The sequence below is a fragment of the Lactobacillus sp. ESL0225 genome (assembly GCF_003692905.1).
Lineage (GTDB): Bacteria > Bacillota > Bacilli > Lactobacillales > Lactobacillaceae > Lactobacillus > Lactobacillus bombicola.
Window position 1 is genome coordinate 1 of sequence record NZ_REHK01000008.1, and the last position, 57,671, is coordinate 57,671.

52 protein-coding genes and 1 pseudogene (1 of these 53 running past the window's edge) are annotated in these 57,671 nt (G+C 34.7%); 5 read left to right on the forward strand and 48 right to left on the reverse strand.

Annotated elements, in window-relative coordinates; genetic code table 11:
• Positions 1–126, reverse strand: a pseudogene (gene araD, locus F5ESL0225_RS04835) (L-ribulose-5-phosphate 4-epimerase); the annotation flags it as partial.
• A gap of 3 nt (positions 127–129) precedes the next feature.
• On the reverse strand, positions 130–1,731 hold the full coding sequence (locus tag F5ESL0225_RS04840; RefSeq protein ID WP_122047988.1) for a xylulokinase: 1,602 nt from the start codon (positions 1,729–1,731) through the stop codon (positions 130–132).
• A 377-nt stretch (positions 1,732–2,108) separates the two neighbouring features.
• Between F5ESL0225_RS04840 and F5ESL0225_RS04845 the strand changes: the two genes are divergently transcribed.
• Positions 2,109–3,206, forward strand: coding sequence for a GntR family transcriptional regulator (locus F5ESL0225_RS04845; protein ID WP_122047989.1), 1,098 nt, complete (start codon positions 2,109–2,111; stop codon positions 3,204–3,206).
• A gap of 37 nt (positions 3,207–3,243) precedes the next feature.
• Here the strand turns inward: F5ESL0225_RS04845 and F5ESL0225_RS04850 are convergent, their stop codons facing one another.
• From F5ESL0225_RS04850 to F5ESL0225_RS04865, 4 genes are all read right to left on the reverse strand, one after another.
• Entirely contained in the window at positions 3,244–5,040 is a 1,797-nt protein-coding gene (locus F5ESL0225_RS04850) for an ABC transporter ATP-binding protein (protein WP_122048056.1), read from the reverse strand.
• A gap of 1 nt (position 5,041) precedes the next feature.
• Entirely contained in the window at positions 5,042–6,796 is a 1,755-nt protein-coding gene (locus F5ESL0225_RS04855; protein ID WP_122047990.1) for an ABC transporter ATP-binding protein, read from the reverse strand.
• 69 nt (positions 6,797–6,865) lie between these two features.
• The gene (locus tag F5ESL0225_RS04860) at positions 6,866–7,081 is read right to left on the reverse strand and encodes a YneF family protein (RefSeq protein WP_090092700.1); all 216 of its coding nucleotides are present in this window, start codon (positions 7,079–7,081) and stop codon (positions 6,866–6,868) included.
• A 69-nt stretch (positions 7,082–7,150) separates the two neighbouring features.
• Positions 7,151–7,399, reverse strand: a complete 249-nt coding sequence (locus F5ESL0225_RS04865) for a DUF896 domain-containing protein (RefSeq protein ID WP_122024738.1) — start codon at positions 7,397–7,399, stop codon at positions 7,151–7,153.
• A gap of 146 nt (positions 7,400–7,545) precedes the next feature.
• On the opposite strand from F5ESL0225_RS04865, the gene lexA reads away from it, so the two are divergent.
• A complete protein-coding gene (gene lexA / locus F5ESL0225_RS04870) occupies positions 7,546–8,169 on the forward strand; it encodes a transcriptional repressor LexA (RefSeq protein ID WP_090092703.1) in 624 nt (207 codons plus the stop codon).
• A 259-nt stretch (positions 8,170–8,428) separates the two neighbouring features.
• Here the strand turns inward: lexA and F5ESL0225_RS04875 are convergent, their stop codons facing one another.
• From F5ESL0225_RS04875 to ylxM, 7 genes are all read right to left on the reverse strand, one after another.
• The gene (locus tag F5ESL0225_RS04875) at positions 8,429–9,193 is read right to left on the reverse strand and encodes a nucleoside phosphorylase (protein WP_122021868.1); all 765 of its coding nucleotides are present in this window, start codon (positions 9,191–9,193) and stop codon (positions 8,429–8,431) included.
• Positions 9,194–9,287: 94 nt separating this feature from the next.
• Complete coding sequence (gene rplS, locus F5ESL0225_RS04880; RefSeq protein ID WP_090092706.1) at positions 9,288–9,635, reverse strand: 50S ribosomal protein L19; 348 nt, start codon at positions 9,633–9,635, stop codon at positions 9,288–9,290.
• A gap of 111 nt (positions 9,636–9,746) precedes the next feature.
• On the reverse strand, positions 9,747–10,472 hold the full coding sequence (gene trmD / locus F5ESL0225_RS04885) for a tRNA (guanosine(37)-N1)-methyltransferase TrmD (RefSeq protein ID WP_118896262.1): 726 nt from the start codon (positions 10,470–10,472) through the stop codon (positions 9,747–9,749).
• Complete coding sequence (rimM, locus tag F5ESL0225_RS04890) at positions 10,462–10,977, reverse strand: ribosome maturation factor RimM (RefSeq protein WP_122021869.1); 516 nt, start codon at positions 10,975–10,977, stop codon at positions 10,462–10,464. The genes trmD and rimM overlap by 11 nt, the downstream gene beginning before the upstream one ends.
• A gap of 69 nt (positions 10,978–11,046) precedes the next feature.
• Positions 11,047–11,319 carry a 30S ribosomal protein S16 gene (gene rpsP / locus F5ESL0225_RS04895; protein ID WP_090092711.1) on the reverse strand — a complete coding sequence of 91 codons (273 nt, stop codon included), beginning with the start codon at positions 11,317–11,319 and terminating at the stop codon, positions 11,047–11,049.
• Between the two features lie 82 nt (positions 11,320–11,401).
• On the reverse strand, positions 11,402–12,829 hold the full coding sequence (gene ffh, locus F5ESL0225_RS04900) for a signal recognition particle protein (RefSeq protein ID WP_122021870.1): 1,428 nt from the start codon (positions 12,827–12,829) through the stop codon (positions 11,402–11,404).
• Positions 12,830–12,832: 3 nt separating this feature from the next.
• Positions 12,833–13,174: a YlxM family DNA-binding protein gene (gene ylxM, locus F5ESL0225_RS04905; RefSeq protein WP_122021871.1), complete on the reverse strand. Its 342-nt coding sequence runs from the start codon at positions 13,172–13,174 to the stop codon at positions 12,833–12,835.
• A 270-nt stretch (positions 13,175–13,444) separates the two neighbouring features.
• Between ylxM and F5ESL0225_RS04910 the strand changes: the two genes are divergently transcribed.
• The gene (locus F5ESL0225_RS04910; RefSeq protein ID WP_199692502.1) at positions 13,445–14,872 is read left to right on the forward strand and encodes an APC family permease; all 1,428 of its coding nucleotides are present in this window, start codon (positions 13,445–13,447) and stop codon (positions 14,870–14,872) included.
• 142 nt (positions 14,873–15,014) lie between these two features.
• Here the strand turns inward: F5ESL0225_RS04910 and F5ESL0225_RS04915 are convergent, their stop codons facing one another.
• From F5ESL0225_RS04915 to F5ESL0225_RS04995, 17 genes are all read right to left on the reverse strand, one after another.
• The gene (locus F5ESL0225_RS04915; RefSeq protein WP_122021872.1) at positions 15,015–16,439 is read right to left on the reverse strand and encodes a C69 family dipeptidase; all 1,425 of its coding nucleotides are present in this window, start codon (positions 16,437–16,439) and stop codon (positions 15,015–15,017) included.
• Positions 16,440–16,464: 25 nt separating this feature from the next.
• Entirely contained in the window at positions 16,465–17,712 is a 1,248-nt protein-coding gene (gene ftsY / locus F5ESL0225_RS04920) for a signal recognition particle-docking protein FtsY (protein ID WP_122047991.1), read from the reverse strand.
• A 2-nt stretch (positions 17,713–17,714) separates the two neighbouring features.
• Positions 17,715–21,278, reverse strand: coding sequence for a chromosome segregation protein SMC (gene smc / locus F5ESL0225_RS04925; RefSeq protein WP_122047992.1), 3,564 nt, complete (start codon positions 21,276–21,278; stop codon positions 17,715–17,717).
• 12 nt (positions 21,279–21,290) lie between these two features.
• Positions 21,291–21,977: a ribonuclease III gene (gene rnc / locus F5ESL0225_RS04930; RefSeq protein ID WP_122047993.1), complete on the reverse strand. Its 687-nt coding sequence runs from the start codon at positions 21,975–21,977 to the stop codon at positions 21,291–21,293.
• Between the two features lie 137 nt (positions 21,978–22,114).
• Positions 22,115–23,884 carry an oligopeptide ABC transporter substrate-binding protein gene (locus tag F5ESL0225_RS04935; RefSeq protein WP_122047994.1) on the reverse strand — a complete coding sequence of 590 codons (1,770 nt, stop codon included), beginning with the start codon at positions 23,882–23,884 and terminating at the stop codon, positions 22,115–22,117.
• A gap of 144 nt (positions 23,885–24,028) precedes the next feature.
• On the reverse strand, positions 24,029–25,801 hold the full coding sequence (locus tag F5ESL0225_RS04940; protein ID WP_122047995.1) for an oligopeptide ABC transporter substrate-binding protein: 1,773 nt from the start codon (positions 25,799–25,801) through the stop codon (positions 24,029–24,031).
• A 134-nt stretch (positions 25,802–25,935) separates the two neighbouring features.
• The gene (locus tag F5ESL0225_RS04945) at positions 25,936–27,699 is read right to left on the reverse strand and encodes an oligopeptide ABC transporter substrate-binding protein (protein ID WP_122047996.1); all 1,764 of its coding nucleotides are present in this window, start codon (positions 27,697–27,699) and stop codon (positions 25,936–25,938) included.
• Between the two features lie 209 nt (positions 27,700–27,908).
• Entirely contained in the window at positions 27,909–29,684 is a 1,776-nt protein-coding gene (locus F5ESL0225_RS04950; protein ID WP_122024745.1) for an oligopeptide ABC transporter substrate-binding protein, read from the reverse strand.
• 166 nt (positions 29,685–29,850) lie between these two features.
• On the reverse strand, positions 29,851–30,771 hold the full coding sequence (locus F5ESL0225_RS04955) for an ABC transporter permease (RefSeq protein WP_090092731.1): 921 nt from the start codon (positions 30,769–30,771) through the stop codon (positions 29,851–29,853).
• Positions 30,772–30,783: 12 nt separating this feature from the next.
• Entirely contained in the window at positions 30,784–31,743 is a 960-nt protein-coding gene (gene opp4B, locus F5ESL0225_RS04960) for an oligopeptide ABC transporter permease (protein ID WP_090092732.1), read from the reverse strand.
• A 2-nt stretch (positions 31,744–31,745) separates the two neighbouring features.
• Positions 31,746–32,723, reverse strand: coding sequence for an ATP-binding cassette domain-containing protein (locus tag F5ESL0225_RS04965; RefSeq protein WP_122021879.1), 978 nt, complete (start codon positions 32,721–32,723; stop codon positions 31,746–31,748).
• A 4-nt stretch (positions 32,724–32,727) separates the two neighbouring features.
• On the reverse strand, positions 32,728–33,738 hold the full coding sequence (locus F5ESL0225_RS04970; protein ID WP_090092736.1) for an ABC transporter ATP-binding protein: 1,011 nt from the start codon (positions 33,736–33,738) through the stop codon (positions 32,728–32,730).
• A 120-nt stretch (positions 33,739–33,858) separates the two neighbouring features.
• The gene (gene acpP, locus F5ESL0225_RS04975) at positions 33,859–34,101 is read right to left on the reverse strand and encodes an acyl carrier protein (RefSeq protein WP_122021881.1); all 243 of its coding nucleotides are present in this window, start codon (positions 34,099–34,101) and stop codon (positions 33,859–33,861) included.
• Positions 34,102–34,130: 29 nt separating this feature from the next.
• Positions 34,131–35,129 carry a phosphate acyltransferase PlsX gene (plsX, locus tag F5ESL0225_RS04980; RefSeq protein WP_122021882.1) on the reverse strand — a complete coding sequence of 333 codons (999 nt, stop codon included), beginning with the start codon at positions 35,127–35,129 and terminating at the stop codon, positions 34,131–34,133.
• Positions 35,130–35,144: 15 nt separating this feature from the next.
• Positions 35,145–37,181: an ATP-dependent DNA helicase RecG gene (gene recG / locus F5ESL0225_RS04985; RefSeq protein WP_122047997.1), complete on the reverse strand. Its 2,037-nt coding sequence runs from the start codon at positions 37,179–37,181 to the stop codon at positions 35,145–35,147.
• A gap of 2 nt (positions 37,182–37,183) precedes the next feature.
• Positions 37,184–38,842, reverse strand: coding sequence for a DAK2 domain-containing protein (locus F5ESL0225_RS04990; RefSeq protein ID WP_122047998.1), 1,659 nt, complete (start codon positions 38,840–38,842; stop codon positions 37,184–37,186).
• A gap of 21 nt (positions 38,843–38,863) precedes the next feature.
• Positions 38,864–39,226 (reverse strand): Asp23/Gls24 family envelope stress response protein, encoded by a 363-nt coding sequence (locus F5ESL0225_RS04995; RefSeq protein ID WP_090092743.1) that lies wholly within the window; start codon positions 39,224–39,226, stop codon positions 38,864–38,866.
• A 167-nt stretch (positions 39,227–39,393) separates the two neighbouring features.
• On the opposite strand from F5ESL0225_RS04995, the gene rpmB reads away from it, so the two are divergent.
• Positions 39,394–39,579, forward strand: coding sequence for a 50S ribosomal protein L28 (gene rpmB / locus F5ESL0225_RS05000; RefSeq protein ID WP_122021885.1), 186 nt, complete (start codon positions 39,394–39,396; stop codon positions 39,577–39,579).
• Between the two features lie 89 nt (positions 39,580–39,668).
• Here rpmB and F5ESL0225_RS05005 read toward each other — a convergent pair whose 3' ends face one another.
• The 10 genes from F5ESL0225_RS05005 to gmk form a co-directional block, all read right to left on the reverse strand.
• Positions 39,669–40,352 carry a thiamine diphosphokinase gene (locus tag F5ESL0225_RS05005; RefSeq protein WP_122021886.1) on the reverse strand — a complete coding sequence of 228 codons (684 nt, stop codon included), beginning with the start codon at positions 40,350–40,352 and terminating at the stop codon, positions 39,669–39,671.
• On the reverse strand, positions 40,349–40,999 hold the full coding sequence (gene rpe / locus F5ESL0225_RS05010; RefSeq protein WP_122047999.1) for a ribulose-phosphate 3-epimerase: 651 nt from the start codon (positions 40,997–40,999) through the stop codon (positions 40,349–40,351). The genes F5ESL0225_RS05005 and rpe overlap by 4 nt, the downstream gene beginning before the upstream one ends.
• A 13-nt stretch (positions 41,000–41,012) precedes the next feature.
• Positions 41,013–41,906: a ribosome small subunit-dependent GTPase A gene (gene rsgA / locus F5ESL0225_RS05015; RefSeq protein ID WP_122021888.1), complete on the reverse strand. Its 894-nt coding sequence runs from the start codon at positions 41,904–41,906 to the stop codon at positions 41,013–41,015.
• A complete protein-coding gene (gene pknB / locus F5ESL0225_RS05020) occupies positions 41,903–43,867 on the reverse strand; it encodes a Stk1 family PASTA domain-containing Ser/Thr kinase (protein ID WP_122048000.1) in 1,965 nt (654 codons plus the stop codon). Before pknB ends, rsgA begins: the two co-directional genes overlap by 4 nt.
• The gene (locus F5ESL0225_RS05025; RefSeq protein ID WP_122021890.1) at positions 43,867–44,613 is read right to left on the reverse strand and encodes a Stp1/IreP family PP2C-type Ser/Thr phosphatase; all 747 of its coding nucleotides are present in this window, start codon (positions 44,611–44,613) and stop codon (positions 43,867–43,869) included. Before F5ESL0225_RS05025 ends, pknB begins: the two co-directional genes overlap by 1 nt.
• Positions 44,614–44,617: 4 nt before the next feature.
• A complete protein-coding gene (gene rsmB / locus F5ESL0225_RS05030) occupies positions 44,618–45,979 on the reverse strand; it encodes a 16S rRNA (cytosine(967)-C(5))-methyltransferase RsmB (RefSeq protein WP_122048001.1) in 1,362 nt (453 codons plus the stop codon).
• Positions 45,930–46,874: a methionyl-tRNA formyltransferase gene (gene fmt, locus F5ESL0225_RS05035; RefSeq protein ID WP_122021892.1), complete on the reverse strand. Its 945-nt coding sequence runs from the start codon at positions 46,872–46,874 to the stop codon at positions 45,930–45,932. The genes rsmB and fmt overlap by 50 nt, the downstream gene beginning before the upstream one ends.
• Positions 46,875–46,887: 13 nt before the next feature.
• Positions 46,888–49,284 carry a primosomal protein N' gene (gene priA / locus F5ESL0225_RS05040; RefSeq protein WP_122024786.1) on the reverse strand — a complete coding sequence of 799 codons (2,397 nt, stop codon included), beginning with the start codon at positions 49,282–49,284 and terminating at the stop codon, positions 46,888–46,890.
• Positions 49,285–49,358: 74 nt separating this feature from the next.
• Positions 49,359–49,568 carry a DNA-directed RNA polymerase subunit omega gene (gene rpoZ, locus F5ESL0225_RS05045; protein ID WP_118896282.1) on the reverse strand — a complete coding sequence of 70 codons (210 nt, stop codon included), beginning with the start codon at positions 49,566–49,568 and terminating at the stop codon, positions 49,359–49,361.
• A gap of 1 nt (position 49,569) precedes the next feature.
• The gene (gene gmk, locus F5ESL0225_RS05050) at positions 49,570–50,184 is read right to left on the reverse strand and encodes a guanylate kinase (RefSeq protein ID WP_090092757.1); all 615 of its coding nucleotides are present in this window, start codon (positions 50,182–50,184) and stop codon (positions 49,570–49,572) included.
• 169 nt (positions 50,185–50,353) lie between these two features.
• On the opposite strand from gmk, the gene F5ESL0225_RS05055 reads away from it, so the two are divergent.
• A complete protein-coding gene (locus F5ESL0225_RS05055; protein WP_122021893.1) occupies positions 50,354–50,629 on the forward strand; it encodes a hypothetical protein in 276 nt (91 codons plus the stop codon).
• A gap of 50 nt (positions 50,630–50,679) precedes the next feature.
• On the opposite strand, the gene F5ESL0225_RS05060 is transcribed toward F5ESL0225_RS05055, so the two are convergent.
• The 8 genes in view from F5ESL0225_RS05060 to nusB are tightly spaced (at most 50 nt apart) and all read right to left on the reverse strand, a layout consistent with a single transcriptional unit that may run on beyond the window.
• Entirely contained in the window at positions 50,680–51,546 is an 867-nt protein-coding gene (locus tag F5ESL0225_RS05060) for a GNAT family N-acetyltransferase (protein WP_122048002.1), read from the reverse strand.
• Between the two features lie 2 nt (positions 51,547–51,548).
• The gene (gene recN / locus F5ESL0225_RS05065) at positions 51,549–53,231 is read right to left on the reverse strand and encodes a DNA repair protein RecN (protein WP_122021895.1); all 1,683 of its coding nucleotides are present in this window, start codon (positions 53,229–53,231) and stop codon (positions 51,549–51,551) included.
• A 10-nt stretch (positions 53,232–53,241) separates the two neighbouring features.
• Entirely contained in the window at positions 53,242–54,054 is an 813-nt protein-coding gene (locus tag F5ESL0225_RS05070; protein ID WP_122021896.1) for a TlyA family RNA methyltransferase, read from the reverse strand.
• Positions 54,055–54,921 carry a polyprenyl synthetase family protein gene (locus tag F5ESL0225_RS05075; protein WP_122021897.1) on the reverse strand — a complete coding sequence of 289 codons (867 nt, stop codon included), beginning with the start codon at positions 54,919–54,921 and terminating at the stop codon, positions 54,055–54,057. It abuts the gene before it with no gap.
• A 4-nt stretch (positions 54,922–54,925) separates the two neighbouring features.
• The gene (locus F5ESL0225_RS05080) at positions 54,926–55,168 is read right to left on the reverse strand and encodes an exodeoxyribonuclease VII small subunit (RefSeq protein WP_122021898.1); all 243 of its coding nucleotides are present in this window, start codon (positions 55,166–55,168) and stop codon (positions 54,926–54,928) included.
• A complete protein-coding gene (gene xseA / locus F5ESL0225_RS05085; protein ID WP_122021899.1) occupies positions 55,149–56,516 on the reverse strand; it encodes an exodeoxyribonuclease VII large subunit in 1,368 nt (455 codons plus the stop codon). Before xseA ends, F5ESL0225_RS05080 begins: the two co-directional genes overlap by 20 nt.
• A complete protein-coding gene (locus F5ESL0225_RS05090) occupies positions 56,506–57,354 on the reverse strand; it encodes a tetrahydrofolate dehydrogenase/cyclohydrolase catalytic domain-containing protein (protein WP_122021900.1) in 849 nt (282 codons plus the stop codon). Before F5ESL0225_RS05090 ends, xseA begins: the two co-directional genes overlap by 11 nt.
• 50 nt (positions 57,355–57,404) lie before the next feature.
• On the reverse strand, positions 57,405–57,671 hold the 3' portion of the coding sequence (gene nusB, locus F5ESL0225_RS05095) for a transcription antitermination factor NusB (protein WP_122021901.1). It continues 132 nt past the right edge of the window; 267 of the gene's 399 nt are visible here — the last part of the coding sequence; its start codon lies beyond the right edge, outside the window; its stop codon occupies positions 57,405–57,407.

Consider the following 57,671-nt stretch of genomic DNA (forward strand, 5'->3'; position numbering starts at 1 on the left):
TTTAATTACATATAAGCCTTGCTGGCGGTCAATTCCAGAAACATTACCCCAGGTAAAGGTTACCAAGCCCAATTGGGGTAACTGCATATTTGCTTCATAAACTTCTTGTTTTAATTTTTCTAGCATTACTCATTCCTCATCTTTTAAGACAGTTGCTTGATTTTCCAAAGGCAATGCCTTTCGAAAACGTGCAAGATATTTTTCAGCACCCTTTACACCTTCAGTCTCTGGGCTCAATGTCATAATTTCAGATTTAACAAATACTTTTGCATCCAAATAATCTGCAAGCGATTCCTGTGCACCAGATAACACATATTGAGCTAAAACTGCCATACCCCAAGGACCACCAGCACTAGCATTAGTCATAATCGAAATTGGTAAATTCAACATATTAGATAAGACTTGTTGCCCCACAACTGGTGTTTTAAAAAGACCACCTTGAGCAATCATCACATCAGTCGTGATTCCTTCTTCCTTAGTAAGAATATCCATGCCAATTCTAAGTGGAGCAAATGCTGAATACAGTTGAGCCAACATCAAATTAGCTAGAGTAAAATTACTACTTGGCGTTCTAAGCAAGAGAGGCCTGCCCTCTTGCGTTTGCGTAATTGGTTCACCTGAAAGATAACTGTAATTTACAAGACCACCAGCATCAGCATCAGCTTTGGTAGTATCTAAAAATAACTTACTATATAGCTGGTCTGCAGTGATATTTTTACCCAATCGAGCCGCAAATTCACTAAAGACCTGTGCCCAAGCATTAATATCAGATGAGCAATTATTAATATGGACCATAGCAACAGGTGCGCCAGTTGGTGTAGTTACAATATCAATATCACGGTGTACTTTTTTCAGTGGCTTTTCCAAAACAACCATTGAAAATTCTGATGTTCCAACTGATATATTACCCGTTCGTAAGCGAACACTATTGGTACTAATCATCCCAGTTCCAGCATCACCTTCTGGTGGTGCCATGACGCTACCAGGCTGCAAAGTCCCTGTTGGATCAAGCAGGTGAGCACCTTCATCACTTAAATGCCCAGCAATTTCACCGGCTTTTAAAACATGCGGTAGAATTTCTTCAATTTTCCATGGGTATTTTTGAACTTTTTTCAAAGTATTAAATTTTTTTAAACAACTTTGATCAAATTGGCCAGCTGCATCAATTGGAAACATTCCAGAAGCATCGCCTACACCAATATTTTTTTCACCTGATAACTGCCAATGGACATAACCAGCTAATGTTGTTAAATATGCAATCTGCTTAACATGTTCTTCATCATGTAAAATTGCATGATATAAATGTGCAATACTCCAACGTAAAGGAATATTAAAATCAAATAAGTCAGTTAGTTCAGTAGCAGCATCGCTAGTGATTGTATTCCGCCATGTTCTAAACGGAACTAATAACTTACCTGCTTGATCAAATGGTAAATAGCCATGCATCATGGCACTAATTCCAATTGAAGCAAGCTTTTTAATCGGAACATGATATTTACTACTTACATTAGCAGCTAATTGTGCATAACTTTGCTTTAGCCCTGTTAAAATTTCTGTTTGCGAATATGTCCATATGCCATCTTGTAAACTGTTTTCCCATAAAAAACTACCAGAAGCGATTGGCTGAAAGTCTGGTGTAATTAACACAGCTTTAATCTGAGTTGAGCCAAATTCAATCCCTAACGTTGTTTGACCACTTTCAATTAGTTGTGCTATTTTAGCAATGGTCATCTAAGAGCCTCTTTCCTTAGGTTTATTTTTCTATACGTTTGCCTTCTAGAAAGCACTTTCATAATATATTTTTTATTAATCGTATTCAATACCCTTAAAAATTCATTCGCATAATTTTTAACTATTGTATAGGTTATAATTATTGATATTACTTAATTTTTACTTCAGAAAATTTTTTATATGTTTTTTTCTAAAATATTAAAAAAAATTCATTGTTTACCCCAGTATGTCAATTAACTTAATTTTTACTTATATATCAGTATTTTGAGGTGAAAAATTTTGCGGTTTTTATTTATTCATGATATTATCTTAGTTAAAAAATAAAGATTATCTATTATTATCAAATATTTATTCGAATAAATATTAGGAGAATCAGTGTGAAAAGTGATTATATCGCTATTACGGAAACCCTCAGGAATGAAATAACTTTAGGGGGCTTCAAAACCAATCAAAAATTACCAACTGAAAATGAATTAATGCAACGTTTCCAATCCACACGTTATTCAGTACGGAAGGCTTTAATTGAACTACAAAACGAACATTTAATTTATAAAGTTCAAGGTAGCGGAATGTATATCCAAGATTGGAACAAAAAATGGCAAGCTAATCCAAAAAGTAAAATAATTGGGTTAATTTGCACCCATATAGCAGATTACATTTTTCCCAAAATCATCTCGCAAATTGATGCTGTAATTGAGCCTGCTGGTTATTCTTTGCTACTAGCTAATACTCATAATTATCCAGATAAAGAACGATTTAATTTAATAAAAATGCTCGATTCCCAAGTAGCTGGACTAATAGTTGAACCAAGTGAGAGTGCCAAACCTTGCCCAAATTCAGATATTTATAGACGAATTGCTAAAAGTAAAATCCCATTATTATTTATTAATGCTAAATATGCTGAGTTCGATTTTCCTGCCATTACTAATTCTGATCGAGCATCAGAAAAAGAGTTAATTACTTATTTACTTAAAAAGGGACACGAAAGCATCCTTGGAATATTTCAAATTGATGATTGCCAAGGAGTTGAACGCATGCAAGGTTTTATTGCAGCATACCAATCTAGTAATATCAATTTAACTAATAGTAATCTAATTATGTATAACTCCCACGATTCCTTTTCAGTTATTAGTCAAAAAATTGATGTTTATCTTAAAAGTAAGCAAGTGCCAACAGCAATTGCCTGTTATAACGACGAACTTGCTGTCTTAGTTATTGATAAGTTAAAAAACAAAAATATCAAGATTCCGCAAGATATATCTGTTGTTGGTTTTGATAATTTCGATTCTGCAACTTATTTATCTCCTAGTTTAACCACCATGAATTATCAAAGAACTCTTGTCGGAAAAGAAGCTGGTAAGGGAATACTAACATTAATTAAAGGTAAAAAATTTTCCTCAATTGTGCATCAGCCACAATTACAAATACGTGATTCAGTTTGCACTCCTAAAAATAAGAAATCAAAAAGGCACTGATAAATTATCAGTGCCTTTTTGATTTTGAAACAGTTATTTAGTTTTGCTTATGTCTATTTTGTAACGTGTACAGATTATAATAGTAACCATGTTGATTAATTAATTCATCATGAGTACCACGTTCAACAATTTTGCCGTCGTCAAGTACAATTATTTGATTAGCATCAACAATTGTAGACAATCTATGAGCAATTGCTAAAGTAGTACGTCCTTGGCGTAATCTTTTCAATCCCTTCTGAATCAAAGTTTCAGTTTCAGTATCAACATTTGCCGTTGCTTCATCCAAAACCAGAATTTTGGGATCTGTAACTAAAGTCCTAGCAAAAGATATTAGTTGTCTCTGCCCTTGACTAAATTCACTACCGCCTTCACCAACTTCTGCATGATATTCTCCACTTAATTTTTTAATAAAATCATCTGCTTGTACGGTTTTAGCCGCCTTTTTTATTTGGTCGTCTGTAATTTTATCATTATATAATCTAATATTTGAACTTATGTCACCATAAAACATGAACGGCTCTTGTAAAACAAGTCCAAGTTTCTGGCGAAGTTCGGCTTTAGGATACCTTCTAATATCTACACCATCAATTAAAATTTCACCTTGATAAAATTCATAAAAACGCATCATTACATTAATAATTGAACTTTTTCCTGATCCAGTATGCCCAACAATTCCTAAAGTTTCTCCGGGATTAACTGTGAAAGAAATATCATGTAAAATTTCATTTTGACCATCATAAGAAAAACTAACATGTTTAAATTCAATTTTCCCCTGCCTAATAGTCAGTCCTGATTGTTCATTTTGCGCAGGTTCATAATTAGTATTATCTAAAATTTTGAAAATTCGTTTACCAGCAACTATTCCATCCTGAAAAAAGGTCATTTGATCCATTAAAGTTGCTATTGGATTGAAAAACTGTGAAATATATTGCGAAAATGCATAAACGACTCCCGCTGGAACAAAAGTCTCCCGCAATGGAAAGCCAAAATACATTAACGTCAATGCCAAGGCTAGTGAATATAATAAACTAGTCAATGGTGAAAGTAAGATTGAATTAAGAGTAATCATACTGAACCTAGTTCTCATCAAATTAGAATTTTCTTGTTCAAAATGATGGCTCATTCTCTCTTCCTGTTTGAACTGTTGAATAAGAGAAACACCTTCAATTGATTCATTTAAATTTGTATTAATCCTGCTTAAGCGTTCCCGATAATTACGATACAGCTTGGAACTTCTTTTTGAATACTGCCAAATGATCAATAATAAAATTGGTAGAAAAACAAGGACAATAAAACCAGCTAATGTATTCGTCGAAAACATGGCAATTAAAGCAGAAATAATTGAAAAAAATGAAAGAACCACACTAGCTAAAACTGTCAGAAAGTTGCTCAAAGTCATTGTATCATTGGTTACGCGTGACACAATGGAGCCTGCAGGAGTTTGATCAAAATAACGCATTCCTAAAGTATGCAATTTTTGATAAAGATCTGTTCGTAAAGCTTCTAATGATTTTTCTGACCCTAAAGCAAAAAAATATTCATAAGTAAACTGCAATATTGCCTTAATGATAGAGCCTAAAGCGTATAATATACCAGCAAAAATAATCACCTGTGTTGTAACATCTGCTTTTACTAGATAGTTATCCAGAAAGAACTGTAATCCATAGGGTAACAACATATTAATTGCACTAACTAAAAAAGCACCAATCCCAGCAACAATAATTTCATTTTTAAAACGCCAAACAAAACCAAGTAATCGTTTTAATATTTTTAACTGTTCTTTAACCGGAATTTCTTGAGCCCAAACAGATTGATTCGTCTCTTGTTCGTCCACACTATTCACCAACCTTTTCTTCTAATTCTTGTTTTTGCCACATATCTGCATACCAACCATGAGCAGCTAATAACTGGTCATGAGTTCCACGCTCAACAATTTGACCATCTTTTAATACTAAAATCAGGTTAGCATGCATTACTGAAGTTAAGCGATGAGTTGCAATCACTGTTGTCTTGTCTTTGCGTTCTTGATTTAAAGACTTTAAAATTGCCAGCTCAGTTCTGGCATCAACGGCCGATAAAGCATCATCCAAAATTAATATTTGACTTTTTTTAACCAAAGCACGTGCAATTGACATTCGTTGCTTTTGTCCTCCAGAAAGCGAAATACCATTTTCCCCTACCAAAGTTTGATAATCTCTTGGCATTTGCATAATATCTTCATGTAAATCACTCTTTTTTGCAGCCGAAATAATTTCTGCTTTTTGTGCGTTCGTTTTTGCAAAAGAAATATTATTTTGAATATTAGTTGAAAACAAATAATTATTCTGTGGAACGTAAGAAATTTGTTTTAATAAAAGTTCTAACGGAATTTGCCGAATATCTAAACCATTCAATGTAATTTGACCATCGTACTTATCAAATTCCCGTAAAAGCAGTTGAATGATTGAAGTTTTACCAGCTCCAACTTTACCGACTAAACCTAATGTTTGCCCAGTCTTTAAAGTGAAATTAATATGATGTAGTACGGGGAGATTAGGTTCATCAGGATAGGCAAAAGAATTAATATGATATACTAAATCGCCAGTAATATCAGTCGCAGATAAATTTGGGTCAGCCTTATCATCTGTAATCTCAGGCTTTTCAGCTAGTAATTTTTCAATCCGATCATAACTAGCACTGCCACGTTCTAAAATATTAAAAAGGTAGCCAATTGCAAACATGGGCCAAACCATATTGCCAATATAAGCAATAAAGGAAACTAGCTGACCAACTGATAATGAATGATTAACCACCATTAGCCCACCATAAATGATAGTTATAGCATAAGTTAAGCCAATCAGTAAGGTACTTAAGGGATCAAACATTGAATCCCACTTAAATACTTGTTTATTAATTTGAATTGTATCAGCAACCATAGCATTAAATGCTGCCGCATCAGCTTTTCCTTGACCGAAAGTTTTTATTACTTTTATTCCAGAAACTGATTCTTGCGTCTTATTATTTAAACGGGAAAAAGCTGCTTGAGATTTATCAAACGAGTCATGTAGTTTATCACCTAACTTCCAAGCCCCGACAGCTAAAAATGGTAAGGGTAATAAAGCAACTATTGTCAAACGCCAGTTTACAAAAATCACCATAGCAACTATAGTAGATAAGCCCATGACCAAAGAATCGACTAGGGTCAGTACCCCCTCACCTGCTACTTCTTGCACTGCCGAAACATCATTAGTAGCATGAGCCATCAAATCACCAGTTCGATGTCTTTGATAAAAAGTCCGATCCATTTCCATAAAATGACGAAATAGCTTTGACCGTAATTGTAACTCGAGTTCTGCAGCACCACCCCAGATTTGCTTTCGCCAAAAGTAGCGAAAACTATATAATAATAAAGCAGCAATAATAATTGTCAAAATCAGTAAGGTATATTCACTCCAAGAAATATGTCCTTGATTTAATTGATCAGCCATTAAGCCTAAAATACGTGGTGGGACTAAATTGACAAAAGATGTTAGTATTAAAAATGTGATACCGATGAGATACCTTTTTTTCTCCTGTTTAAAGAACCAACTTAATTTATAAAATATACTCATTATTCACCTAACTTTATTTATACAAAAAGACGGAGATAAACCCCGTCTTTTTCAATCTAGTAAAATTATTTATTTTTGATGTTTCATCATGTTCATTACTTGGTTGACCTTCTTAGCCGAAGGTTTCTGTCCCATTTGTGACATCATGGCAACAATCATATCTTCACTGATTGGTGGATTATCTTTAAAATATTTCTTCATATAAGTTCTTGCACCATAGAAGCCTCCTACAAGACCAATTAGTAGTGCAATAATAATTAAAAAAATTTCTAACCCTAAATTCATAAAACAGTCACCTCAATTTGTCCAATAAATATATCTTACCTAAAAATCATTTAAAATTAAAGGCTAAAGTTAATTTTTTCTTAAACCTTTTTTCCGTTGAATCGCTTTAGCTTTTTCAGAAGTAATTTCTTTACCATCTTTATCAAGTATTACCAAATTTTCAACATCTTGCTTAAAACTGGCCCGAAAGTTTTTGATAAATTCTTGGTGTAATTTTTCTCGTTCTTTTTCTTCCTCAGCAGTTAGACCCTCAGCCTTTTTCTTATGATAAAGTTCATTGATTCGGTCAACCATCTTTTTTTCTTTGTCTTTTGTCATTCTTTGCACCTCTCAATAAAAAAGTCTACCTTATTTTTAACTATAAAAAAAGTCTAAGCTTTTAGAACATTTGTTTGCATATAGCTATAATATCTGCTAAAATAAACTTAACTTAAGATAATTGTCATTACTATAGGAGCGTATTTATGACTACCAAGCAAAATCCTAAACAACTGCAAATTCTCCAATATATCTATGATACTGTACAAAAGCGTGGCTTCCCACCTACTGTGCGCGAAATTTGCCATGAAGTAGGACTATCATCTACTTCAACTGTTCATGGTCACTTAACACGACTTGAACGAAAAGGACTTCTGCTTAAAGATGCTACTAAACCACGTGCCTTAGAAGTAACCGCTCAAGGCAAAAAAGTTTTGGGCATTAAAGCTACTGAAATTCCAATAGTTGGTGTGGTAACCGCTGGTGAACCAATTTTAGCAGTTGAAGATATCGAAGATTATTTTCCTCTTCCGCCAGATTTGGCTAATGATTCAGATAACCTATTTATGCTAAAAATTCATGGTGAAAGTATGATTAATGCTGGCATTTTAAACGGTGACAATGTTATTGTTCGCAAGCAAAGTTCAGCAATTAATGGTGAAATAGTAGTTGCTATGACCGATGAAAATGAAGCAACCGTTAAACGCTTTTATAAAGAAAAAGATCATTATCGTCTTCAACCTGAAAATGACAATATGGCACCAATTATTTTAGATAAAGTGCAAATATTAGGTAAAGTGGTTGGACTTTATCGCAATAACATTTTCTAAATTGGCTAAAAAAGCCTGATTAATAACTTTTAACTACAAATATCTAACTGCAATTAAATTGATATTTGTAGTTTTTTTATAAAAAAGTCCGATAACAAAAAGCAATGCTAATTTTCCACATCTATTAGATTTATTCCATTCACAAAGTTTTGGCGTTATTTTTTTGATAAATGCTTTAATATCAACTTATTTATTTTATTTTGTGAAATACGTCAATGTTTCATATAGGTTTCACAACCATATTTTTCACAAAGTATGTTTAAACTTCAGCAATTATTTTAGCCGCTAAGGTGAGGGCGGTTTCATGAGTATCCAGCCCCCAGCCCCTATCATTGTGACATTCAATATTACTTAATGAATCTGCCGTAAATAAGATTTGCGCAAAATCAACTCGGCGAAATTGTGCACATGCAGCCATGGCTGCACACTCCATTTCAACACAAGCAGCACCAAGTTTTCTAAATTGTTGAACTTTTTGAGCAGTTTCTCTGAAAAAACCATCAGTTGTCCAGGTTAAAACTTTCTTAGCTTTTAAACCATTTCGTTTCATTAAAAATTCAATTCGGCTTAAATAAGCTGAGTTTAAGTCAACAAAGTTGCTGGCTTTTATATAATGAAATGAAGTACCTTCATCTCTAATTGCCTTAGTTGGTAATAAAAAATAACCTTCTGGCAGGTCAACCAATGTTCCAGCCGAGCCAATCGTTAATATTTGCTTAACCCCATAACTAATTAGCCAATCAAGTAATTCAGTGGCAGCTGCAGCACCAAGTTTGGCTTGACAAAATGTGATTTTCTCTTGACCAATTTCAACTTCATAAATGGGGGTTTTACCTTCAAAGCAATCAAATTGTCCTATTAAACGATGCGGATATACTATTAAAAATCGTTTTATTGCATCATTTGTAATAAATGCAAATAACAATTTTCGGTGAAAGTGATAATTCACTTTACTTCTTTCATGGTCTGGCTCTAATACTGCGTTTCGATTTGCGTCAAAATCTAATAAAAAAGGCCGTTGCACTTTAAAACCTCCTAGCTAAAATAAGATTGCTGGTATTTTAACATAAAAAAATAGAACTGTCCTTATTAAAAAGATAGTTCTACTTTTTATTTGATTAACGACGCTTCTCAGCAATTCTTGCAGACTTACCATGACGTTCACGTAAGTAGTAAAGCTTAGCACGACGTACACGACCATGACGCAATACTTCAACTTTAGCCACACGTGGATCATTAACTGGGAAGGTACGTTCAACACCAACACCAGAAGCAATCTTACGAACAGTGTAAGCAGCTGCAATACCAGCGCCTTTACGCTTAATTACAACACCTTCAAACATCTGAATACGTTCATGACTACCTTCAACAACACGTACATGAACACGGATAGTGTCACCTGCACGAAAATCAGGAATATCATCACGTAATTGCTCTTTAGTTAATTCTTGAATTAATGGATCCATTGTTTTTCTCCTTCTTCGGCATTCATTAACGTTACTTCCGCCAGCGGAACACCCCTAATTATTAGTGCCCGTATAGCACCTGAACTATCTTAGCAAATTCTTGATTGCAAATCAAGCTTTGTTAATTTCAGCTTTAATTTCACTTAACATCTTTTTTTCAGCTGTAGTCATAACATATTTTTCAAGCAAGTCCGGCCTTTTAAGATATGTCACTTTCAACGCTTCTTTATGCCGCCATTCAGCAATTTTTTGATGGTTACCAGAAGTTAAAACTGCCGGTACTTTCATGCCTTCAAAATTTTCAGGTCTGGTATATTGTGGGTACTCCAATAATCCATGAGAAAAACTTTCATCAATAGGTGAAGCAGCATTACCTAAAATACCAGGTAACAAGCGAATAGTTGCATCAATCATACTCATCGTTGGCAGTTCCCCACCAGTTAAAACATAGTCACCAATTGAAACAACTTCATCAGCCATATCATAAACCCGTTGATCAAAACCTTCATAATGACCACAAATAAAGGTCAAATTTTCTTCACGTGCCCAATTTTGAGCAACTTGTTGATTAAAAATCTTTCCTTGCGGAGCTGTAATGATTACTTTCCCTTTGTTTTTTAAGGAATCAAGTGCCCTTTTAATTGGCATAATCTGTAGGACCATTCCGGCGCCACCACCATATGGTGCATCATCAACATGATGGTGAACATCAGCTGTAAAATCACGAAAATTGACTAAATTTAATTGCCACTTATTGTCCTCAAGTCCGCGACCAAGCATCGAAGTTTGTAAAGGCGTGAACATATCTGGAAAAAGAGTCAATACGTTAATCTGCATCGCGCAAACCCTCCAGTAACTCAACATAAACTCTTTTATTGGTAATATCGACTTGTTTAACTACTTCATCAATATAAGGAAGCAGGTATTCATTCCCAGAATCTTCAGTAACTTCCCACACATCATTAGCACCAGGGGCTTCAATGCCAGTAATTTGCCCCAAATCATTACCAGTTAAATTATCAAGCACACGGCAACCTAAAATATCACGATAATAATATGTACCTGGAGGTAGTTGATGCTGATTAAGCTCACTCACTACCAATATTTTACCCATTAACTGCTTTGCGACTTCAATTGTATCAATTTCGGTAAATTGAACTAGCCAAAATTGCTTAAATGGTCTGGCAGTTTTAACTGTTAAAGTTCTATCAGTGTCATTTTTTAGGGATAATTTATTGCCCGCAACAAAACGTTCCTGCGGAAAATCGGTAATTAAAGCGATTTTAAGTTCTCCCGCTAAGCCATGGGTAGTTAAAATTTTTGCAACATCGTAAAATTGCATTTTTTCTCCTAACTCAAAAGAAAAAAGTTTGAAGCATAAGAGGCCTCAAACTTTTAACCGGCAAATTCATTATTTATTGAATTTTGAATCATGCAACTTCTTCATTAAACCGGCACTTGAAAGTAGTGAACGAACTGTGTCAGAAGGTTGTGCACCCTTCTTTAGCCATTCAAAAATCTTATCCTCGTCAAGTTTCAATTCTTTTGGTTCTGAAACAGGATTGTAGTAACCTACTTCTTCAATAAAACGGCCATCACGTGGCATTCTTGAATCTGCAACAACTATTCTATAAAAAGGCTTTCTTTTAGCACCCATACGGCGCATACGAATTTTAACTGACATAAATTTATTCCTCCTAAAAGTTACGGATTATAATATAGCACTTTTTTGAAAAAGTGTAAAGTGTTTTTCCTTAACATATTGATTAAGAATGGTAGCGCTTAACTTTCATTCGTTTCTTTTTATTTTTTTTAAACTTTTTACCCATGTGTCTCATAGCCATGCGTCCCATCGGTGAATTCATCCCAGGTAAATTTTCCATCCCTTTAAAATTACCATTAGTAATTTTACTCATCATCTCGCGAGCTTGTTTGAATTGCTTAATCATTCGATTTACTTCTACAATCGGACGACCAGAGCCGGCAGCAATTCTTCTTCTGCGACTGGGGTTAAGTAATTCTGGATTTTCACGTTCTGCTTGAGTCATTGAAGAAATAATTGCTTTAACATAAACAATTTGCTTCTTATCAAAATTCATATTCTTTAATTGCGGATTATTAGCCATTCCTGGAATCATTTTGACTATTTGATCAAGCGGCCCCATCTTTTCAACTTGCTCCAATTGATCAACAAAATCATTGAAATCAAAAGTATTTTCTTTCATTTTTGCTGCAACAGCTGCTGCTTTTTTGGCATCATAGTCTTGCTGGGCTTTCTCAATTAAAGTGAGCATATCACCCATTCCCAAGATTCGTGAGGCCATCCGATCTGGATAAAACTGTTCTAAATCAGTTAATTTTTCACCCTGTCCAGTATAAATAATCGGCTTACCAGTCACCGCTCTGATTGAAAGCGCCGCTCCACCTCGGGTATCTCCATCAAGCTTAGTTAAAATAATGCCGGTAATATCAAGCCGATTATCAAATCCGGCTGCCACATCAGTAGCAACTTGCCCCGTCATTGCATCGACAACTAGCAAAATATTATCTGGTTGGGCAATTTCTTTTACTTGTTCAAGCTCCTCCATTAAGGGCTCATCAATTTCCAACCTACCAGCAGTATCGATAATCACATAGTCGTTCTTGTTTTGCTCTGCTTGTTTCAATCCATTTGCGACAATTTGTGCTACATCTGATTGATCCTGTTCACTATAAACTGGTACTTTTAAATCAGCACCAATTTGTTGCAATTGTTCGATAGCTGCTGGACGGTAAATATCACCAGCAATGAGTAATGGCCGCGCTTTTTCTTTTTCAATTAGTTGATTAGCTAATTTACCAACCGTAGTTGTTTTACCAGTACCCTGTAAACCAACCATCATAATTATTGTAGGAATATGCTTTGATTTATTCAGAATAGTTGCACTTGAACCCATCATCTTGGTCAATTCATCATTAACTATTTTTATGACTTGTTGCCCTGGATTTAGACTCTCTTGAACTTCTTTACCTAGCGCTTCTTTTTTGATTTTTTTAATAAAATCTTTTACTACTTTAAAATTAACATCAGCTTCAAGTAAAGCTAGTCTAATCTCTCTACTCGCTGCATTAATGTCTTCTTCTGAAATTTTACCTTTACCGGTTAAATTACGTAATGCTTTTTGAATTCGTTCGCTTAAATTTTCAAAGGCCATGAATTATTCTCCTCTCATTTTTGCTAATAAATCATTGATTAAACTTAAAGCTTGGTCCTGCTTTTTTTGCTTAACAATCTCACTAAGATTAGCTAATGCCTGCTCAATTTCATTATATTCTTTTTGCATTTGCAATTTTTCTTCATAGTTAAACAAAAGCTTGCGACATCGCCGCAAATTATCATAAACTGCCTGGCGCGAAACCTGGTGGTTAGCCGCAATTTCACTCAAAGAAAGATCATTGTAATAATAATCTTCAAAATAATTCTGCTGACTTTTTGTTAAAAGCTTACCATAATAGGCATATAAATCACCTATTGTTTCGTTTTTTTCTAGTTCATCCATTACTTTTTCACCTTGAATTAGTATAGCAAAAATGCCGTTAAATGACGATCTTGAAAGTTATATTTAGTAAAGTCAAACTTGGCAAAACTTGATTTTCAAGCTAAATATAGGTATGATTACCACTAGTATAATTAGAGATTAATTTATTGATGGTGCTTAGTCATGCTGAACTTAGTACCCTTTTTTATTTATACAATTTGCAGTGCTAATACGCTTATTTCACTCGTAATAGTGCAGATATTGTTTTATTAAAATCAAGGAGAAATGAAATTGAATTTATGGAAAACAATGAACCGAAAAGAAGATCCTAGTATCTATCAACAAAAAGATGGCCAACTAGTTAGAACTTTAAAGGTACGCGATTTTCTTGCTCTTGGGGTAGGAACAATCGTATCAACTTCTATTTTTACTTTACCAGGAGAAGTAGCTGCTCTACATACAGGACCTGCTGTTGCTATTTCTTGCTTGTTAGCAGCCATTGTTGCTGGTTTAGTCGCTTTTGCTTACGCGGAAATGGCAGCAGCAATGCCTTTTGCAGGTTCTGTTTATTCATGGATTAATGTCATTTTTGGGGAATTCTGGGGGTGGATCTCAGGCTGGGCGCTCTTAGCAGAATACTTAATCGGTATGGCTTTTATTAGCTCGGGCCTATCAGCTAATTTACGCGCACTGGTTACTCCACTGGGCTGGAAATTACCTACTGCCTTAGCCAATCCACTAGGAGTTAAGGGTGGAATATTTGACTTAGTGGCTTTGGTTGCCATTTTGCTATCGGCTATTTTAGTTAGTTTTGGGGTATCAAAAGCATCAAAAGTCGAAAATGTCTTAGTAGTGGTTAAAGTACTGGCAATTTTATTATTTGTTTTTGTCGGTTTAACTGTGGTTAGAAAAGCTAATTTTATGCCATTTATTCCACATTATCGTATGACAGCTCATGGCCCATTTGGAGGTTGGCAAGGAATTTATGCTGGAGTATCAATGATCTATATATCTTTTTTGGGCTTTGATGCTATTGCTTCAAATTCCGCCGAAGCTGTTAATCCTCAAAAGACTATGCCTCGGGGTATCATTGGCTCCTTATTAATAGCAGTCGGGTTATTTATTGCTGTAAGTCTAGTATTAGTAGGAATGGTACCTTATCAGAAGTACTTAAACTCGGCCGAACCAGTCGGTTATGCCTTACGTCAAACTGGTCATACGACAATTGCCCTTATTGTGCAATCAATTGCAATTCTAGGGATGTTTACAGCTTTAATTGGTCTTTGCATGGCAAGTTCGCGGTTAGTATACTCTTTTGGCCGGGATGGAATGTTACCTAAAAAATTAGGAAAATTAAACAAAGATCATCGCCCTGCCAGTTCACTCTGGGTAGTGTCGCTAGTAGCAATTATTATTTCTGCATTTATCCCATTTTCATTTTTAACACAGTTAGTTTCCGCTGGTACGTTAATTGCCTTTATGTTTGTTTCAATTGGTATATATAAATTGCGACCAAGAGAAGGTCAAGATATTGCTGAACCATCTTTTAAGATGCCATTTTATCCCGTACTACCTTTTTTAGCATTTAGTGGCTCACTCGTTGTATTTTTAGGTTTAGATAATGAAGCAAAGCAATATATGCTGATTTGGACAGTTGTTGGTATATTAATCTACTACCTATATGGTATTCATCATTCAACTATTACCGCAAGAAAATAATTAGTAGCTCTAATCGTAAAGGTTAGAGCTTTTTTTAAATAAAAAAATAACCCAGAATAATCCTGGATTATTTAAATATCGTACTTAAGTTAGCAACAGCAGACTATTATAATTATTAAATTTCACCAATCTAATAAATCAATTATAAATTAGCATCCATATTAAAAGTCAATTTTGACATATTGATGGAATCAATCATCATTTGACCCCATAATTTTTCTGATTGCTTTCGCGTATAGGCAACTGTTTCTTGATTAGCCTTAGTCAAATAATCAGTTAATTCTACACCCTTTTTATTAGCTGCACCAATAATAACTTCATTAACACGACTGCGATAGTATTGATTCAATTCCTTCAAATAGTCAGTATCTAATTGAACAAATTGCGGATAGTGACTTTCTACTAATACTGCTAGAGATTTGTAATACCACCATGCATCATTCATGTTATATTCCATTGAAGTATTGCTATATGATGGATCCGTGTCATTCATATTCGCAAAGAATGGCACAAATGGTGTGAAAGTTGGTCCACCAATACATAGCCACATAATTGCTGCTTTATCAGCTGGGACATCATTTCTTATTTGTAAAATATGCGCGTTTTGGGTTCTATTTAACCCAATTGGACGAAAACGATGCTTTTCTTCTTCTGTTCCCTTACCAAAAGGATCAAAAGGTGTATTTTGATAATGACTCCCCAAAACAAATTCAATATCTTCACGCGTAATCTTTTTCGTAGCGCGACGAATAAATGGCAAATCACCATCTGTTGGATCTTGCTCAATTTCAGGATTAAAATACTTCTGTCCATACCAAACGCGGTTAGTGTTATAGTAGCGATCTTGTTGGCTGTATGTACCAAATATATGGCGGAAATTCCAACCCTCGTGATCAACATTTAAGTGGTACTTAGTAACAAAATCTTGAATGCCTTCACTCCACATAAAATTATCTGAATCATTAAAATCAACTTGTTCAATCGAAACTCGGTTAGCAGCAACTGCATAAGCATCATCTGGAATTCTTTGGGCTACCCAATGGTGACCAGTAACAATTTCCATATACCAGATTTCATCTTTGTCACCAAATAAAACTGAGTTACCGGCTGGTGAGCCGTATTTTTTAATTAATTTACCTAAATATTCAACTCCATTTCTAGCAGAATGAATATAAGGTAAAACAACCGTTTGCATACAGTCTTCATCAAGACCATCCTTCACTAATGGATCAAAGGCTAGTGCGCGTTCGTTACCATAGGTTGATTCAGTACATGACATTGCTACATTTTCTTGGTTAATACCACTTTCATCATAATAGCCACGATTTTTATAATCCACGTTAGGAACCGCTGGTACAGCTTGAGCATCTTCTGGCAAATCCATTGCAAAATTATTAAGCCATGACTTAATCTTGCGTCCCTTTTCTTTTTTAGCAGCTGGTTCAATGATAAATTTCTGAGGGGTAATTGGCCTAAAAGTATCATCATTTCTAGCAATCATGGTTGATCCATCAACAGATGCCTTTTTACCAACTAAAATTGTTGTACAAGCGCTATATTCTTTCATAAAATATCTCCTTTTTTATTCTATCTTAAACTAAGTCATGGAAAAGTCCAACCGCATAATTAGCGGCATCAAAATCTGCTAAGTCACTAGCTTTTTCTCCTAGGCCAACTAGTTTAACCGGTAATTTCATTTCATTTCTAATTGCTAACACTACTCCCCCTTTAGATGAACCATCTAACTTAGTTAAAACTAAACCTGTTAATTTAGTCGTTTTATCAAAATCTTTTGCCTGCAAAAGTGCATTTTGTCCAGTTGAGCCATCTAAAACTAGTAAAGTTTCAGTTGGTTCATTAGGCGCTAACTTTTTTATAGTCCGTTCAATTTTTTCTAGCTCATTCATCAGATTCTTCTTATTTTGTAGACGCCCCGCCGTATCAACCAACAAATAGTCTGCTTGCTCTTTAATTGCTTTTGCAGTTGCGTCAAAGACTACCGAAGCAGGATCAGCTTGATCTTTACCGGTTACAACTGGCGCATCAACTCGTTTGCCCCATTCGACAAGTTGCTCAACAGCACCTGCCCTAAAAGTATCAGCAGCAGCTAGTACAACTGTTTTGCCCTCGTCTTTGAAGCGCTTAGCTAATTTACCAATGGTAGTAGTTTTTCCTGCACCATTTACACCAACAAAAAGATAAATGTTAAGTTGTCCATCATCGTGTACACGTAACTGCTCATTTTCGCTATCACCATTTTGGTCATAAAGATCGACTAACTTCTCAACAATTACTTTCTTTAAATCATCACGTGATTTAGCTTTTTGTAATTTTGCTTCATCACGCAACTCATTTGTTAGATTTTCAGCTGTTTCATAGCCCACATCCGATTCGATTAATAGTTCTTCTAAATCATCAAAAAAATCTTCATCTACAGTTCGAAATTGAGCAAAAAATTTATTTAACCGCGCACCAAAACCTTTGTTAGTCTTTTCAAGTCCCTTTTCGTATAAGTCAGCATTATTAGCAGCGTTATATTCACTTGCTGGTGCTTGTGCCGCGCTCGAATCAATATTTGCTTCAGCATCCGTTTCTGTTGTAATTGTACTATCTTTTACCGCTGAGTCTGAAATAGCAGTAGCTGTTTTAAAATCAGCTTCTTTTTTTGCATTTACCTTTTTCTTTTCGTTATCAAGAGCTTGTTTAGCTTGATCATCATTTACAGATGACAAAGCATCATCAGTTTCAACATCTACTACCGTATTAGTCGGCTTTTCTTTATTTTTTTCATTATCATTATTACCAAATAGTGACTCTTTGATTTTATTGAATAATCCCAATCCTAATTTACCTCATTTTTTAATTCTTTTAATGAAACTGACAAAACTTGTGAAACGCCAGATTCTTGCATTACAACTCCATATAATTGATCGGCACGTTCCATGGTACCACGCCGATGAGTAATAACAATAAATTGCGTGTGCATATCGTATTTTTCTAAAAACTGTGCAAAACGAGTCACATTGGCATCATCAAGTGCCGCTTCAACTTCATCTAATACACAAAAAGGAACCGGTTTAACTTTTAACATTGCAAATAGCAACGTAATAGCTGTTAAAGCCCGTTCTCCACCAGATAATAAACTAAGTTGCTGTAATTTCTTACCTGGTGGCTGAGCTACTATTTCAACTCCAGTAGTTAATAGATCATCTGGGTTGGTTAAAACAAGCTTAGCATTTCCTCCCCCAAACACAACCGGAAAAAGAGCAGTAAAACTTTTAGCAACTGCCGTAAAGGTCTGATTAAACCTAGTTGAAACTTCTTGATCTAGTTCAGCCATTGATTGGCGCAAATTATCACGGCCCTTTAACAAATCATTTTGCTGATTATTAAGAAAATCATAACGTTTTTTAACTTCATCATATTCCTCAATAGATTTTAAATTAACTGGACCAATTTCTGCAATTGACATTTGATGAAGCTTAACACTTTTTTGCAGTTGTTCCCTAGTTGCTGCATCATTTTCACCTTCAGTTTGAGCCAATGCTGCTTCATAAGTTAAAGCATAATCCTCACTAAGCTGACTAAGACGCTGATCAATTTTACTATTTAATTGAGCGATTTGAACCGAAAGATCTTCTTGCTCTCCTGCCGCGTCTTTACGTAAGTCATAATTTCGGCTAGCTACTTGATCAAGTTGGTTAATTTTTGCATCAAATTGCCCCAAATGAGAACTCAAACTATTTAATTGCTCTTGCAGTTTAGTTTGCTGCAGAGTGCTCTGTTCCTTTTCAATTTTCATTTGCTGCTTTTTATCTTGATCTACTGCGCCACTTTGAATGATTGTCTCTAACTTTTTAGTTAATACGCTAATTTGCTTTTGGTGATGGGTTAAATCATGCTGCTTTTCTTCTTGTTGTTTAGATAAATTTTCTAACTTATTGCTAAAAACAGCGATTTGTGGATCTACTTCGGCTAGCTTAGCTTGAACTTCTTGATTTAATTCGGTAAAGTTTTTTATCTTGTCCTGAGTTTTTTCAATTTCAACTTTTTGTTGATCGATTTTTTTAATTAATTTTACCTTTTGCTTTTCGGCAATATTAAGCTTTTCTTTAATATCTATTCTTTGCTGTGCTCGTTCTTCTTGACGAGCTTCAAATAATTTTTTAGCCGCTTTAAGCCGCTTTACTTCCTTTTCTTGATTTTGATATGAAAGTACTGCTTCATTCAAGTCTTGACTACATTTTTGCTTTTGGGCCTCTAGCTGACTAATTTCTTGAGCTAAAGATTCATTTGTTACCGATAATACTGCAAAATCAGCTTGATTTTTTGCTAATTGCTCCTTCAACATATCCATTGTTGCTTTTAACTGATTAAGTTCAGTAACTGTTTGTAATGGTGAATTGCTTTTTTGATTGCGTGCTCCCCCAGTCATTGAACCACCAGGAGAAATCACATCTCCATCAAGGGTCACTATGCGATACCGCGAGATTTGTTGCCGTAATTGCATTGCGTGATCAATTGTATCTACAATTATTGTACTTGCTAAAAGATAATTAATTGCTGCACTAATATCTTGCTTGGTGGTACTTGTTACTAGCTCACTTGCTATTCCTTGAAAGCCGGTATATGATTCCATCAGCTTGACGGTTGAAGTTGGGATTGCATGATTATTTAGTCCGTCTAAAGGCAAAAATGTCGCCCGTCCCGCATGACTTCTTTTTAATTGATTAATTGCATCTCTTGCACTAATACTGGTCGTAGTCACAAGATCCTGAACGCCTCCTCCTAGAGCAGTTGCCATTGCTGCTTCTAATTCAGCTGGAAAAGAAATCAATTCACCTACTGCGCCAATAACACCAGGATACTTGTCTAAATTATTTAAAACATTTTTGACTCCAAAGTAATACCCTTCATGACGTTTACGAATATTTTCTAAAGCTTCATAGCGAGCACAAACTTGGCTGTATCGCTGACTGTTATCATTTAGTACCTGGCGTAAACGCTCTAATTTACTTTTACTCTCAGCCTGTTGATCATTTAAAGCAGATAGTTGCATTTGCGCCGCTTGAAGTTTTTCTTTTAAAGCTTTTCCTTCACTACTGAGTCTTTCTAGCTCACTTGTTCCCTTTATTAATTGATCAGTCACATCATCATTTTGATATGTACTATCATCGCTAGTTCTTTTTAACTCTGAATTAAGATAAACAATTTCATTATTATTTGAGGTTTGCTCTTGTAACAATTGAATGTATTGCGCACGCAATTGCTCTAAATCTTTATTCATTTGAGCTGGATCTTGCTGCAAGCGATATGTTAGTTCGGTCCTTTTAGCATTTAACTCCTTTAATTGTTGTTTCAAATCCTGTTCTGTTTTGCTTAAGTTGGCATAGTCTACCTGACAACTTTTAACTAATTTTTTTAAATTTGCCAATTCAGACTGATATTCCTTTTTCGTTGCTTCAGTGTATTGTTTACTCTGTTCAGCCACTTGTAAATTAGTATTAATATCAGAAAGTTTCTTTGTCAAAGCCAGTAATTCATTTTGAATTTGCTCACGTTGATCATTAATTTGCTTATATTCATTTCTTTTAGCAGCTACCGCACTCTGAGATTCTTTTACTTCTCGGTCAAGCTTTGACAAAAGAACTTGATTTTGTTTAGCCTTTTTCTGAAGCAGATGTTTTTGACTATCGATATTTTCAATTTCAAAAGCTAGTAATGTTTTTAGTTCTTTATCGAGACCGTTCTTTTGAAACTGATATTCCTTCGCAAGAAAACTTTGCTCTTCTAAAGGCTCAATTCTTTGCTCTAGTTCTTTAACCAAATCATTAATTCTAATTAAATTATCAGTTGTTTGCTCTAATTGAAGATTCGCTTGCTCTTTTTGCTTTTTAAAAGATAAAATACCAGCCGCTTCTTCAAACAAGCCACGCCGATTTTCGGGGCGTGAATTTAAAATTTGATCAACTCGACCTTGAGAAATAATAGCTAAACTGTCTTGTGACACACCTGAGTCCATAAATAAATCACGGATATCGCGTTGACGCACATTACGTTTATTAATTAAATATTCACTATCACCTGAACGCAAAATTCTTCTAGTAACAATCACCCTATTTGCTTCAAAATTCAAATCATGCTGTTGATTATCAAAAATTAAGGAAACTTGAGCATAACTAGCTGATTTGCGAAACTCACTACCAGCAAAAATAACATCTTTCATATTAGAACCACGTAGTGATTTTGCACTTGTTTCACCCATTACCCAACGGATGGCCTCAGTAATATTACTTTTCCCACTACCGTTAGGACCAACAATACCAGTAATTCCCGTATCGAATTTAATCGTTGTTTTTTCGGCAAATGATTTAAAACCATCAATAATAAGTTCCGTTAATGGCACAAATTTATCCCCCTAATTAAGTCTAGCTAAAGCAGCTCTTGCTGCATCCTGCTCGGCTGTCTTCTTATTATGCCCTTGCCCTTGCGATAAAATATGACCATCAGCTTTTAATTGAACAGTAAAGCGTGAGGGAGTTTGCTCTTCTCTTAGTACTGTATATTCAATTTTAACTGGTCCATCCTGTTGTAAAAATTCTTGCAAATCAGTTTTGTAATCGCGAGAAGCATCAAATTTGCCTGCATCAATTAACGGATAAACAGTTAAACTTAGAAAATGTTCTACAGCATCCATTCCTTGATCAAGAAAAAGCGCCCCATTAAAAGCTTCAAAAACATCTTCTAACAAGGTTTTGCGTGACCTGGCACCCGCTTTTTCTTCACCACGACCTAGATTTATTTCAGCAGGAAAACCGAATTTATAGGCAAATTCAGCAAAGCCCTCGGTGTCTACAATGTTTGAACGCATTCGTGTTAATTCGCCCTCATTTAAACTTGTAAAATTACAATATAAGTAATTGGAAATAGCTAATTCTAATACTGCATCCCCTAAAAATTCTAATTTTTCATAATCCCGAATTCCACTTTCAGGATGCTCATTGGCATAGGATGAGTGTGTGAAAGCTTCTTCTAATAATTTTTTATTATCAAACTTAATTTTATATTTTTCTGCTAATTGATTAATAAATTTCGAACTGACCATCTTATAAATTCCTTTCTTTATAAATTATACCAGTTTTTAATACCTAAAATAAAAAAGAAAACTATTACAACATTTATGCAATAGTTTTCTTAATTAATAAATCGCTTTTTTAAATTAAAAAAATGCCCCAACTTTATTTACTTAACAAAACCTACATTGAACCACATTGGATGATCATAATTAATTTTTGACGGCTTTAATGAGTAACCTGTTAACTTGTTGTTTACTGCATCAATATTATATTGATTATAAGTTGGTACGACATAAGCTTGTTCAACCATGTATTTTTGCCATTCATGGAATTTTTCTACCCGATATTTATGGTCGAAGGCCTTTTGTGAATCCATTTCTGCAATTAACTTGTTATTTTCCGGTGTAACAAATCTAGAATAATTTTGCATAGTTCCTTCACTATACAGCTGAGCCTGCGATGGTTCATCTGATAAAGTCCACCCAGCCATGTAAACATCAATTCCTGGGGCATCATGCTGTACTTTATCGTAGAAGGAATTGAACTCAGTTAAACGACCACCAACCAACTTAACATTCAAGCCAATCTTATTCCATTGTTGGATATAATTTTGCACAATTGGCTCTTGAATGGCATCACCAGACTTAGCTGCAAAATTAATAGTCAACGCTTTGCCATTTGGCATTGTGCGCCATTTGCCTTTCTTCTTATATCCAGCTTTATCTAAGATTTCATTAGCTTTCTTAAGGTTATAAGTATAACCTTTATTATTTTTATCAAAGTAATCACCAAATTGGGCTGGTATTAAGGTAGGGATTTGGAAACTCAACCCATCTGTATAATGCTTATATACTTGATCCGTATTCATCGCATAAGCCATAGCCTGACGCAAGTTCTTATCACCCATCTTGGCCTTTGGATTCATAACATTCTTAGAATTTTTTGTATCCCATTTACCAACTTTGAAACCCAAATAGTAATATGCTAAAGGAATTTCGGCAATAAAGTTTACCTCTTTAGTATCTTTAACTTGCTTCCACTGGTTATTTACCACCCGCGCAATATCAAATTTATGACTTTTAATTGCTTGTGAAGCTGAATTAGGCGACACTACTTGATAGATAATCTTATCTAGCTTTGGTTTACCACGCCAATAGTACTTGTTCGGTACCCAAGTTACTGATTGCCCACGCACAACTTTTTGGACTTGAAATGGACCAAAAAGTAAAGGCCTTTTGCGAATTTCATCAGAAGACTCTAATTTAGTAAACGGAATATCCTTTAAATAGTGATACGGGGCTGCATTTTCCCAGATATATCCATTACCTACATATGCCATTCCTGGTTTTAATTCCTTGCAATGAATAATAACAGTTCTCCCGTTTTCACCGTCAGGCATTTCAATTCCAGAAATTGTTTTTGCCTTGCCTTCGTGGTATTCTTTTAAGCCTTCAATTATATTAAATTGTGATGAGTATCTTTCAGATTTAGTACCCTTATTTGCAATAATCTCATAAGCATATTCAATGTCCTTAGCAGTAACTTGCTTGCCGTCTGACCATTTTACACCCTTTTTAACGGTAATTGTTACTGTCTTGGCTTGGCGGTTAAGTTTTAAAGTCGCTGCTCCTTTGTCATTGATTTTATAATGATCATCAGTGTCAAACAAGGACTCTTGACCAGGACTCATTACATCAGCATCAGGCTGACTCATTTGTAATTCTTCATTAAAAATACCGGTAAATGGGGTGTCCATTTCCTCAGCCACTTTTAAGGTACCACCTTGCTTAGCATCCTTAATCAGTGTTTCTACCGGAAACTTACTCGCCGTTTTGGCCCCCTCACTATTAGTACCATTGCCCTTGCCACAAGCTACCAGAGTTAAGGTAGCAGTACTGATAAGTCCAATTGAACCTAATATTTTTATTTTGTTCATAATTGAAGTTACTCCTTAATTATTTAATATTTTATAACCTTTTAATTTAATATTATCACCTAATGTTAATTTTTCAACTTTTTATTATAATTTTGTAAACAAAAAAACTCGAGCATTGCTCGAGTTTCCTTTATTAATCGTAAATTACTTAGTATAAGCAACTTGGTACCATAATGGATGACCATTATTAGATTTTGATGGTTTCAGTGAGTAACCAGTTAATTTATTGTTTACTGCATCTATCTGGTATTCATTATAAGTTGGCACGACATAAGCTTGATCAACCATGTATTTTTGCCATTCATGGAATTTTTTCACCCGATATTTATGGTCGAAGGCCTTTTGTGAATCCATTTCTGCAATTAACTTGTTATTTTCCGGTGTAACAAATCTAGAATAGTTTGACATAGTTCCTTCACTATACATTTGATTTTGTGATGGTTCACTTGATAGACCCCAGCCAGCCATAAACATATCAACCTTAGGATCATCATGATGTACTTTATCGTAGAAGGAATTGAACTCAGTTAAACGACCACCAACTAACTTAACATTCAAGCCAATCTTATTCCATTGTTGGATATAATTTTGCACAATTGGCTCTTGAATTGCATTACCCGACATTGCCATAAAGTTAATGGTTAATGGTTTACCATTTGGCGTTGTACGCCATTTACCCTTCTTCTTATATCCAGCTTTATCCAAGATTTCATTGGCTTTCTTAAGGTTATAAGTATAACCTTTGTTACTCTTATCAAAGTAATCACCAAATTGGGCTGGTATTAAGGTTGGAATTTGGAAACTTAACCCATCTGTATAATGCTTATATACTTGATCCGTATTCATCGCATAAGCCATGGCCTGACGCAAGTTCTTATCACCCATCTTCGCCTTTGGATTCATAACGTTTTTAGATTTTTTAGCATCCCATTTACCAACTTTAAAAGCCACATACCGGTAGCCTAGCGGAACTTGGGCTACAAAATCTACGTCCTTAGTGTCTTTGACTTGTTTCCATTGACTGTTCACAACACGTGCTACATCAAATTTATGACTTTTAATTGCTTGTGAAGCTGAATTAGGTGACACTACTTGATAGATAATTTTATCTAGCTTTGGTTTACCACGCCAATAGTACTTGTTCGGTACCCAAGTTACTGATTGACCACGCACAATTTTTTGGACTTGAAATGGGCCGAAAAATAGTGGATTTTTTCTAATCTTATCAGAAGATTCTAATTTATCGAAAGGAATGTCTTTTAAATAGTGATATGGCGCTGCCGCTTCCCAAATAAAACCATTACCACTGTTAGTCATACCCGGTTTTAATTCTTTACAATGTAAAACTACAGTTCTTCCATTTTCACCATCAGGCATTTCAATTCCGGAAATTGTTTTTGCCTTACCTTCATGGTATTCAGCCATTCCATTGATAATATTAAATTGTGATGAATAACGCTGTGATTTAGTGCCCTTATTTGCAATAATCTCATAAGCATATTCAATGTCCTTAGCAGTAACTTGCTTGCCGTCTGACCATTTTACACCCTTTTTAACGGTAATTGTTACTGTCTTGGCTTGGCGGTTAAGTTTTAAAGTCGCTGCTCCTTTGTCATTGATTTTATAATGGTCATCAGTATCAAAGAGAGTTTCCGATCCAGGACTCATTACATCAGCATCAGGCTGACTCATTTGTAATTCTTCATTAAAAATTCCAGTAAATGGCGTATCCGTTTCTTCAGCTACCTTTAAGGTGCCACCTTGCTTAGCATCCTTAACAGCCGTTTCTGCAGGAAACTTACTTGCTGTTTTAGCGCCTTCATTACTAGTATTATTGCCGCCTTTGCCACAAGCTACTAAAGTCAAAGCAGCGGCACTAACAAGTCCAATTGAACTTAAAATATTTCTTTTTTTCATAATAGACAACTCCTTCACATATAAAGTGATTGAAGTTTCTAGAACAAGTTAACGACTGAATTTTAACATTTTTACTTTAATATGCAAAGAAATATTTTATAAATTATTCATTAATCTATGAATTAAATCAAAATTTATTTTACATAACCAACATTGTACCAAGCAGAATTGCCTTTTGAAGGTCTTAAAGAATAACCAGTTAACTTTTTATTTACAGCTGAAATATTATAAGAATTATTAGTTGGAATTACATAGGCTTGGTCAAACATGTATTTTTGCCATTCATGGAATTTCTCCACCCGATATTTGTGGTCAAAGGCCTTTTGCGAATCAATCTCTTTCAATAATTTCGTATTTTCAGGAGTCACAAATCTTTCATTATTAAATGCTGCTCCTTCATCATAAAGTACCGCAGGAGATGGTTCACTTGATAATGACCACCCGGCCATAAACATATCAACTGAAGGATCATCATGTTGAATTTTATCAAAGAATGAATTTGCTTCAGCCAAACGTCCACCTACTAGCCCAACATTTAAGCCAATTTTATGCCATTGTTGAATGTAATTTAAAATAATCGGTTCTCTTGAAGAATCACCTTGAGCTGCTAATAATTTGATTTTTAATGGCTTACCATTTGGCTGTACACGCCACTTACCTTTTTTCTTATAACCAGCCTTATCTAAAATCTGATTGGCTTTCTTTAAATCATATGAAAAGCCTTTAACATCTTTATTAAAGTAATCACCAAATTGAGCTGGAATTAAAGTTGGTACTTGGAAAGTCAAGCCACTTGTGTATCGTTTGTTGACTGCTTCAATATTCATAGCATAACCAATTGCTTGACGCAATGCCTTATTGTTCATTTTACTCTTAGGATTCATAACATTTTTACTGGTTTTAGCATCCCATTTACCAACTTTAAATCCTAAATAACTATAACTTAATGGCACCTTAGCAATAAAAGTTACATCTTTAGTATCTTTAACTTGCTTCCACTGTGTATTTATTACTTCTGCTATATCAAATTTATGACTCTTAATTGCTTGAGAAGTAGAATTGGTTGAAACTACTTGAGAAACAATTTTATCTAATTTGGGTTTGCCACGCCAATAATATTTATTTGGTACCCAAGTTACTGATTGACCACGCACAATTTTTTGAACTTGATATGGTCCAAAAAAGAGAGGATCTTTTCTAACTTTATCTGAAGATTCTAAATTTTTAAAAGGTACATCTTTTAAATAGTGATATGGTTCTGCGCATTCCCAAAAATAACCATTTCCACTATTATACATACCAGGCTTTAATTCAGTATAATGGATTACTACCTTAAGACCATTTTCACCATCTGGCATTTCAATACCTGAAATTGACTTTGCCTTGCCTTCGTGATATTCTTTCATGCCCTTAATAAATTCAAATTGACTGGTATATCTTTGCGATTTAGTAGCTTTATTACCCATAATTTCATAAGGATATTCAACGTCTTTAGCAATAACTTGCTTGCCATCTGACCATTTAACCCCCTTTTTAATGGTAATCGAAACTGTCTTATTTTTCTTATCAATTTTTAGTGAGGCAGGTCCCTTGTTAGTAATTTGGTAATTGTCATCGGTATCAAATAGTGACTCATTACCTGGCTCCATAACTTTAGCATCTATGGCAGTTATATATAATTCATTTGAAAAAATCCCTGTAAATGGTGAATCTGTTTCAATAGCATATTTCACAACTCCACCTTGTTTTGCTTCTTTTTCAGGCATTTCCTGCGGAAACTTGCTTGCTGTCTTAGCATCATTAGTGTCAGCATTATTACTATTTTTACCACAAGCCACTAAAGTTAGTGCTGCAGCACTTACAACCCCAATTGAACTAAATAATTTCGATTTTTTCATAAATAAACTCCTTAAAAACAAAGTAAATTTCAATTACAAATTAATAAAGAACAAGTTAATAAAGAGATTTTAACATTTATATTTTTAAAATCAAGATATTTGTTACTAAATAATTAATAAAAACAGCGCATTAATTTATTAATCTAATTAAACCATAATTTTTTGCAAATAAAAAAGCTCGGTTTTAAACTGAGCTTTTTCACATATTTTTATTTACTAAAGCCAACTTTGCCCCATAATTGGTGCCCATTTGAATTATCGACTGGCTTAGTTGAATAACCTGTCAATTTTTGATTAACAGCTGTTAGTATGTATGAATTATCCATTGGAACTACGTAAGCCTGATTATTCATATAATCTTGCCATTCATGAATTTTTTGAACACGATATTCATGATTAAATGACTTTTCAGAATCAATTTGGTTTAGTAGTTTATTGTTTTCTGAAGTAACAAATCGCGTATAATTCATTGGCGAAGATTCACCGTATAAGGAGGCAGGTGATGGTTCACTTGCTAAACTCCAGCCGGCTATAAAAACATCTACTTCTGGATCATCATTTTGAATTTTATCAGAAAATGAATTAAATTCAGTTAGTCTGCCACTCACTAATTTGACATTTAAGCCAATCTTTTGCCACTGTTGGAGATAGTTTTGGATTGTTGGTTCTTGAACAGAACTTCCTGTCTTTGCTAAAAGATGAATTGTTAATGGTTTACCATTAGGCTGAACTCGCCATTTACCCTTCTTTTTATAACCAGCTTTATCTAATAGAGTATTTGCCTTTTTAAGATTATAATCATATTTTTGAGAATTTTTATTGAAATAATCACCAAATTGTTGCGGAATAAGAGTAGGAATAGGAAAACTTAATCCCGAGGTATATTGTTGATCAACAGAACCAATGTTCATAGCAAAAGCCATTGCTTGACGTAAAGACTTATTATTCATTTTTGCCTGTGCATTCATGACATTTTTGCCCTGCTTATTATCCCACTTACCAACTTTAAAACCCAAATAATTATATGAAAGTGGAATTTGCGCTACAAAGTTAACTCCCTTTGTATCCTTTACTTGATTCCATTGTGAATTAATTACTTGTGCTACATCAAACTTTTGATTTTTAATTGCTTCTGAAGTTGAGTTAGGTGAAATTACTTGAGTGGTAATTTTATCTAGCTTTGGTTTACCGCGCCAGTAATATTTATTAGGCACCCAAGTTACTGCTTCCCCCCTAACAATTTTTTGAACTTGAAATGGACCAAAAAATAATGGTTTTTTTCTAATTTCATCAGCCGATTGTAATTTATCAAATGCAATATTTTTTAAATAGTGATAAGGGGCAGCACTTTCCCAAAAATATCCATTTCCGCTATATAACATTCCTGGCTTCAACGCTTTAAAGTGAATTATCACTGTACGTCCATTATCACCATCAGGCATTTCAATTCCTGAAATTGTATTAGCCTTGCCTTCATGATATTCCTTCATACCAATGATTTCTTCAAATTGACTACTATATCTTTGTGACTTAGTTTTTTTATTGGCTAAAATCTCGTAAGGGTATTCTATATCTTTGGCATTAACCTGCTTACCATCTGACCATTTAACCCCTTCTTTGACCGTAATCGTTATTGTTTTAGCCGTGCGATTAATTTTTAGAATTGCTGGGCCTTTATCAGTAATTTTAAAATTGTTATCTGTATCAAATAGTGCTTCTTCACCTGGTGCTGCTACAGCACCATCAATTGAAGTTGTAGAAAGCTCATCAGAAAAAATTCCTGTAAATGGTGTATCAGTTTCTACTGCATATTTTACCGTACCGCCTTGCCTGGTTTTTTTAACTGGAACAGCTTGCGGAAATTTACTTACTAGCTTTGCATTTTCATTATTGATAGAATTACTATCACTTTTGCCACACGCAGCTAAGGTTAAGGCAACAGTTGCGATGAGACCTGTAAAGCTAATAATTCTTGTTTTGTACATATTATAGAACTCCTATCTAGTCTGGCTAATTATAATTTTTTATATTTGTTATAATAAGACATTGTTTATATTCTAACACAGCGCCCAATAACTGACTAATCACAGGTTTCACTATAAAAAGCAATATAAAAAAGCCTTGCCAAAGCAAAGCTTTTTTATAGTTTATTTAATTTTCTCTTTGTCTTGCGTCACCTGCACGTTGGAGTGCTCGACCTACATAGTTAATGCTTAATGATATTGCTAATAACATAACAGTAGCTGGTAACCACAACCAAGGACGGTTAACGACATTAACCGGATCGTTGGCAAAACCAATTAAAGTTCCTAGAGAAGGCGTTGTTGGTGGTAAACCATAACCAATAAATGACAAAGTAGTTTCAATACCGATATTACCAGCAATTGTTAACACAACATCAATAATTAACATTGACGTAATATTCGGTAATACTTCACGAAACATAATTTTTAGATCTGATGAACCAGAAGTCTTAGATGCAAGAACATAGTCGCGATCGCGTTGTGATAAAACGAAGGCCCTAAAATATCTTGCAGTATTGGTCCATCCAAATACCGAAATAATCCAAACCAAACTCCACGCACTGTAATGCGGAATAACTGTAACTAAAACAATTTCAATTGGCATTCTCGGTAAAACTTGCACAAAGTCAACAATTCTCATAATAATGGCATCAATGTAACCACCATAATAGCCAGATACTAATCCAACCACTAACCCCACTAGTTCACAGACAGCAGTAACACCGAGTCCAATTAAAATTGAATTGCGGCCACCCATAATTAAGAGATTAACAATGTCACGGCCACCATCATCTGTACCAAATAAGTGACCATTAACTCCCCACCCGTTGTAGGCATCGATAATGTTAATCTCAGTAACTTTACTAGAATCTAAGAATAAAGATCCACCAAAAGTAAACAACAAAATTAAAACAATAATAATAAATGCAGTTAAAGCAACTTTGTCTTTAACAATTTCCCGCACAACCACTTTAAAACTTGAGGCAGGAGAAGAAATTTTTGCTTTTTTTACTTCTGTTTTTGAAGCATTCTTTTTCTTGTCAGACATTCCTCTTCCTCCTTACTTAATTCTTATTCTTGGATCAACAATACTCATAATGATATCGGACAATAAATTACCAAGTAAAGTTAAAGTACCAAAAATTAAAATTAATGCCGTTAAAGTAGTATAATCACGCTGACCAATCGAATCTAGGAATAATTTTCCCATTCCTGGGTAACTGAAAACCATTTCAACCACCATTGAGCCACTCAATAACCCAGTAATTACTGTACCGAATGAAGATGCAATTGGTAGTAATGAGTTACGCAAAATATGTTTATTAAAAACAACATTATCCGGAACACCTTTACTGTGTGCTGTACGAACATAATCTTCAACTTTATTGTCAACAATACCAGTTCTAAGGTATTGCACAATCGAGGTTGTAGTAATTAATGCTGATAAAATTGCTGGTAAGAGGATATGATACAGTTGACTACCCAAAGTGCCCCAAAATCCTGAAGCATTTGGTGAGACTGAACCTGAAATAGGGAACCAACCCAAAGTAAAACCAAACAACCAAATTCCTAAAATGAAAAATACAAACGCTGGCACAGCAAAAGTTATATAGTTAAAAATTTGAACTGTTTGATCTTGCCACTCATCTTGATGACGACCTGCAGTCACACCTAAAGGAATAGATATTGCATAACAAATAATTGTCGTTAATAGTGATAGCCAAAATGTATTTACAGCTCGATCAGCAATTAGTGAAGTTACAGGAACATGCTGGATATAACTGGTACCCATATCACCCTTGAACAAATTACCCACCCAACGAGCATATTGTACTGGAGCTGGATCATTCAAACCTGCTGCTTGCTTTAAAGCGGCAAGTTGCTTGGGATCCGTATTAGGATTTATTTGTCCACTAAACGGGTCACCGGGCATCATTTTAGCCAAGAAGAAGACTAAAATACTCAAAATGATCAATTGTGGGATCATGATTAATATACGTCTTAAGACTGTTTTCCACATGATTAGTCTCTCCCCTTTTCATTTAATTCTTCTTGTATTACTTCATCCTTAGGCAAGGCTACCCAGTGATTACCAGAAACTTGTTGTAAAGGATAGACACAACCATTTTTGTCATACCACTTACTTTGATCGTTTTGAAATTCCAATTCAACTTCTTGCCGATGCTTTTTATGTTCTGTTCTATTTTCAACATCAACCACTGGAATCGCCGATAATAGTCGCTTGGTATAAATGTGCATTGGATGATTATAAATATCTGCTCTACTGCCAATCTCTACCAAACGTCCACGGTGCATAATTGCTAAGTTTTCAGACATATGCTTAACAACACCCAGGTCGTGTGAAATAAACAAATAAGCAATGTTATATTGTTGTTGAATATGCTTCATAAAATTCAATACTTGAGCTTGAACCGATAAGTCTAAGGCACTAGTTGGTTCATCCGCAACAATTAATCTTGGATTAGTTGCAACTGCGCGCGCAACACCAATTCTTTGTCTTTGACCGCCCGAAAATTCATGTGGAAACTTATAAATTGCGTCACTAGGCATCCCAACAATATCTAATAACTCTTGTACTCGAGTACGTTCTTGATCAGTAGTCAGATTTTCAAAATTGCGAATTGGCTCGGCAATAATATCTTCAATTCTTTTTCGTGGATTCAAACTTGACATTGAATCTTGAAAGATCATTTGAACGTCTTTATTGTAGTTAAGTTTACGCCGATTACTTGGCTTTGTCACATCAACATCTTTATAAATAATTTGTCCACTAGTAACTGGTTCAACGCCAACAATTGCTTTACCAGTCGTTGATTTACCTGAACCGGATTCACCAATTAAACCGTATGTTTCACCTTCGTTAATTGTAAGACTCACATCATCAACAGCACGAACATAATCTGTTATACGATTCCAAAAACCTGATCTAATCGGATAATGAACCTTTAAATTCTTAACTTGAATAATTTCTTTAGCCATAAAACTACTCCCCACCTACTTCATCTTGAAAGTGGAACGTTTTCCAGCAAGTACATCTTACCCAGTGATTAGGTTCAACTTCATGCATTATTGGCTCTTGTTCATGAGCACTTGCAGGAATCCAAGGAATTCTTGCGGCAAAGCGGTCACCTTCATGAGGCATATTTTGTAATGATGGAACTGTTCCTTGAATAACATGTAAATCTTCATCTTCATCTTCAGATTGCGGCATTGAATTCAAAAGAGAACGAGTATAAGGATGCAAAGGATTTTCAAAAATAGTTTTTACATCTGCTTTTTCGACTACCTGTCCAGCATACATGACAGCAACTTGGTCAGCTGTTTCGGCAACAACGCCTAAGTCATGTGTAATTAGGATAATACCAGAATGAGATTGACGCTGAATATCTTCTAGTAAATCTAAAATTTGGGCTTGGATAGTAACATCTAAAGCAGTTGTTGGCTCATCAGCAATAATTACTTCTGGTTTGCAGGCAATTGCCATTGCAATAACAATTCGCTGACGCAAACCACCTGAAAGCTCAAAGGGATACATGGCATAAGTTGACTCGGGTTTTGGCATCCCTACTTGATTGAACAACTCAATTACACGATTGTGCCGCTCTTGTTCATTCATATCAGTATGATAATAGAGTGTTTCAGCTACTTGGTCTCCAACTCTCATTAACGGATTAAGACTTGCAAGCGGATCTTGAAAAATCATTCCAATTTTATTTCCTCGAATCTTATCAAATAAGGATTCGTTCAAACCTACAAGATTTAATTCATTGTACATAATATCGCCAGTTACTTTTGTATTTTTATGGTCATATAAACCAATAATACTTGCAGCAATTGTACTCTTACCACAACCAGATTCACCTACAACTGATAAAATCTCATCACGCTTCAATGTTATATTAATATCATCAGCAGCATCATAAAATTTTCCTTGTAAACGGTAAGCAGTATGCAAATGCTGGATGTCTAGCAAGAGATCACTTTGTTTTTCCAAAGGTCATTTCCCCTCTCAAATTTTCAAAGAATTTATTAAAGATATTTAATAAATTTATTTAATTTCTAATTATATACATTAAATCGACTACATGCAAATTACAAGACGACTTTTTTAAAATTATTTTTGATGAGAAGTAATGTAATTGACTGCATCACCAACAGTTTTGATTTTTTCTGCATCCTCATCAGAAATTTCTGAGCCAAACTCATCTTCTAATTGCAAAATAAACTCAACTAAGTCTATAGAATCAGCATCAAGATCATTAGTAAAATCAGTATTTAAGGTGATCTTATCTTTATCAACCTCTAAGTTATCAGCTAAAATATCACGAATTTTGATAAAAATTTCTTCTTCAGTCATCATTTTCTCCTTTTTACCCTAACTTTAAATTATTTTTTATGATCAAATTCCTGTCTAAATTGATCAATTATTTTTTCACTTAAAATTTTATCTATTTGCTTAATCGTATAATAAACTGCACGCTTATCAGAACGACCATGCGTTTTAACTACTGGCGCATCTGTTCCCAGTAAAACTGCCCCACCATATTTATCAACATCGAATTTTGATATAAGTCCTTTTAAAGCACTTTTAATCATTAATGCACCTATTTTGGTGATTGGTCCATTGTTTAGCAGACTATCCTTTAACAAATGAATTAAAACGCTTGAAGTTCCTTCAATGTTTTTAAGAACTGCATTCCCAGTAAAGCCATCAGTTGCAACAACATCTGCTTTACCGTCCAGCAACTCGTTGCCTTCAATATTACCAATAAAGTTAAGATTACTTTTACGTAATAACTCGTATGCCTGCTGATGCAGGTCATCGCCTTTATCACTTTCAGCCCCATTATTCAGCAGAGCAACTTTAGGATTTTTAATTCCTCTGATTTTTTCAGCATAATATGCAGCCATTTTTGCCCAATCAAGGAGATACTCCGGGCGGCTCTTAGCATTCGCTCCTACATCAATCATATTGAATCCATCATCAGAATTTTTAACCGGTAATGTTGGCATAAATCCAGGGCGCGCTACTCCCTTAATTCGTCCAATAATAAAAATCCCACAGGCTAAGATTGAGCCTGTATTTCCTAAGGAAAGAAGTGCATCTGCTTTTTTTTGTTTAACATACTGTGCAGCGACCACTAGGGAAGAATCTTTCATAGTACGAATTGCTTTAACCGGCTCATCTTCATCCTTAATCACCTGAGTGGTTGCCACAATTGCTATTCTTTCTTTATCCTGGCCAATTAAATTAGTTATTTTTTCTTCGTCACCAAAAAGAATAAACCTTGTATTCTTTAGTTCAGCTTTTGCCTGTAAAACAGCTTGGACGATTGCCTCTGGGGCATTTTCTCCGCCCATTGCATCAATTGCAATTGTTTTCATTTTTACCAATCTTTTCTAAGTTCTTTCTTGCTGTAATTGTTTATATTCTAGTACCTGCTTAAGGTTTTTATGTATTGACTGTTGTAAATCTGGATCCTGTGTTATGACATCTCTAGCTACTTGTTGTGCCACTACTAGTGTCTCATAGTTATTAACGACATTGCCAACTTGAAACTCGGGTAAACCTGACTGTGCTTTACCAAATAAATCACCTGCACCCCGCATTTTCAAATCTGCCTTTGCAAGTTTAAAGCCATCTATTGTTGCTGAGACTGTCTGCATCCTTGTTTTACCAATTTCTGTTTTCGGATCAGCTAAAAAAACACAATAGCTTTGAGTTTTTCCTCTACCAATCCTACCACGTAATTGATGCAACTGGCTCATACCAAAGCGATCAGCATTATAGATTATCATCATATTAGCATTAGCCACATCTACGCCAACTTCAATTACACTAGTTGCTACTAAAATATCAATTTCTCCTGTAGCAAAAGCCATCATAATTTCGTCTTTTTTAGCTCCGGGCATTTGTCCATGTAATAAAACTACCTTTTGTTTAGGAAAATCATGAGATAGTTTCTCAAAAAGTTGTTCAGCAGTTTTTAAATCTAACGATTCAGATTCTGTAATTAATGGTGTCACTGCATAAATTTGGAAACCCTGGTTTAATTGTTTCTGCATCAATTTGTACACATCATTTATTTGACTACTAGTTTTCCAAACAGAAATAATCTGTTTTCGGCCCGCTGGCAGATGTCGTATTTCAGAAATTGCGGTATTCCCGTATATTGTTAAAGCAAGAGTACGCGGGATAGGCGTAGCTGTCATCGTCAATACATCTGGCCGATCACCCTTATTAATTAAGGTTTGCCTTTGACCTACACCAAAGCGATGCTGCTCATCAATAATTACTAAACCTAATTTTTTAAAAATAACTTTAGCTTGAATTATAGCATGGGTACCAACCACAATATTAAGTGTCCCATCAGCCAATTCCTTATATATTTCTCGTCGTTCCAGTGTTTTGGTTGTACCCGTTAAGAGAGCTGTTTTTATCCCAAATGGACTTAGTAATTCATCAATTTTTTTAAAATGTTGCGTAGCCAAAATTTCTGTAGGTACCATTAAAGCCACTTGATAACCAGCTGTAACTGCTGCAAACATTACATAAACAGCAACAATTGTTTTTCCCGATCCAACATCTCCTTGTAATAAACGATTCATTTGTCGATTAGAATGTAAATCAGCAAAAATCTCATTAATCACTTGCTTTTGATCCGCCGAAAGTTCAAATGGCAACATGCTATTTAATTTTGTTACTTCAGTTAAATCATATTTTTTAGCAAATCCAATACTTTTAGCATTAAAGTTATTTAAAAATGCCAGTTCCATTTCAAAAATAAAAAATTCACGAAAAATTGCACTTCTTTTAGCAATCATAGCTTCTTTACCATTTTTAGGATGATGCATCTTTACTATTATCTCTTGTTCATCTAATAGTCGATACTTCTTACGTATAGCAGAGGGTACCACGTCACCTATTTCTGGTAAAAAATCTGCTATAGCCAGGTCAATTAAATCCGTCAATTTTTTCTGTCTAAGATGCCGATTAACTGAATAAATTGGTGCCATACCGCTATCATTTGCTTTTGCTGCTACAAATTTAAAAGCTGACAAACTTTGCTTGGCCAAATTATATTTACCATATATTGCTACTTCTTGACCAATTACAATTTTTTCTTTAAGCCAAGGTTGATTAAAAAAATTGACCATGACAACATCATGGTCAATCATTAATTTGAAACTCAAACGGCTTTTTTTATAGCCAAATCTACTTACAAAAGCTTCCGTAGCAACGATTCCCTTTAGCATTACTTTTTGACCATCCATGATCTGATCAAGAGGAATTGTTTGTAATTCATCATAGCGAAAAGGAAAATAAAAAAGTAAATCGTAAATACTATAAATTCCAAGGCTTCCAAGTATTGCAGCAGTTTTTGTCCCTACTCCTTTTAAATCAGTTACGGGAGCAAATACCTTACTTGCATCCATTTTTATTCCACAGAAATTAAGAAATTATACACTGGTTGACCACCATCATGAACTTCAAATTCCAAGTCATCATGCTTTGCTTCAAGAGCGGCTATAATTTGATCTGCTTGCTCTTTATTGGAATCACGGCCATACACTACCGTAATAATTTCTGAATCTTCATCTAACATCTTCTCAATCATATTTACAGTTGAGTTAATTAAATCAACTGTTGCCACTTGAATGTCACCATCAATAATACCAAGATAGTCATCTTTATGGATATCAATCCCATTAATGTTAGTATCCCGGTTAGCCTGAGTAACTTCGCCAGAAACAACTGTTTCAAGTGCCATTGTCATGCTTTCAATATTGTCTTCAAGACTAGCATCTTGATCAAACGATAACATTGCTGTTAATCCTTGAGAAATCGTCTTAGTTGGAACAATTCCAACTGGAATATCACTAACTTCTGCTGCCTGCTTAGCTGCCATCACAATGTTGCCATTATTTGGCAATACAATCGCTTGCTTAGCACCAGATTTTTTAATTGCATCAATAATATCCTGAGTTGAAGGATTCATTGTTTGTCCACCAGAAATAATTCGGTTGACTCCTTCACTTTCAAACAGCTTTCTAATCCCATTTCCAGACGCAACTGCAATCACAGCAAAATCAACACTTTCCTGATTTTCTTCATTACTGTTGACAATTGTTTCATGTTGTATCCGCATGTTATCAATTTTTATTTTGCCTAATTGACCAAATTGACTACCATAAGTAAAGATTTCACCCGGATGCTCTGTATGAATATGTACTTTAGCAACTTCATCGTCTGAAACGGCTAGTAATGAATCACCTAATTTTGAAAGATAACTTCTAAACTCTTCCAGATTAAAGGCTTTTTTATTAGGAATATCGGCAGTTAAATCAACCATAATTTCCGTACAATAACCATGATCTATATCCTGAGTAGAAAGCTGGGATTGAACTGATTGATGATGCATTGCATTAATCATTTCATCCATTTCACCTTCATCTGGTTGATAGCGATCGGCAAAGCTTTCTCCTAAAAGTCCTTCTAAAAAGCCCTCATAAATAAATAGTAAGCCTTGACCACCAGAATCAACTACACCTACTTGCTTTAATACCGGTAATAAGTCGGGGGTTGTTTTTAATGCTCTTTTTGCACCTTCAACAATGGCCTTCATTACTTCTTCAACATCATCAGTTTCATTAGCTTTATTAACACCATCTTGAGCTGCCACGCGAGCAACCGTTAAAATAGTACCTTCAACTGGTTTCATTACAGCTTTATATGCTGTAGCTACACCATTAGAAAAAGCATTAGCCAATTCTTGTGCATTTAAAGTCTGCATCCCCTGGGTAGCTTTATAAATACCTCTAAATAATTGTGAAGAAATAACACCACTATTTCCCCGTGCCCCCATTAACATACCTTTAGCTAGACTTTCAGTCAAATCACCAACGCTTGAGCTAGTGTTTTCACTAACAGCTTTAGCTCCGCTTTCAATAGTCAAATTCATATTTGTGCCAGTGTCACCATCTGGTACAGGAAAAACATTCAACGAGTTAATAAACTCTGCATTACGACCTAATCTATGGGTTGCAACACGAACCATATCCCTAAATTTTTTACTATCTATTTCCTTTAAAACCAATATCCTAAACCTCCGCTTGAATTATTCGTCAAGCACTTTAACACTTTGAACGATGACATTAACAGCCTTAGTATCAATTCCAAGCTGATTTTTCAAGTTAAATTTTACGCTGTCTTGTACATTACGACTTACTTCTGAAATTTTCAATCCATAACCTACAATAATATAAACATCAACTGTAATCATATTATCTTCTGACTTGACAACTACACCACGTTTATAATTTGCACGGTTAAGAATTCCATCAAATCCATCACGAATTGCATTCTTTGATGCCATTCCAACAACTCCGTAGTTGGATGTAGCTGCGCTACCAACGACAGTTGCAATTACTCCGTTTGAAATATCAATCAAACCATCTTTTGTTTTGATTTTTACAGCCATATTTATCCTCCATATCATTGTTCTCGATATTATGAATCTATTTTATCATAGTAATCAAGTATTAAGGGAAAATCCTATTCATAAAAAATACTTTTTAGAGTTGCAATGATTTTTAAATTATGCTATCTTAATTGAGTATGAAAACACAAATAAAGGAGGTTTAGCAAATGGCAAAAGATTATTTAACTGGTAAAAAGACCACTTTTGGTAATACACGTTCACACGCATTGAATTCGTCACGTCGTACATGGAAGCCAAACCTTCAAAAAGTTCGCATTCTTGTTGATGGTAAACCAAAACGTGTTTGGATTTCAACTAAGACTTTAAAGTCTGGTAAAGTTACTCGCGTATAATAAAAAAGCTGACGACTAATAATTGCCGCCAGTTTTTTTTATTTTAAATTAAAACCATTTTCTGTCTAATTATTATAGAAAATGGTTTTTTAAATTTTCTGAAATCGATTGATATCTTTCGACTGTATCACAGCAACAACGCCTTCATTGAAAGATAAATTGACTAAGTTATGTTGTACAAATTCATTTGAGCTAAAAGATATTGGGTATGAATTAAAGTAACTAGATAAATTATATTTTGCGCCATTAATATTTAAATTTTTTACTTCTGATAGTGTAACTATTCCAAAATATGTATAACCTGGCCGTCTTTTTATTGTATGATTACCAGGATTATAAAATTTAACTAGATTTTGCCGATCAATAATTTCTATTTTTTCAGCCCAAGCATTAAACTCAGGTTTAAGCATCATTAACATGTTCGTCATAAAGTGATCAAGTCGCCCGCCAGTAGCTCCTAAAAGTGTTAAAAAATTTATCTGATAATCTTCAAAAGCATATTTTAACATCAATTCAGTATCAGTTAAATCTTTTTCTGGTACCGAATAGCGCATGTCAGGAATATATTGTTCAATAATATTTAATTCATTTTTTTTAAGCGAATCAAAGTCGCCCACAGCTAAATCTGGTACTAATCCTAATTCCGCTAAAAGTATACTCCCTCGGTCAACACCAATTAGTAAGGAGTCTCTTTTTTTTGCCGCAAAAATTGGTTTTTTCATAAAGGCTGGCCACTGTGATTTAGGACCGCCTAATAATGCAACAGCCTTCATTTTAAGATCCTATCCAATTCGTTAATTTGCGCTACAACACTTTCTTGACAAAATAAATATGACCCCGCAACAAAAATCTCTGCCCCGGCTTCCTGGGCTAATTTTGCAGTTTGCCTATTTATTCCACCATCGACCTCAACTGGAATCTTGCTTGCTAACATAACTTTGGCTTGGCGAATTTTTTCACACGATTCAGCAATAAATTTCTGCCCGCCAAAGCCGGGATAAACTGTCATAATTAATAATTGATCAATTTTTGGTATAAAGGGGGGGAAAACCGTTAAAGGGGTATCAGGATTAAGTACAAGACCGACTCTAACTTGATGTTGCTTTAAGTAGTCAATCCATTTATTCAATTCAGCAGTATCCATTGCTTCATAATGCAACAACATTAAATCAGCCCCCGCTTTAACAAAAGCTGGAACCATTATTTCTGGTTTATTACTCATTAAGTGTACTTCAGCTTCAAGCTTAGGAAAAGTCTTCTTAAAATCACTTACTACTTGTGGTCCAAAAGATAGATTAGGAACAAAATGTCCATCCATAATATCAATATGGAATCTTTTGATTCCTGCTTGAGCTGCTACTTGAATATCATTTTTTAAATCTAGATTATTAATATTTAAAATTGAAGGTGCTATCATCATTTTTTCTTTCTTCTTACTTTAAGTATTCTGGAAGCCGCCCATGTTCAATTTCTGTTCTCATAAGCAAGTAATTATCATAGCGACTTTGCTTTATTTGTTTTTTTTCAATTAAATTTTTAACTTCGCACTTAGGCTCTTTAAGGTGTTGACAACCACGAAATTTACAACTACCACTCACTCGTTTAAATTCGACAAAGTAATTACACAACTCGTTTATTTTAATTGGTGTAAAGTCAATTGCAGAAAAGCCGGGCGTATCAGCTAAATATCCATGACCTATGCGGAAAAGTTGGACCATTCTTGTTGTATGCTTGCCTCGATTTAAACTAGAAGATATGGCCGCCGTTTTTTGCTTTAAGCTCTTTTTAAGATGATTAATTAATGTCGACTTTCCTGCCCCCGATTGCCCAGCCAGGGTCCAAATCTGGTTGGGCTTAATAATAGTAGCCAAATTTTGCGCAAAATCTTCCCAATTATAAATAACTTGATAACCAAGTTGGGTATAATAATTGAGATTTTGCTTAATTTCAGTCAATTGTGGTGCACTAACTAAATCAGTCTTAGAAAGATAAATACTAACTGCAACCTTTTGCCAAGAAAAAAATGTTAAATAGCGATCAAGTAATTGCAAAGAAAATTCGGGTTCCACAGCAGAAATAACCAATAAAACTTGATCAACATTTGCGACTGCAGGTCGTCCGATTAAATTTGTTCGCGCATAAACTTCAACTAAATAATTCATTCCATGTTCATCAAGTTGTATTTTTACTCGATCACCTACGGTCGGCTTTTGTTTATTTTTACGAAAAATTCCGCGCGCTCTTGTACGCTCAATCCCGTTGCTTGTTTGAACATCATAAAATCCTGCAATTGAACTGACAATAATTCCTTCTACCTGCTTATTCATTTATGAACCTTTTCATTTAAAATCGTTTGTCCATCACGAACAACCTTTAATATACCCGAATTATTTTTTAGTACAAAAGGTATTGAAAAATTGACATTTCGTTTAATATACAAATCACGATAAATATTTTTTACGGAGTGACTATCATCACTTATATATATTTGAACATGGTTTTGCTTGCTATCAGTAGCTCCCTCATTGTTTTCATAATTGACAGTGAAAGTCTTGATAACCGTAAAGTCTTGTTCCTTTTTGGGGCCTTCAGAAACACTAACGATAACAGTACTACCACGTTGAACTGCTGTTCCAGCGGAAGGACTCATAGAAATAATCATACCTTTTTTGACCTTATTTGAATAAGTTGGACTAACTTGCAAAATCAAATTATGCCTATGTGCATATATCTGCGCACTCTTCAAAGAATATGTACTTAAATCAGGTAATTTAACCAGATTATGATCAATATGATCATTTCGACCTTTAGAAACACTAAGTGTAATCGTTGTTTGGGCCGGCTTAACCTCTACATCTGCTGCAATACTTTGAGAAATAACATTCTCTGGCGCAATACTATTTGAAAATTGATTTGCTCGTAGAACTTGAAAACCCATGCTTTCAAGTTTATTTACTGCCACTTGATAATTTTCACCTGTTACATCGGGAACACGAATCATTTTTGCACCATCAGAAACATAGAGATTAACATAGCGCCCTTGCTTAATATTTTTTCCAGCAGGTGGTGAGGTTTTAATAATCTTACCTTCTTCAACGCTATTAGAATTTTTATGCTTTATGCTACCTATTTTTAATCCTAAATTCTCCAGACGACTACGTGCCCTACTTTCAGTTAAATTCGTTACATTAGGAACACGAACTTCATTATTGTTCCTACCAAAAAGCACAAAAAACATTAAACCAACTACTGTTATGGCTGCTAATCCAACAAAAATCCACCACCATTTATATTTACGCAAATTCTGAAAAAAAATAGGACTTTTCTTTTGCTTACCTTTAGCTATACTTTTTTTTGCTTGTTCTGTTGTCGCATTCGTTCTATTCGCTTTAAAGTTTGGTAATACAATTGTTTCATCATTATTTAAACCATTACTAGCTGAAAATGGGGGTTCATTTGCCCGCTGTTTTTCTAAACTTGTATCTAAATCAACTTGCATTTCATAAGCTGACGCGTATCTAAGACGTGGATCCTTAGCTGTTGCCCTTAAAACCACATTTTCTAAAGACTGCGGCACTTTTTCATCTTTTTCTTTAATTGAAGGAATCGGCTCTTGAGCATGTTTTAATGCAATAGCAACGGCCGAGTCACCATTAAAGGGCACTGAACCTGTAATTAATTCATAAAGAATTATGCCTAAAGAATAAATATCGGATTGCTTAGTAACTAAGCCACCTCGAGTTTGCTCGGGTGACATATAGTGAACAGAACCAACAGCTGAGTTAGTTTGTGTAACAGAATTTTGATTTAAGGCAACGGCAATGCCAAAATCAGCAATCTTAATATTGCCTCTTTTATCCATTAAAATATTTTGTGGTTTTAAATCACGATGGATCACATTATGTTTATGAGCTAGTGTCATTGCACTTAAAATTTGATCCATTATACGGATCACATCATGTAAATCAAGAGGCGTATTTTTTCTAATATAATCTTTTAAATCTGGTCCATCAACATATTCCATGACCATGTATGGTAAGCCATAGTCCGTGCCTACATCTAAAACCATAACGATATTGGGATGACTAAGTTCACTAGTAGCTAACGCTTCACGCTGAAAACGAGCTAAAATTTGCGGTTCTTTTTGTAAATCCATGCGTAGAATCTTAACAGCAACTTTTCGTTGTAAAATAATATCCTCAGCCAGATATACATTAGACATTCCGCCTTCGCCTAGAGTATCTATAATACGATAACGATCACCTAGCAAATAGCCCCTATTTATCATTATTTTTCACCGCCTTCATCCAAAATTAGGCAAACAGTGATATTATCTCCCCCACCTAAGCGATTTGCTTCATCAATTAATTTTTGACACCGCTCTTTAAGGGACAAGTCTTTAGTTGCTAAAACTTGTTGGATTTGCGGATCACTCAAGGAATTAGTTAAACCGTCGGTACATAATAAAATAAGATCATGCTTTTTTAAATTGATTTGACAAAATTCTGGATCAATTGTGCTAGAAACACCTAATGATTGCGTAATAATATTTTTTTGCGGATGGTTTTTCGCCTGCTGCTTAGTAATTTGTCCCATTTTTACTAACTCATTAACGAGGGAGTGATCTTCTACTAATTGAGTAAATTTACCTTCCGTGTAACCATATGCACGTGAATCACCTAAATGTGCAATTATTGCTTCAGTGTTAAAGACAATTGCTAAAACAATCGTAGTACCCATACCATTAAGATCTGGAAATCGATCTGCAGTATGTAAGATTGTATCATTTTCTACTTTAAGCTGAACATCTAGCCACTTATGGGCACTAGAGCAATCATTAAAGTCAGTCATACTGAAGCTATGCCCTAAATGGCTTACAGCCATTGTTGAAGCAACATCCCCACCTTGATGACCACCCATTCCATCACAAACAATGGCCATTACTGCATTATTCTTATTTTTAAAAACCTGTACAAAATCTTGATTACTTTTTCGTATTTTTCCAATACTCGAAGCAAAAGCTGTTCTTATCAAAACGTTAACCTCGTACTACAAATTTAGAAATGAAAAATCCATCGCTACCATAACTATCTGGCAAAATTTTTAGCATCCCATTAGGTGCTTGCATTTTAGCTGCTTTAAATGGTTTTAATTCAAATTCCGGATGTTTTTTAAGAAAAATTTTTACCACATCTTCATCTTCTTCTTGTGTAATTGTACAAGTAGAATATACTAATTCGCCACCACTTCTTAGCAATGAACACACATGATCCAGTATTTGCAATTGGATTTTTTGCAAGTCAGTTAAATCAGTCAACTTTTTATTATAACGAATTTCCGGCTTGCGGCGAATTAAACCTAATCCTGAACATGGTGCATCAACTAAAACTTTATCAAATTTACCGGCTGCAAAAGCTTGATCAGCATTTCTAGCATCTAGAGCCTTAGTTGCTACTCGCTTACTGACTTTCATCCTTTGACAATTTTGTTCAACTAAATGCAATTTATTTTCATGAATATCTAACGCAATAACATTCCCCTGTGGAATATTTTCTGCTATTTGAACTGTTTTTCCACCAGGAGCACTACAAGCGTCTAATACTTGCTCATTACCAACAAAATCAAAAGCTTGTACTGCTAAACTAGCTGCCTCATCTTGAATAGTTATTTCACCATTTTTAAATAAACTAGTTTTACTAATTCCACCATGACTTACAATTAATTCATTCAAATTTAATATCGATTCTTGTGGATTAAAACCCAATTGATTCATCTCTGAAATCACATTAGCCAAATTAGTAGTTTGCGAAACACGAACTATATTTTTAGCAGGTTCATTAATGCTAGAAAGAATACTCGCTGTACGTTCTGCTCCCCAATGTTTTAACAAATATTCAACTAACCATTCAGGTACGCTCTCTTTTACACTTAAATAAAATGGCAAATTATCTATAGTAGGTAAAATTGGCTGACGACGAATTAAAGCACGCAAAACACCATTAACTATTCTAAAACCGTTAGAATTAACTTTGCCAAATTGCTTAGCTAATTTATTTGCTTCATTTAAAACCGCCCGATTTGGTACCTTATCCATAAAGATAATCTGATAAGCAGACATCAATAATAGCGGTCTTAAATAAATTTCTTTTAACTTAGTTTTTATTAAATCGTGTAATTGATATTCTAAATAAATTTTATATTGAATAGTACCATAAACTATACGCGTAGCAAAATTTGAATCATTCGCAGATAAATGTGCTTTTTGCAACTCATTATTCAAACTAATATTTGAATATGAATCCTTCTCTAAAACACGAATCAATGTATCTAAGGCAACTGCACGGGCACTTCTATTCGTCAATAATCTTTTCTCCCACTTTAAATTTATCACCTTGACCATTTAAAAAGTTCTTGATGGGCATTCTTTTCTTGCCTGCAGGCTGTACCTCTGTCAAATCTAACACACTTCCACTCGCCATAGTAATAGCAAAGCGACCTTTGTTATTAGCTAAACTTCCTGCTGGTAAAACTGATTTTTCTGAGCTAACTCGTGCTTGCCAAACTTTAAAGCGCTTGCCATTTACCTTTAAGTACGCTCCAGGATTGGGATTAAGACCACGAATTAAATTATTTGCTTCTTGTGCAGTCATATTGAGCTTAATTTGCTCTTGTTCCTTACTAATATTAGGTGAAAAAGTAACCCCAGCAGAGTCTTGTGGCGCTTTTATATTCGGATGAGCAATGATTTGAGGTAAAGTTTTAAGTAATAAATCACGCCCAACAATTGCTAATTTATTAAAAACTGTACCCGCAGTATCTGTAGCAGCTATTTTTATTGCTTCTTGCGCATAGATGTCGCCGGCATCCATTTCTTTTACCATTTCCATAATGGTTACACCAGTTTCAGTATCACCATTAATTATTGAATATTGAATTGGTGCTCCTCCGCGATATTTAGGTAAAAGTGAGCCATGAACATTAACAGCTGCTATTTTTACTGAATTTAAAAATTTACTTGGTAAAAATTGACCATAAGCTGCAGTTATAATTAAATCAGCATGTAAATTAATTAAAGCTTCTAATTCTTGTGACTTTGGTAATTTAATTGGTTGAAAAATAGGTAAATTAAGCTCTTCGGCTACTATTTTTACTGGCGTTTTTTTAAGGCTTTGTTTACGACCAACTTTTTTATCAGGTTGAGTTACCACAGCCTTAATTTCATAACCGTTTTCAACCAGGCCTTTCAAAATTGGCACTCCAAAATTAGGCGTACCCATAAAAATTACAGATGTCATTTACATATCCCCTTTATATAATGTGTTCAGGCTCGTTATCAATATATATATTTAAACCATATTTTTTTATTTTTTGTGCAGAATCTTGAATTTGATGTAACAACTGATTTAAATTAGCCTCTTTTTTATATTTTACCAGTATTTGATAATAATACTGATTTTTTAGACGTGAAACTGCACTGGGCGCAGGTCCTAAAATAATAGTAGTGCGTTGCAGACGTTGTTGCAACCAATTTTTTATTTTAAATGCTTCTCTAGCAACATTTTGTTCATTCTTAGCAGCTATAGAAATTAATACTGTATAAAAGTAGGGTGAATAATTTCCTGCATGTCGCATACGCATTTCATACGCATAAAAACGTTCATAATCTTGAGTCTGAGCAAATTTTATTGCATAGTGATCAGGATTAAAAGTTTGAATAATAACTTCGCCCTTTTTCTCTGCCCGACCTGCCCGACCTGCAACTTGTGTCAACAATTCAAACGTCCGTTCAGACGCATTATAGTCAGGTAACCAAAGTCCTGTATCAGCATTAATGACACCCACTAAAGTGACATTGGGAAAATCTAGTCCCTTGGCAATCATTTGTGTACCCAATAAAATATCAGCTTCATGATGACCAAATGAATCAAGAATTTTTTTAAATGCACCTTTACGTCTAGTTGTATCAACATCCATGCGCAACATTCGAGCAGCAGGTAAAAGCGTTTCTAACTCCTGCATAACTTTTTGCGTTCCTGTACCTAAAAAACGAATCTTTAAACTCTGACAATTAAGACATTTTTGCGGAATTGCGGTTGCATAGCCACAATAATGACACTGCATTTTCGCGGTATCCTTGTGCATAGTTAGAGAAAGATCACAGTTAGGACATTTCATAACATAACCGCAATCTCTACAGAGCATAAAACTTGAATAACCTCGACGATTAAGCAATAAAATAACTTGTTCTTTTTTAGCGATTCTAGTTTTTATTGCCTCAAGCAATTGAGCGGATAAATCTAGTTGATCTCCAATAAAGTTAGTTTGCTTCAAATCAATAATCTTAACTTTAGGTAAGCTCTTTTTGTTAGCCCTTTCTGGTAATTTTAAAAGCTGATAAACTCCCTTTTGAGCACGTGCTCGACTAACTAATGAAGGAGTTGCACTACCCAATATCAGAGGACAAGAATTATAATTACTGCGCCAAATAGCAACATCTCGTGCATGGTAACGCGGAGTATCTTCTTGCTTATATGAAGACTCGTGTTCTTCGTCAATAACAATCAACCCAATATTTTTTAATGGTGCAAAAATGGCACTGCGTGCTCCGACAACCACGTGCACCTCACCGCGGCGAATCCTACGCCATTCATCATAAAGTTCACCTTCTGACAATCCACTATGTAAGACAGCAATTTGCTGTCCAAAGCGTTGCTTTACCTGGGCTACCATCTGTGGCGTTAGTGAAATTTCCGGAACTAACATCAGCGCATTTTTGTCATTTGTTAACGCTTGGCTAATTGCATTTAAATATACTTCAGTTTTCCCACTACCAGTTACACCTTCTAATAAAAAGGTTTGTGCAGTTTGATTATCAATTGCACGGTTTATTTTGGCCAGCGCCTCATCTTGTGCTGGAGTCAGTTTGATACTTTGCTGTGATTTTGAAGTGGTAACATCAATTAGCGGATCACGGTATACCTCAGTAAGTTCTTTTTTTAACCACCCTTTTTTTACAGCAGAAGTCAAAGTAGCTATTTTAACTCCAGAATTCTGTTCTAAATCTACTTGCCTTTGTGGAAATTTGGTGAAATTTTTAATAATATATATTAAAAGCTGCTTTTGCTTTTGGGCATTTTGCCTAAGCGTTTCATAAATTTTGATATATTCATTTTTACTTAGTAAAAGTGAATAGTTATTCTGCATTTTAACTTGGGCGCGATTTTCGACTAAATACTCAATTTTGGCATCATGATGTCGCAGTAATTTATGGATAAAAGAAACTTCCTTAGCATCATCTACTTTAGTTAAATCAATTAATCCCCTTTTAAAAAGCGGCATTCTTTTAGCTTTATCTGAAATTGGCGTTAAGATTTTACGATAATTTGCTCGCATCACCCGAGGGAGCATTGCTTTTAAAATAGAAATTCGATAAGAAAAATTTTCATTTGCTAGTGTTTTAGATAAATCAACTAATTCAGTAGTTAGTGGTGGTTGTTCATCTACTACTAAAAGAAGGTCCTTAAGTTTCCCTTGAAACTTGCTTGTCTGACTTAACCCAACGACAAATCCTTGCAATTTGCGTGAACCAAAAGGGACGAATACTCGAGAACCTACTGCAACTTCTTTGAGCTCATTAGGAATATGATATTCAAAAATACGATCTGTCTGTTTAGCTGCTATGTCAACGATTATTTGCGCAATCATTATAACAATCACCTTCAAAAATGGCCTCCATCTCTTTATAGATGGAGGCCATAAAATTTTTAACTAACTATTAGTTAACCTTGTGATTTAGAATCAACGGTAACCTTACCAGCTTCAATCTCTTCAAGGGCTCTACCAACGGGTTTTAATGCTTTGTAATTTTTAAGCGCTTCTGGTTCACCCGCTTCTAATTCATGTGCTCGCTTGGCAGCTAGCACAGATAATGAATAGCGTGAATCTACACGATCTAATAATTTATCGATTGATGGATATGTAACTCTCATCTTAATCCTCCCTGACCATTTTACGATATGTGTCAATAACTCGCTTTACACTAACATGCTCAGCATCAACAATTGCCTTAATATGATCTACAGCGTTGGCAACTGTATCATTAACAACGGCATAATCATAATCTTGCATGACTAATATTTCTTGACGTGCTTGATTAATTCGTCCTAGAATCACATCTTCTGACTCAGTGCCACGATTTTCCAGGCGTAAATGCAATGTATGTAAATCTGGCGGCGTCAAAAAGATAAATACACCATCGGGCATTTTTTCTCTAACAGTTTTTGCGCCATTGACATCAATTTCAAGTAAAACATCTTTACCTTCATCTAACATCTTTTTAACTGGCGCAAATGGTGTTCCGTAATAATTATTTACATATTTATTATATTCTAAAAGTTCACCCTGCTTAATAGCTTCCCCAAACTTCTCTTCGCTAACAAAATAATAATCTTGCCCGTCAACTTCACCTGGTCTCGGCTTTCTAGTTGTCATCGAAACTGAATATTCAAACGGAAAAACTTTATTTTCAACGATTGCACTTTTAACGGTTCCTTTTCCAACTCCAGAAGGTCCCGAAAGGACAAGTAACAAACCTTTTTCTGTCATGCCATACTCCCCTATAAAAAGCTATTATATCTAGTTTGCACTAAAAGAAGGATATTTTCAAGTTAAGATGTTTTTTAATTTTATGAATTAAAGACTTGTTTTTTTAAACAAATGTTCTTATAATAAATATATCAAACAAATGTTCGCATAGATGATGAGAGGAGCAAAAATGAAGAATTCACTAAAAAAAATTTATCATTACTTATTTGATTACGATAATAACAAGCCCGATGGTACGAATCAGTATAGCAGTGAGATTTTAACTTTACTTACAATGGCCATGCATAATCAAAAATATGTATTAGTGACTTTTCAAGATGGACAAAGTGAAATCGGACAAGTAAACCAGCAACTTTCAGCTCAAAAATTTATTTTGCGTTCAACTAATCAAAAACTCTTACACATTGTTGACATTAATTACCTTCTAAGAGTTGATCTGGCCTAAATAATTCTTTAACTAAAAATACGGATTGATGTCCGTATTTTTAGTTAATTCTATTTTTTCAAATAAACATTTTCACTTTTTATTTCAAATCCTGCCGCTAAATATGCCTTGATGGCGGGAATATTATTAACATCTACATCAAGTACAAATTCTTTTACGCCTTTTTTTCTCAAGTGGTACATCATTTCTTTAATAAAAAATGTACCAAAACCTCGATTGCAATACTTGTGCGCAATAAATAAGCCAAAAAAATAAGCATACTTACTAATATCAGCTGCACAATAACCTATAATTTGATTATGATACAGTAAAACAAAACTAAATTGATTTAGATTTCGTAATCCCTGAGTAAGGTAATTAAGTGACATTGTTAAATCATTTTCAAAGGCTGCACTGTGCAATACTGCAGTTTCTTTAACTTTATCCTTTGTTAACAAACATAGGCTTAAATCTTGCTTTAATCGACTATCACTTGCATTAGCAAGCGGATTTTGGGTCCGCATATTATATTCTTCATCCACTATTTTTAATTTTGTTTTACCTAAAAATTGGGGATGCTCATCTAAAAATCTTTGCTCAGATGCATAATTAAAATTACTGTAGCCGTATTTATTCAAAATTATTTTAGCCCGGTTAATCAAAGCCGTAGCTATTTTTCTTTGTCGAAATTTTGGCAAAACATATATATATAAATCAATTTCTTCATCCGGTTTATCATCTGCATAAATCATCAGAAAGCCTACCAGCAAATCGTTTTGATAGGTCAAAATAAAAGCAGGCATGTCTGAAAAATAATTGTATTCGTTACTTAAATACGGATCTGAATATGTATGATCATGAGTATGAATTTCATTCATTAATGTTTTAACCTGTTTAATTTCTTCATTCGCTAAAACTTTTTTCGCAATAATTTCCATAATTAATTCCGCTCTTTAAAACTTTTCAGCAAATCTTTTGCATTTTGCTTGGCAGCCTGAGTTACATTACTCCCAGCCATCATTTCAGCGATTGCAGTTACTGTTTCCTCTTGAGTAAGTGGCCCAATTTGGGTATAAGTTGCCCCGTCTTTTACTTCTTTGGCCACTAAGTATTTTTGATCACTGGCCGCTGCCACCTGAGGAGAATGAGTTATTGCAATAACCTGTTTATTTTTCCCAATTGAGTGTAATTTTTTCCCAATTGCGGCTGATACTCGGCCTGAAACTCCCGTATCGACTTCATCAAAAATCATGGTTCCGACTGGCTCTACCTGACTAAAAATTGATTTTAGCGCTAAAATCAAACGTGACTGTTCACCCCCAGAAACAATTTTAACTAATGGCATTAATTCTTCACCTGGATTAGGCGAGATTAAAAACACAACTGCATCAGTTCCTGTACTAGTGAATGTTTTAGTGGTTTTCAAGTCTATTACAAATCTAGCCTTGGCCATATAAAGATCTGCCAATTCGTGTTTAATCTTTTCTTCAAGTACATTTACAACTTTTTCTCTTAATTGATGTAATTCAGTAGCTTCTTTGGTTAATTTACGTTCAATCTCTATTACCTGTTGTTCTAGGTGATTTTCATCTAAACCACCTGTTTCAAATTGATTTAGTTCTTTTTGCACTTTTTTATAAAAAGCAAACACATTAGTCAAACTAGGACCATATTTTTTCTTTAGCGAATTTAGTAAGTCTATCCGGTTAGATACATATTGATATCTTTCTGCGTCAAAATCTAGTCCATCAAGAACATTGGAAAGCTCACTCCTTGCATCACTTAAAGCAAAAACTCCATCATCAATAGTTTTAGCAATATCTTTAAATTTAGCCCCGTATTCAGTTAATTCTTGCGCTGCATTCTGAGCATTTCCTAATAATTCTTCAATTCCATGTTCGTCATCATCAAATAATTGGATTAAATAATTGGCAGTATCAACTATTTTCTGATAATTATTCAGTTCATTATATTCTTCTTCTAATTGCTCGTCTTCATTTGGATCAGTTAAGTTTGCGGCCCTTAACTCCTCATTTTGAAAAGATAATATATCTTGCTTTTGTGCCAATTCTTGAGCATCATTACGTAAATGATTTAAGCGCGTAGTCAATTTTTGCCATGTTTTAAAATCAATTTGGTATTGAGCTAATTTTTCTTTAAAATCTGCGGAAGCATAATCATCCACTAAATCTATTTGGCGGTCTTGATTCATTAAAATTTGTTGATCATTTTGACCATGAATATCTACTAAATAATTGCCTAATTCACGTAAAACGTTAATTGTAGTCAATTGCCCATTTATCCGAACAACATTGCGCCCTTTAACAGCCAATTCACGACTAATAATTAGTTGTCCTTCTGAATCTGGCAACCCGTACTTATCACAGATTTGCGCAATTTGCCTAGATTGACCAACTTCAAATAGCCCCGTAATCACTGCCTTAGTTTCGCCACTACGCACCATCTCTTTTTGACTACGACCACCCATTAGTAGTGAAACTGCATCAATAATAATCGATTTTCCAGCACCCGTTTCACCAATTAAAGCTGTCATATTTTCTTGAAAGCGAACCTTTAAAGCCTTAATAATGGCAAAGTTTTTAATATCCAGTTCAACTAACATGCTTTTTCTCCTAAAGTCCTTTTACTGCTCGTTCAACAATCTCTGCGGGCGTATTTGGCCAAATTAATTTACCGCCATCTCTTTCATTTTTTTGTAAATGAATTAAAAACTCTATGTTTCCCTTTCCCCCTTTAATCGGTGAATAGTCAACTGCTAACACATTAAAGCCAATTGCTAAAGCTTGCTCAATCGTATGCTTTATTACCGCACAATGAACGTGATGATCATTTACTATACCATGCTTACCAACGTTTTCTGGACCAGCTTCAAATTGTGGCTTAATTAAGCAAACTGCCTCACACTGATCTTTTAAAATTTGATACATAGGTGGCATAATTAAATCAAGAGATATAAAAGATACATCGGTCATAGCAAAGTCAGGCAAACCCTTAGTAAAGTCTTCTGGTTTACTATAGCGAAAATTTTGTTTTTCCATAACTTCTACACGCAAGTCATCACGTAATTGCCAGGCTAACTGGTTATAACCAACATCAAGAGCATAGACTAATTTCGCCCTATTTTGTAATGCCACATCAGTAAAGCCGCCAGTTGAAGCACCAATATCTAGACAAATCTTATCGGTCAAATCAATATTGAAAACTTTTAAAGCTTTTTCTAACTTTAAACCACCGCGTGAGACATATTTTTTTCCTGAATCTTTAATAAAAAATTGCTCATCACTGGGAAAACTTGTACCACTTTTATCAATTCGTTGATGATTATGATCGCAAACCAGTCCGGCCATAATTGCACGTTGTGCTTGCGTTCGTGAATTAAATAATCCTTGTTTAGCTAGTAAAATATCTGCTCTTTCTTTTGTCATTTATAGTACCTTTTGATACAAATCAAGAAATCCTACTAAAACTGAATCATCGAAATTTGCTAAATTAGACTTTGCCCGTTTAATTAGTTCTTTCAATTCTTGACGACTTTTTTCAGCTCCAAGTAAAGTTAAAGTATTATTTTTACCACTTGCTTGGTCTTTATGAGTTGCTTTCCCAGCTTCTTGGGTTGTCTCAACAATATCAACTAAATCATCATAAATTTGATATGCACGACCAAAATCTTTGGCAAAAGCAACAAGTTGTTTACTACTTTGACTACTTGCCTTACCATGAATTGTTGCCATTTCAACACTTGCTTGTATTAGGCAACCTGTCTTTTGCCACTCCATTTTATCAATGAAATTAGCATCATTAGCAACACTTTTGTTATTTGTTGAATCAATGTCTAGATATTGGCCACCAACCATGCCATTTGCACCAATTGCAGCGGTAATAATTTTAACCAACTTTGGCTCATTACTGCCTTCAACAATCCACTGAATCCCCATCGGAAGTAATGCATCTCCAGCCAAAATAGCTTCAGCTTCGCCCCATCTTTTATGACTAGTTAGTTCTCCTCTACGGTAGTCATCATTATCCATTGCCGGCAAATCATCATGAATTAGCGAGTATGTATGGATTAGTTCTATTCCACAAGCAATTCTAACTTCTTTTTCAGAAATCTCTTTATTCAATGACGAATAAGTTGCTAAAAACAATAAGGGTCGTAATCTTTTACCTCCTGCCATTACTGAGTAAGCCATAATCTCGCTTAATTTTGCATTGTTTACTTCTAATTTTAAGTGACTAGCTAAATAATTATCAATTATTGGTGTCCATTTTATTTTAAAATCATTAAAAGTCATTTTTTTATTCTTCCGGTGCAGCACTACTATTAGGATCAATTTTATGTTCTGAACCGTCGCTTTCAATTAGCTTAGCGACAGTTTGCTCGGCAGCGGTCAGTTTTTGATTTAAATCTCGACTTAACTTAACACCGGTTTGAAACTCATTTAAAGCATCCTCTAGGGCCACATTACCATTTTCCAAATTAGCTACAATTTGCTGTAATTTAGCTAATTCTTCTTCAAAATTATTTTTCTTCGTTACCATTCTTAATTCTCCTTGTATATTTTATAACTGCTACTGCTTTACCGTCTTTGAAATTAAGGTTGACTTTATTATTTGGCTTAAGCTGCGTAACTGAACTGATTGTCTGCTTTTGCTCATTAACTACATAAACATAACCGCGATCAAGAGTTTTAAGTGGGCTATAATCATCTAATTGTTGCCCAATTTTAGCTAAACCATGTCTTTTTTCCTGTAAAATATTTTTTACATTAGTATCCAATTTTTGTCGATAAAAACTAGCCCTTTCTTCGTATTGTTTTACTCTATCTTTAGGGCTCTTAGCTAATAATTGTTGCCTTGTTAATTGATACTTTTGTTGCGCAAGCTCTAAGAGTCGCACCATGTTCCGCCTAAGTTGCTCTTTTAAGAAATCCAAAGTCTGAGCTTGTTCATCATAAAGTCGTGTGGGTTCACGCATAATAACCGAATTATCAATCCGCTTTAAAGCTTCTCGGCGGGCATGAATAATATTTTGCATACTGGCAAGCATACTACTTTGGAGTTGATGAATATTAGCTAATTCATTGGTCAAATTAGGAGTGGCATATTCTGCCGCCGCTGTTGGTGTTGCCGCCCGAACATCAGCTACTAAATCACATAATGTAGTATCAGTTTCATGACCTACAGAAGAAATTACTGGCACTGGCATCTCATATATTTGCCGAACAACTCGTTCTTCATTAAACGGCCATAAATCTTCAAGTGAGCCCCCACCACGACCAATAATCATTACATCATATTTATCTTTAATAGCCATTATTTGTTTCATTGCATTAACTAATGAGTCAGCCGCTTGATCTCCTTGAACTTGGGCTGGAAATAAGTCAACTTGTGCATGCGGAAAGCGGCGATTAACCGTAACCAATATATCATGAATTACAGCTCCAGATGCACTAGTAACAACCGCTATTCGATCAGGAAAATGTGGTAAAGGTTGCTTGTGTTCTTGGTTAAATAATCCCTCTTGCGCTAATTTATGTTGAAGCTGTTGCAATTGCTCATATAAGGCACCTAAGCCTGCCGGTTCCATTGTTTCGGCATAAAATTGATAAGTTCCCTGTGGTCCATAAACGCTAACATAGCCAGTAATATAAACTTTCATCCCCTCTTCAGGCTTAAAGTTAACTTTGTCAAAATAGGTCCGAAACATGACAACATTTAGTTTAGACTTCTCATCTTTTAATGAAAAGTATTGGTGTGAATTACGTCGATACCGAAAATTAGATAGTTCACCTTGTAAAAAAACTTTATGTAAATACGGATCATTTTTAAATTTTTGCGTAATATAATAATTTAAATCAGTTACGGAAAGATACTTATCATCTGCCATTTTTTCTCCTTGCTAATTTCACTACTTGTTCCATTAGTGATTCAACTGTAAGTGGACCAATCCCACCAGGTACAGGGGTAATATAACTAACTTTAGGTGCTACATTTTGGAAATCAACGTCACCAACTATCTGATTGCCAATACGATTAATCCCTACATCAATCACTATTGCATTGTCCTTAACCATTTTTTCCGTTATTAGTCCCAGTTGTCCAGCTGCAGACACCAATATATCAGCTTCTTTAGTGTATTTAGCGAGATTATTAGTTTTCGTATGCAAAACAGAAACTGTCGCATCTTGCTCTAGCATCAATGCTGCTAGTGGTTTGCCAACAATGCTACTACGCCCAATGATTACTACATGCTTACCACTAGGGTCAATCTGATAGTGCTTTAATAAAGCCAAAATACCATGAGCAGTTGCTGGTTCAACAAAATGATTACCTTGCCACAAACGGCCCACATTACTTGGTGTTAAACAATCTACATCCTTTTCCGGATCAATTAAAGAGAGAGCTTCATTTAAGTTAATCTGGCTTGGAACTGGCAACTGAATCATAATTCCATTAACCTGACTTTCAGAGTTTAATCTAGCAATCAAGCTCAATAGCTCGGCTTGACTAGTAGCAGAATCTAATTGAAAAATTTTTTGTTTAATTCCAATTTTAGTAGCTAGCTTTTTTTTACTTTTAAGATAAATTTTACTGCTAATATCATCACCAATATTAATTACGGTAAAAAAAGGTTGAACACCTTGCTTTTTTAATTCATCTACTTGCTTTTTAAGTTTAGTTGCCCGAATATTTGCTAGCTTTTGCCCATCTAAAAGTTGTGCCATCCATAATTCCTTTTCTACTAAAAATAGCCGGCTATTCAGCCGACTACTAGTTATTTTTTAATAAAATTCGCCAAAATACCATTAATAAAAGGCTTATTTTTGGGATCGGCAAATTCATCACATAAGTTTAAAGCCTCATTAATTGCTGCCCTAGGCTCTATGTCCATACTGTACTTAATCTCATATAAAGCAACTTCTAAAATAGCAAGTAAAATCTGACTAATTCGATCGATTCGCCAGTTTTCTTTTAAACAACTGGCAAGATTAGCTTTAATTTCCTCCCGCTTTTCAATCACGCCTTCAATAATATTTTTTGA

Bases quoted from the DNA above. Each gene is read 5' to 3' on its own strand.
- lexA (WP_090092703.1), top strand. From the start codon at position 7,546: ATGACTACCAAGCAAAATCCTAAACAACTGCAAATTCTCCAATATATC.
- F5ESL0225_RS04860 (WP_090092700.1), bottom strand. From the start codon at position 7,081: ATGAATTTAGGGTTAGAAATTTTTTTAATTATTATTGCACTACTAATT.
- F5ESL0225_RS05005 (WP_122021886.1), bottom strand. From the start codon at position 40,352: ATGAAGGCTGTTGCATTATTAGGCGGTCCTAAATCACAGTGGCCAGCC.
- recG (WP_122047997.1), bottom strand. From the start codon at position 37,181: ATGGATGCAAGTAAGGTATTTGCTCCCGTAACTGATTTAAAAGGAGTA.
- F5ESL0225_RS05075 (WP_122021897.1), bottom strand. From the start codon at position 54,921: ATGACTTTTAATGATTTTAAAATAAAATGGACACCAATAATTGATAAT.
- rimM (WP_122021869.1), bottom strand. From the start codon at position 10,977: ATGCAATTTTACGATGTTGCAAAAATTTTAACTACCCATGGCTTAGCG.
- F5ESL0225_RS04915 (WP_122021872.1), bottom strand. From the start codon at position 16,439: ATGAAAGAATATAGCGCTTGTACAACAATTTTAGTTGGTAAAAAGGCA.
- recN (WP_122021895.1), bottom strand. From the start codon at position 53,231: ATGTTAGTTGAACTGGATATTAAAAACTTTGCCATTATTAAGGCTTTA.
- rpoZ (WP_118896282.1), bottom strand. From the start codon at position 49,568: ATGAGAGTTACATATCCATCAATCGATAAATTATTAGATCGTGTAGAT.
- pknB (WP_122048000.1), bottom strand. From the start codon at position 43,867: ATGATAAATAGGGGCTATTTGCTAGGTGATCGTTATCGTATTATAGAT.
- acpP (WP_122021881.1), bottom strand. From the start codon at position 34,101: ATGACTGAAGAAGAAATTTTTATCAAAATTCGTGATATTTTAGCTGAT.
- xseA (WP_122021899.1), bottom strand. From the start codon at position 56,516: ATGGCAGATGATAAGTATCTTTCCGTAACTGATTTAAATTATTATATT.
- F5ESL0225_RS05090 (WP_122021900.1), bottom strand. From the start codon at position 57,354: ATGGCACAACTTTTAGATGGGCAAAAGCTAGCAAATATTCGGGCAACT.
- plsX (WP_122021882.1), bottom strand. From the start codon at position 35,129: ATGAAAACAATTGCAATTGATGCAATGGGCGGAGAAAATGCCCCAGAG.
- priA (WP_122024786.1), bottom strand. From the start codon at position 49,284: ATGATTGCGCAAATAATCGTTGACATAGCAGCTAAACAGACAGATCGT.
- F5ESL0225_RS04995 (WP_090092743.1), bottom strand. From the start codon at position 39,226: ATGGCTGTAAAAATCAAAACAAAAGATGGTTTGATTGATATTTCAAAC.
- F5ESL0225_RS04935 (WP_122047994.1), bottom strand. From the start codon at position 23,884: ATGAACAAAATAAAAATATTAGGTTCAATTGGACTTATCAGTACTGCT.
- F5ESL0225_RS04945 (WP_122047996.1), bottom strand. From the start codon at position 27,699: ATGAAAAAATCGAAATTATTTAGTTCAATTGGGGTTGTAAGTGCTGCA.
- F5ESL0225_RS05080 (WP_122021898.1), bottom strand. From the start codon at position 55,168: ATGGTAACGAAGAAAAATAATTTTGAAGAAGAATTAGCTAAATTACAG.
- fmt (WP_122021892.1), bottom strand. From the start codon at position 46,874: ATGACATCTGTAATTTTTATGGGTACGCCTAATTTTGGAGTGCCAATT.
- ylxM (WP_122021871.1), bottom strand. From the start codon at position 13,174: ATGGATGAACTAGAAAAAAACGAAACAATAGGTGATTTATATGCCTAT.
- rpsP (WP_090092711.1), bottom strand. From the start codon at position 11,319: ATGTCAGTTAAAATTCGTATGCGCCGTATGGGTGCTAAAAGAAAGCCT.
- F5ESL0225_RS04840 (WP_122047988.1), bottom strand. From the start codon at position 1,731: ATGACCATTGCTAAAATAGCACAACTAATTGAAAGTGGTCAAACAACG.
- rsgA (WP_122021888.1), bottom strand. From the start codon at position 41,906: ATGAATAAGCAGGTAGAAGGAATTATTGTCAGTTCAATTGCAGGATTT.
- F5ESL0225_RS04950 (WP_122024745.1), bottom strand. From the start codon at position 29,684: ATGTACAAAACAAGAATTATTAGCTTTACAGGTCTCATCGCAACTGTT.
- opp4B (WP_090092732.1), bottom strand. From the start codon at position 31,743: ATGTGGAAAACAGTCTTAAGACGTATATTAATCATGATCCCACAATTG.
- F5ESL0225_RS04855 (WP_122047990.1), bottom strand. From the start codon at position 6,796: ATGAGTATATTTTATAAATTAAGTTGGTTCTTTAAACAGGAGAAAAAA.
- F5ESL0225_RS04955 (WP_090092731.1), bottom strand. From the start codon at position 30,771: ATGTCTGACAAGAAAAAGAATGCTTCAAAAACAGAAGTAAAAAAAGCA.
- gmk (WP_090092757.1), bottom strand. From the start codon at position 50,184: ATGACAGAAAAAGGTTTGTTACTTGTCCTTTCGGGACCTTCTGGAGTT.
- F5ESL0225_RS05070 (WP_122021896.1), bottom strand. From the start codon at position 54,054: ATGACAAAAGAAAGAGCAGATATTTTACTAGCTAAACAAGGATTATTT.
- trmD (WP_118896262.1), bottom strand. From the start codon at position 10,472: ATGCAGATTAACGTATTGACTCTTTTTCCAGATATGTTCACGCCTTTA.
- rpmB (WP_122021885.1), top strand. From the start codon at position 39,394: ATGGCAAAAGATTATTTAACTGGTAAAAAGACCACTTTTGGTAATACA.
- F5ESL0225_RS04865 (WP_122024738.1), bottom strand. From the start codon at position 7,399: ATGACAAAAGACAAAGAAAAAAAGATGGTTGACCGAATCAATGAACTT.
- rpe (WP_122047999.1), bottom strand. From the start codon at position 40,999: ATGATGATAGCACCTTCAATTTTAAATATTAATAATCTAGATTTAAAA.
- F5ESL0225_RS04965 (WP_122021879.1), bottom strand. From the start codon at position 32,723: ATGGCTAAAGAAATTATTCAAGTTAAGAATTTAAAGGTTCATTATCCG.
- F5ESL0225_RS05060 (WP_122048002.1), bottom strand. From the start codon at position 51,546: ATGGAAATTATTGCGAAAAAAGTTTTAGCGAATGAAGAAATTAAACAG.
- F5ESL0225_RS05055 (WP_122021893.1), top strand. From the start codon at position 50,354: ATGAAGAATTCACTAAAAAAAATTTATCATTACTTATTTGATTACGAT.
- F5ESL0225_RS04940 (WP_122047995.1), bottom strand. From the start codon at position 25,801: ATGAAAAAAAGAAATATTTTAAGTTCAATTGGACTTGTTAGTGCCGCT.
- rsmB (WP_122048001.1), bottom strand. From the start codon at position 45,979: ATGGTCAAGGTGATAAATTTAAAGTGGGAGAAAAGATTATTGACGAAT.
- rnc (WP_122047993.1), bottom strand. From the start codon at position 21,977: ATGGTCAGTTCGAAATTTATTAATCAATTAGCAGAAAAATATAAAATT.
- ffh (WP_122021870.1), bottom strand. From the start codon at position 12,829: ATGGCCTTTGAAAATTTAAGCGAACGAATTCAAAAAGCATTACGTAAT.
- rplS (WP_090092706.1), bottom strand. From the start codon at position 9,635: ATGGATCCATTAATTCAAGAATTAACTAAAGAGCAATTACGTGATGAT.